The following is a 53,318-nucleotide window of genomic DNA, read 5'->3' on the forward strand; positions in this document are numbered from 1 at the left end:
GCCTGGAGTTGCTCCTGGCTGGCCGGCGCGTGGATCTGGGTGAGTGCCTCGGAGCGGGTGATCAGCCCCTGGCTGCGGCGCAGGCCTTCGGGCAAGGGATCGGGCCAGCGGCGCAGCACCGGCAGCACCGCCTCCACCACCTGACGCAAGCGGTCGGCCCCCAGGCCTTCGGTGAGCCCGTACACCGGCAGCAGGCGACCGATCGTTTCGGAGCGCACCGGAGCCTGGGGCGATTCCAGCACCTCCATCAGGGGGTCCTGGAATGCCGGTCCATAGGGGGTTTCTTTGACCAGGCCACTCAACGCCACCGTGGCGCCCACAGGAAACAGACGTTGTTGGGATTTCAGCCAGCCGGGGCTGGAGAAACGCTGACCGGCAAAGAATCGGCTGACCCGAATCCGCCCGGTGCAGTCGAGCAGATGCAATTCCAGGATCGAGAGATTGGGGTTGCGCGGGCTGGCAAAAGCGTGACTGCGGCGCACCGTGGCGACGATGGTGGCCGTGCGCCCCGGCTCCAAGCCACTGATCCGCACCAGGTTGGCGTAATCGAGGTAGTCGCGGGGGTAGTAGTGCACCAGGTCGCGCACCACCCAGAGCCCCAGCTGGGCCAGCCGTGCCGCCGTTTTGGGGCCGACACCGCGGACCTCCGAGAGGGGAGTGTCGGCCGTGAAGCCAGCCACGCCTGAGCTGGACGTGGTTCCGGTTGCACTGGGCACCAGCCGCAGCCGCGGTGGGGCCACCGCCAACACCGGGCGCTGGGCCTGGCGCAAGGCATGCAAGCGCTCGCGGCACTGCCGCACCAGCGACTGGCGCCGGGCCAGAGAGAGATCGCTGTAGGTGTCGAATCCCACCTGCAGCTCAAGGATCCGCTGCAGTGGCTCGTCCGGGAGATCAGCAGGTCGCTCCTGCAGCTGCTGAATCACAAAAGCACTGAAGCGGCTATGGCGGCCCTTGAGATCGATGAAGCCCCGATCCGCCTCCACCTGCAGCGCTTGCTGCAGGGTGCGCAGCCAGGCCTCTAGATCGGGGGCAGCGGGGGTGTCTGGGCTGGGTTGATGTCCTGCAGCCACAGCTGTTCCGCCTCAAGCGCCTGAACGCGCCGCTGGATGCGGCGATAGTGCTGGGCCATTCTGCGCACCTCCTGCCGGTGTTGCTGAATCCTGGTGCGACAGGTGCGCAGTTTGGGAAGCGTCAGCTCCAGATCGTCCGGACGCAGCAGCACCGTCATGGTCTCCAACCGCGCCGCTCCCGCATCGGGGCCAAACGGCAAGGGCAGCCGCAGCAGGTTGGCCGGAGCCTCCAAGGTGTCCAATTGTCCAGCCAACACGGCATCCAACAGGCTCACCGGCAGCAGGGTGCGGCTGAGCCCAAGCCGCAACAGCTCCACGTCGAGGGCATGGGAGAGGTTGCGCAGCCGGCGGCTGAGGGCTAGCTCAAAACCTGCGATCCAGGCCATCAGCAGGGCCGGATCGCTCGGCAAGGAACCTCCATCCCAGGGGGTTGGAGCCCGGGGCGGGGCCTGCTCGAGCCATTCACTGAAGGCTTCGGCCATGGCCTGCATGGCTGACTCCTGCTCGGCCTCCTCCCCTGGATCCGTATCGGCCGCGTCGGACTCAAGCGCAGGTGCTTGGGGCGCTGCCGAAACAGCAAAGCTGGAGGTGGGAAGAAAATCAGCGCCGATCGGCAATGCCAATCCAAGATGCACCGATCCGCGCGGCGGCTGGTCCGATTCGTCCACATCGGCCAACGATTCGCTGGGCTCGCCCTGCTCTAGGGCCTCGAGCAGACGGCTGCGCCGCCGCTGGCGCTGACGATGCTGTTCCCGCGCCATCTGGGACGCCAGATGGGCCACCTGTTCCACTGTGAGCAAGCTGGTGGCACGCCCCACCAGGCTGCGGAGACGCCGATGCAACACCTGACGCTGGGAATCATCCAGCTCGAGGTAGCGATCGGGATAGGCCTGAGTCGCCAAATGAAAGCAGGCCTGTTGAACGATGTTCAACAGGCCGTCACGCAGCACCTGGAGGTAGAGGGCCAGGTGCCGATACAGCTGCGGGTTGGAGGCCGACAGCTGGGTTTCCAGATCCGTGAGCTGCTGGCGGGCAGCCTCCAGCACCGTCACAGGGGGGCCGCTCAGGCTGCCTGAGTCATAGCCGCCACTTCCGCGGCGAAGTCAGCCTTCTCCACCTCGATGCCTTCACCCAGGGTGAAACGGGTGAAGCGGCGCACCTGAATGTTTTCGCCCACCTTGCCGGCCACCTGCTTGACCATCTCAGCCACGGTGACAGAGCTGTCCTTGATGAAGGGCTGGTCCAGCAGGGCCAGCTCCTTGAGGCGCTTGCCGATACGGCCTTCGACGATCTTGACCTTCATCTGGTCGGGCTTACCGGCCAGGTCGTCACGCCCCATCTCAATGGACTTCTCGCGCTCGGCCACCTCGGCAGGGATCTGATCCACGCTGACGTATTCGACGCCAGGGCAGGCCGCGATCTGCATGGCCACGTTGCGGAGCAACTCCTGGAAGCCCTCGCCGCGGGCGACGAAGTCGGTTTCACAATTGACCTCCACCAGCACGCCCACGCGGGCACCGGTGTGGATGTAGCTGCCGATGGCTCCTTCAGCAGCGGTGCGGCCGGCCTTTTTCTCGGCGGTGGCGATGCCCTTCTGCCGCAGCCACTCGGTGGCTTTGGTGGCGTCGCCGTCGCACTCCGACAACGCCTTCTTGCAATCCATCATCCCTGCGCCGGTCTTGTCGCGCAGTTCTTTAACCAGCTTTGCCGAAATCTCAGCCATGGAGGGTATGGGGTACGGAATTCAAAGGGGAATGGGCAGGGGCGAAATCAGCCTTCGTCGTCACGGCCCTGGTCCTGGGCACCGTGGCGGCCTTCGTTGATGGCGTCCGCCAGGCGGCCGAGCACCAGTTGCACCGAGCGCACAGCGTCGTCGTTGCAGGGGATGGGCACGTCGCAGAGGTCGGGATCGCAGTTGGTGTCGAGCATGGACACCAGGGGAATATCGAGCTTGCGGGCCTCGAGCACGGCGTTGGTTTCGCGGCGCTGGTCCACCAGCACCACCACGTCGGGCAGGCGGCGCATGTTCTTGAGGCCACCCAGATATTTCTGCAGGCGCTCCAGCTCCCGGCGCAGCACCGCAGCTTCCTTCTTCGGACGCATGGCGATGGCGCCGGAGCTCTCCATGCGCTCCAGGTCCTTGAGCCGGTCGATGCGGGCGCGCATCGTGGTCCAGTTGGTGAGCATTCCGCCCAGCCAGCGCTGGTTCACGTAGGAGGCGCCACAGCGGGTGGCTTCCTGAGCAATCACCTCGGAGGCTTGCTTCTTGGTGCCAACAAACAGGAAGCGCTTGCCGCTGCGCGCGGCACTGCGGGTCCACTTGTAGGCGTTGTTCATGCAGACGGCGGTCTGCACGAGATCAATGATGTGAACGCCGTTGCGCGCGCAATAGATGTAGCGCGACATCTTGGGATTCCAGCGGCGCGTTTGGTGCCCAAAGTGGGCACCAGCCTCCATCATTTCGGCGAGTGTGACAACAGCCATGGTTTGGTTGGGGGTTTCGGGTTTGCCTCCACCTGCCAGGGATCTCGAGCCACCCAGCCAGCCAAGAGGGGCCGATGGGGTGAGGCGCTCAGATCACCCGAAACACGCAGGTGTGCGGGATGAATGGAACGAATGCACCCTATCAAACGGGGCTGCAGGCCTGGCTTGTGGCCGCAAGGCCCCGGGCTTCGGCATACAGAGCTCGGACCCCCAGACGGTTCAGGGGCAACCGCAACAGCTCCATCGCCAGGCCAGGGTGGCCGCACCGGATCAACCAAGCCAGCAGGGGCCTCAGGCTGCGCTCATTGAGCAGGCCCCCCAGGGTGAGCAGCTCCCAGAGCAGCCGGTGCAACCAGGTGTACTGAATGATGAACCGCACCCGCCGGGTGGGGTGCTTCAAATAGAACACCAAGCCCATTTGGGCCCGCTCCCGCTCGACCCGGATCAGGTCGGGGATCTGCTCCAGCCGCAGGGCCGGGTGCCAGTGATAGCCCACCGCCTCAGGGCAGCGCACCAGCGCAACCCCCAGTCGCCGCAACCGCTCCCCTAACTCCAGATCCTCCCAGCCATACAGGCGGAAGCGCGTATCGAACAGGCCGGCCTGCTCCAGCAAGGTGCGATCGATCGCCACATTGCCGGTGGCGAAATAGGCAAACGACACGTCCTGCAACTTGTGGGGCTCGCTGGTGGGAGCGTCGAAGTTGGCGGTGTTGATCACCGCGCCATAGGTGAAACAGCGGCGATCGCCCCGCCTCGTCCAGTGCTGCTCCAGGGCCTGAGCGTGGCAGTGCAGAAAGCTGGGGGTGACGACCAGGTCGCTGTCGATGAAAACAATCACCTCACCCTGGGCGTGCTGCACCCCTCGGTTGCGCCCTTCGGCGGGACCACCATGTTCCTGCTGGATCAGTCGCACATGGGGCAATTCGGCCGCGTGCCCGCGCAGCCAGGCCACCGTTTCATCGGTGGAGCCATCGTCAACAAGCACCACCTCGTAGCCGGAGATCGGCCGAGCCAGCTCCTGGGCCTCCAGGGCCCGCAGGCACTTCTGCAGGATCGGCAGGCGGTTGTAGGTGGGGATGACGACGCTGAGGAACATCGGAACCGCCGGGAGAGATTGAACCGAGTGGTCGTGAACAGCAAAAAGGGGACCCCGCGGGATCCCCCTCGCAACGCGTCAAACCGCTGATCAGTCGGCAGCGCCGCCGTTGTTGGCCGTGCCGGTCACACCGTTGCCAGCACCTTCACCACGGCCGTCGTTGCGCAGCTTGCGCTTTTTGAACTTGCGCGCATAGGCGCGGTTGCGCTCCTGTTTTTCCTTCTTGAGATTCCTGCGCTTGGCCATGCGTACGGCAACGGGAGAGAGATGCGAATCCTCACCCTACTCAATGGGCCTGGCCCCCTGGCTGAGCTGGCCATCCTCCATCTGCACCAGCCGGTCGGCCACATCGAGAATGCGGGGATCGTGGGTCACCATCAGCACACCGCAGCCCTGTTCCCGCGACAGGCCTTTGAGCAGATCCACCACCTCGCGTCCGCTGCGGGAATCGAGGGCCGCGGTGGGTTCGTCAGCCAACAGCAACTGGGGCCGGGCCGCCAAAGCTCGGGCAATCGCCACCCGCTGCTTTTGGCCGCCGGAGAGATCGTGGGGCAATTTGTTCAGGTGATCGCCCAGCCCCACCGCGCGCAACCATTCGCGAGCGCGATCCCGACGGGCCCGATACCCCAATCCCGGCAGCAGATCGGCACCCATTTGCACGTTCTGCTCGGCGCTCAGGCAGCGCAGCAGGTTGTGGCCCTGAAAAATCATGCCGATCCGGCGACGCAGACGCTGGCGGGAGGCTCGCCCCGCGCCGTGCAGCTCTTCGCCAAACACCCGCACCGAGCCCTGCTGCACCTGGCGCAGGGCTCCCACCAGGGTGAGCAGGGTGGTTTTGCCACATCCGGAGGGGCCCGTGAGCAACACCACCTCACCGGGAGCGATGGCGAGATCCACCGACTGCAACACCTGCCGTTGCATCGAGCCGGCCCCATACCAGTGACTCAACCCGGCCACCTGCACCACGGCGCCCGATGCAGCAGGCCCACTCACCAGACGATCCAGATCCATCAGAAGATTTCCGCCGGATCGGCATCGGCGAGCCGGCGCATCGCCAGGGCCGCCGAGCCCATGCACATCACCAGGATCATGGTGAACACGGTCAGGGCCCGGGGCATGTTCATCGTCACTGGCAGCTGGGTGGCGTTGCGCACCAACCAATAGAGGCCCTGGCCGGCTGCGTAGGCCGGCAGGTAGCCGAAGGTGGCGAGCAGCAGGCCCTCACGGGCCACCACCCCAAGCAGGCTGGGCAGGCGATAGCCCATCGCCATCAACGTGGCGTATTCCGGCAGGTGATCACTCACGTCGGAATAGAGGATTTGATACACGATCACGCAGCCCACCACGAATCCCATCGCAGCGCCCAGCGTGAAGATGAAGCCAATCGAGGTGCTGGTGCGCCAGTAGTTCTGCTCGAAGGCGATGAAGCCGTCCTTGGTGAGCACGGTGACATCGGCGGGTAACTGGCGTTGCAGCCGCTCCACCGCTGCTCCTGGATCAGAACCAGGCCTCAGCCGGATCAGGCCCACCTCGATGCTGCCCGGAGGGGTGTTGGGCAGGAGTTGCAGGTAGGTCTCGTGGCTGGTGAGCAGGTTGCCGTCGGCCCCGAAGGAGGTGCCCAGGCCCACGAGCCCCGCCACCCGCACCCGCTGGCCGCCGATTTCGCTTTCCACCGTGCGGCCGCTGCGAAACCACTCCGCCACCGGACCGAACTCGGGCCGCGAGCGCTCGTCGAACAGCACGCGACCCCGGTCTTGGAGCAGCTTCGCCTTGGGCGCCAGGGAGGGATCGGTGAACAGGGGATCGCCCGGTTCAAACCCGAGGGTGAGGATCGAACGGGTGCCGCGGGTTTCCGGGTTACGCCAGAGCAGGAGGTTCCAATGCACCGGCGTGATCCCCTCCACGGCGGGGTCGGCCATGGCCTGCACGAGCCGGCGCCTGGGAAACCCGGCCATGCTCACCGAGCTGCTGGAGCGCGGGCTGATCAGCACCAGGTCGGCATTAAAGAGCCGGTGAATCGTGACGCTGGCGTCGAACAGCCCGTCGCGAAAGCCCAGCTGCATGAACATCAAAATGCCGGCAAAGGCGATGCCGGCCAGGGCCACCAGCAGGCGCACCGGCTGCCGCGTCAGCAACAGCCAGGCCAGCGGAATGCGCCGGCCCTGCCAGAGGCGCCCCAGCATCAGCGACCGAGCCTGGCGATCACCTTCAGGCCGGTGAGGTCGCGAACCCGCAGGCTGTCGGTGGGAGTGAGCGCCACCCGCACCTCCACCACGCGGGCATCGGCATCACCGGTGGGATCGGTGGAGAGCACCGAGCGCTGCCGCACCTGGGGGCTGATCCGAATCACCTCACCGCTCAAAGTGCCCTGGAAACCGCCGTTCTCACTGATCAGGGAGACGGGCTGGCCCAGGCGCACCCTGTCGATATCGCTCTCATAAACCTCCACCAGGGCCTGCATTCGGTCGCTGGCCCCGAGTTCGAGCACGCCCTGATCGGCAGGGCGCTCGCCCACCCGGGCATGGAGTTTCAACACCGTGCCGGCGATGGGAGCCCGCAGTTGGGTGAGCAGCAACTCCGCCTTCACCTTGTCGCGCTCGGCCAAGGCCTCGGTGCGGGCCCCTTGCAGCTCGAGCAGGGCGGTTTCGCGCGTGTCGAGTTCACCACTGGGAATGGCACCGGAGCGGCTCAGCTGGCGATAGCGACTGATGTCGCGGGTCTGCACCTGCAGCCGGGTGTCGAGGTTGCGAATGCGGGCCTCGAGCAAGCGCTGCTGGGCCAGGAGGCTGGGAGCCGTATCAAAACGGGCCAGGAGTTGGCCGCTCTGCACGGTGTCGCCTTCCTCCACCAGCAACTGAGTGATGCGGGGGCTGCCACCAATGCCACTGATCGGGGCGGCCAGCAACCGCACATCTCCGGCGGGTTCGAGTCGGCCCAGGGCTGCGACGGCCTCAGGCGGGCGTGGCGCCTGGGAGGCAGGTGTGGCGGGGATGGGCGTTGGACGCTGCTGGCGACTGACGGTCAGCCCCCCCAGCACCACCACCACGGCGACACCAGCCAGCCACCACAGCCGCGGTACCCGCTGAAGAGTCCGTTTCACGGAGCCGGCGGATCGTCGAACAGCAGTTCCTCGATGTAGCGGTCGGCCCAGGCGGAGTTGAAGACCTTCTCCAGCACCCGGCGGGTCTTGTCGTTTTGTTTCTGCTGCTTGCAATACCGGAGCTGCCCCTGCCAGCGCTCAACCGTAGCCGGATGATCTGGGGCCTGAGGCGCGGCGGCGGCGATGGCTTCCGCCAACACAGCCAAAACGCTGCTCACCTCATCGACAAAAGCCTTTTCCTCCTCTGGGCTGGTGGGGCGCACAAAGCGCACAAAGGGCGAAAAGATCGATCCCCATCCGGGCAGCTCCCGCTCCTGGCTGTAGGAGGTGCGAGGGCGGGCGGCCAATGCGGCAGCAATGCCCACTGGCAGCTCCCCCAGCACCGGCGAGAGATCGACGATGGCAGCCGACACCCCGGCTGGACCCACCACGATGTCGGCGCCAAACACCGGCAGATCGAAGCGGGGGTCGGGGAACATCACGCAGTGCAGGATCTGCAGCCCCGCGCCCAGGCGCGCCGTCTCTAGGTGCAGTTTGCGCAACCCTCGGCACTGGCGCAGCTCGTTGCGAATGAACAGGGCATCGCCATCGAGACTGCCGCTGATCGCCTCCAGCTCTGGATCCACCGCCAGGGGGGCCAGCTCGGGCAGGGTTTGCCACCACTGGCGCATCCGCTCGGCCAGGGCATCCACCAGTGGGTGGATGCCGGAAGCCTGGGAAGAAGCGGGGGCGGAACTCACGGCAGGGGGTGTAGCCAGCAGAATGCAGATCCTGCCACGCATCTGAGCCTTGACCCTGGCCCCGTCCGAGACCCTGTTGCCAGGTCTGGCGTCACCCAGCGATCACCAGCTAGCCAACGGCGCCAGCGTGGTCTACCTGCCCCTGGCCGACTCCCCCCTGGTCTGCCTCGACTTCTGGTGCAGGGCCGGCAGTGTGTTTGAGGGTCCCGGGGAGAGCGGCATGGCCCACTTCCTCGAGCACATGGTGTTCAAGGGCAGCGAGCGGTTGGGACCGGGGGAATTCGACTTACGCATCGAAGCGATGGGCGGCAACAGCAATGCCGCCACCGGCTTCGACGACGTTCACTACCACGTGTTGATTCCGCCAGAGGCCGCTGCCGACGCCCTGGATCTGCTGCTGGATCTGGTGCTGCACCCGCGGCTGGACCGCGACGCCTTTGTGATGGAGCGCCAGGTGGTGCTCGAAGAGCTGGCCCAAAGCGAAGACCAGCCCGATGAAATCGCCCTGCAGCAGTTGCTGCGGTTGGGCTGTCCTGGCCATGCCTACGGCGAACCGATCCTGGGCCAGCGGGAGCTGCTGCTGGCCCAAACGCCCGAGGCCATGGCCGGCTTCCACCAGCGTCTCTATGGCGCCAACCGCTGCGTGCTCGCCCTCAGCGGTGCCGTAGAACCCGCCGCCCTCGGCGATCGCCTGGAGCGCAGCGCCCTGGCCGGCCTGCCGGCGGTGCTGGAACCCGCAAGCCGCCCTCCCCTGGCTGTACAACCCGGTGAGCACCGACTGGCGGTACCCCGGCTGGAATCGGCCCGGTTGCTGATGCTCTGGGGGCTCCCACCCGCCGCCGATCTTCACGGAGTGATGGGTGCAGACCTGCTCACCACCGTGTTGGCCGAAGGCCGCCGCAGCCGCCTGGTGGAGCGACTGCGGGAGCAGCTCCGCATTGTGGAGAGTGTCGATCTGGATCTGCATGTGATGGAGAGCGGCAGCTTTGCTCTGCTGGAGGCGATCTGCGAACCCGACGAGCTGCCGGCGGTGCGCCAGGCCATCGCTGAGGTGTGGTCGCAGCTGCAGCAGGACGGGCTGCCGGATGTGGAGTGGCAGCGGGCCCAGCGGCTGGTGGCGAACGGCTATCGCTTCGGGTTGGAGGCCGCCGGCGGCGTGGCCGGGCTGATCGGCAACAACCGGCTCTGGGGGCGGCGGCACGGGCTGGCCCAGCCCCTGGAGGACATCGAGCGCTGGGATCGGCAGGAGCTGGTGCGGCGGACGCTGCCCCTGCTTGATCCAGCGGCTGCCTGCGTTCTTGAGGCGGTGCCGGCATGAGCCATTCCCCGTGGCCGACAGGCACTTGGCAGAACACAACCCTGGAGGGGGGCCTGCCCCTGGTGTGGCAACGGCGGCCAGGGCCGGCGATCGTGGCCTGCCGCCTCTGGATCCGCGGAGGCAGCAGTGGGGATCGTCCAGGCGAGCGGGGAGCAGCCCAGCTGCTGGCTGGGCTGCTGACGCGCGGCTGCGGCGACTACAACGCCGAAGCCCTGGCCGATCTGGTGGAAGGTCGGGGTGCCGCCCTGCGCTGTGAGGCCACGGAGGACAGCCTGGTGCTGAGCCTCAAATGCGCCAGCAGCGATGCCCCCGAGCTGCTGCCCCTGCTGCTGTCCATGGCGCGGCAGCCCTGGCTCAGCAGCGACCAACTCGAGCTCGAGCGCGGCCTCAACCTGCAGAGCCTGCAGCGTCAGCGGGAGGATCCCTTCCAGTTGGCCCACGACCAGCTGCGCCACCAGCTCTACGGCCAAGGGCCCTATGGGCACGACCCCCTGGGGGTGGAAGAGGAACTGGCCGCGATCGGCCGCGAGCAGATCAGCGCTCTGGTGCCGGTGCTCGGCCACGACGGTGCGCTGCTGGTGGCCTGTGGCGATCTGGGGGCTGAACTGCCAGACCTGCTCAATTCCTGGCTGGGGCGCAGCCCATGGTCCACCACTGGGCCCCTACCTGGCCCAGGCCCGCAGGCGCCCGGTTGCAGCCAGCGCTTCACCAGCCTGGAGCAGGAGACCGAGCAGTTGGTGTTGATGCTGGGGACCGCCACCGTGCCCCTAGGGGATCCCGACGGGCTGGCCCTGCGTCTGCTGCAGGCCCACCTCGGCATGGGCATGTCCAGCCGGCTGTTTGTGACGATGCGGGAGGAGCGCGGCCTGGCCTACGACGTGGGGGTGCACATGCCGGCGCGGCGCGGGGCGACCCCCTTCATTTGGCACCTGTCCAGCTCGGCGGAACGGGCCGCCGAAGCCACCACCTCCCTGCTCGATGAATGGGCTCGCATGCTGGAGCAGCCACTCAGCGACGACGAACTCGCCCTAGCCAAAGCCAAATACCGCGGCCAGGACGCCATGGGACGGCAGACCTGCGGCCAGATCGCCGATCGCCAGGCCCTGGTGCTCGGCCATGGTCTGGGCTGGACCTATGTGCAGGACACCCTGGACCGGGCCCAGCAGCTCGATGCCCCAGCCCTGTTGTCAGCAGCCCAACGGCGACTGACCCAGCCGGCCTTGAGCCTCTGTGGACCACCGCAGGCGCTGGCTGCCGCCGAACAGGCCTGGCAGCGCCATGCCCTCAGCCGCTGAGGACTCGCTGATCAGTCGGCGTTCTGGGGCTCCGGGGGTTGGAGCTGATCGGCCTCGATCAAGAAAGTGCCCCGCCGAAAACGGACCGCCAGAAGGTTGCGCGCTTTCAGCGCCAGCACCTCACCCAGTTCCTCCGGATCCACGAGATCGGGGGGGCGGAGCATCGGCATGGGATCGGCCGTTTTCAGGTACTGCTGCCGTCCCTTGAGCTGCACGGCGTCGCCCACCGCAAAGGGCTGGGACTCACGGGGCTCCGGGGTTGTGGGTTGGTCCATACCGGCAGGTGGGAGGGCAGATGGGACCGGCCCTGGTGGCGCGACCCCCCAAAATGGTCGCAGACACGATGGGATCAGTTGCGGGCCCTAGCCACCTGGAGCGGCGCCATTGCCGGCCTGTTGCTGATCCTGGTGGGGGGACTGATCCAGGCCGCAGCTCCCCTGCCGGCGGCTGATGGGGCCTGGAGCCTGGCCACCCTGCCGATCACCCTGCAGGTGCCGGCGCTGCTGCTCACCGCCTTGGTGTGCGGGCCCCGCAGCGCCATTTTGGCGGCGGTGGCTTACCTCAGCCTGGGGCTGTTCCAGCTGCCGGTGTTCCACGGCGGTGGTGGCGCCGCCTATCTGCTCGATCCCGGCTTCGGCTACCTGGCCGGCTTCCTTCCCGCCGCCTGGCTCACCGGCAAGCTGGCGCGCCAACCGGGCATGGACGATCTGCTCAGCCTGCTTGGCGCAGCAGTGGTGGGCCTGGCGGTGCTGCAACTCTGCGGGATCGCCAACTTGCTGCTCGGCGCCCTGGCGGGCCGCTGGGGGCCCAATCTCGGCATGCTGCTGATCAGCTACAGCGTCGCGCCCCTGCTGCCCCAGCTGTTGCTGTGCTGCGGCGTCGCCGTGGCGGCCCTGCTGTTGCGTCGGCTGCTGCTGGTGGAGCCATGAGACGGGCCCGCACCCTGGCCTATGCCACAGCCGGTGTGGTGGTGCTCTTGGACCAACTCAGCAAGGCCTGGGCCGTAGCCCAGCTGGCCCCGTTTGGCACAACACCACTCTGGCCGGGTCTGCTGGATCTGCATCTCACCCGCAACACCGGCGCCGCCTTCAGCCTGTTCACGGGCCACCCTGAGCTGCTCGGCCTGGTGAGTCTGCTGGTGGCCCTGGGGGTGATCGTTTGGATTCAGCGGCAGGGCGTCCTCGTTCCGGCCCGCTGGTTGGGGGTGGGGCTCGTGCTGGGCGGCGCCATCGGCAACGGGTTGGATCGCTGGCGGCTGGGCTACGTCGTCGATTTCCTGGCCCTGGTGCCGATCTCCTTCCCGGTGTTCAATCTCGCCGATGTGGCGATCAACCTGGCGGTGCTCTGCTTCGCCATCGATCTACTGGGGAGCCATGGCCAACCCCGCCCTTGAGGCCCTGCGCCGCCGCTGGCAGCGGTTTAGCCAGCCTGGCCAGGCCCAGCTGCGCATTCACCAGCCGGGCCAGGCCTCGCGCTTGCTGCCCCTGCATCCGGGCGCATACGGCATCGGCCGCGACAGCGACTGCCAGATCTGCATCGACCACCAGGCGGTCAGTCGGCGCCATGCCCTGCTCGAACGGTGCGGCCCCCACTGGCTGCTGAGTGACCAGAACTCCACCAATGGCCTGTGGTGGCAAGGCCGCCGCGTGCGGCAGCTGTTGCTGCGCGACGGCGACAGCCTCCGCTTCGGCCCCAGTCAGGAAGCGGGTCTGCCCGAACTGGACTTTCAGATCCGACCTCTACCGCAGCTGCAGCGCTTGCTGCGAGGCGTCAGCTGGGCGCTAGCGGGCATGGCTATTGGAGGGCTTGGCCTGCTGGCCCTCTCCACCGTGCAAGCCCCGATCCGCGGCAGCCTGGCCACGGTGCGCGGTCCGCTGGTGCTCTACGACCGCCAGGGCAAGCCCATCACCACGGCCGATGCCCTCGAGCACCGGGAGCGCCAGGCCCTGCGCGACTATCCGGCGGTGCTCATCGATGCGCTGCTGGCCAGTGAGGACAGCCGCTTCTGGTGGCATCCGGGCGTCGACCCGGTGGGCACGGCGCGGGCCCTGGTGACCAACGTGCTCGGGGGCCGGGTGCTGGAGGGCGGCAGCACCCTCACCCAGCAACTGGCCCGCAGCCTGTATCCCGATCAGGTGGGCCAGGGGGAAACCCTGGGCCGCAAGTGGCGGGAGCTGCTCGTAGCCCTGCAGCTGGAAGCCCGCTTCAGCAAGCGCGACCTGCTGCTGAGCTATCTCAACCGGGTGTATCTCGGCGTGGGCTGGGGCTTCGAAGATGCCTCGCGCCACTACTTCGGCAAGCCCGCCAGCCAACTGCAGCGCGAGGAAGCGGCCCTGCTGGTGGGGCTGTTGCCCTCGCCCAACGGCTACGACCCCTGCTTTGATGCCCAGGCGGCCCTGGAGGCCCGCAACGCCGTGCTCAGCAAGATGGGCGACACCGGGCGCCTCACCGCCGACCAGGCCCGCAGTGGGCGCCGCAGCCCCATCCGTCTGTCACCCCAGGCCTGCCGCAGCAGCCCAGCCCAGCGCGGCGTGCCCTTCTACTCCGACCAGGTGCGCCGCGACCTCGATCAGCTGGTGGGCCGGGATGTGGCCGCCGAGGGCAACTTTCTGATTGACACCCACCTGGATCGCTCCTTGCAGGAGCAGGTGGAGCGGCTGTTGCGCCAGAGGCTGCAGAGCAGTGCTGGCCTGGGGGTGAGCGAAGGCGCCGTGGTGGTGCTCGATGCCCGCAGCGGCGGCATCCTGGCCATTGCCGGGGGACGGGATTACCGCCAGAGCCAGTTCAACCGGGCCTCCATGGCGCTACGCCAGCCGGGGAGCACCTTCAAGTTGATCCCCTATCTGGTGGCCCTGGAGCGGGGTCTGCGCCCCGGGGATGGGATCAGCTGCGCTCCATTCCGCTGGCGCGGTCAGAGCTTCGCCAGCGGTTGCAGTGGCTCCCTGAGCTTGATCTCAGCCTTCGCGATCAGCAGCAACACCGCAGCCCTGCGGTTGGCCCAGCGGGTGGGCCTCGATGCGCTGGTGCAAAAGGCCCGTGATCTTGGCATCACCAGCCCGCTGGCCGCGGTGCCAGGGCTGGCCCTCGGCCAAAGCGAGGTAACCCTGCTGGAGCTCACCGCCGCCTACGCCGCCATCGCCAACGACGGCATCTGGCATGCCCCCACCACCATCCGGCGCCTCACCGATGCAGAAGCCTGCAGCGGTCAAACGTCCAGCCAATGCCGTCAGACCAGTGCTGGCGGTGAGGGTTCGGCGGCTGGCCAGACCCCTGCCCAGCCAGGCCGCCGCGTCACCACCCCAGCCACGGCCCAGGCGATGCAGCAGATGCTGCGGGCCGTGGTGCAGCGGGGCACTGGTCAGATGGCGAGCCTGGGGGGCCAGGAGGGCGGCAAGACCGGCACCACCAATGAGAGCCGCGATCTGCTGTTTGTGGGCTATGAGCCCCAGCGCCACTGGGTGGTGGGCATCTGGCTCGGCAACGACGACAACAGCCCCACCCGCGCCAGCAGCGCCCTCGCCGCCAGCCTGTGGGGTGAGATCCTGCGCGCCTCCCGAACCTGATGCCTGGGACTGACGGATGAAAACCCGCACCCGCCTGTGGTTGATCGCTGGCCTGGTCCTGTTGGCCCTGATCGCGGTGGGTGTGGTTCTGCAGGCGATCAACACCCTCTACCTGCAACTGAGCTGGTATCTGCCGTACTGGATCGTCCAGCCGGTGTTTTTCCTGGTCTTCGCCGGTCTGGTGCTGCTGCTGGTGCAGCTGGCCTGGCCGTGGCTGCGGGCCGCTCTGGGGGGCAAGGCAGGCACTGGCACGGCCTCGCAGCTGCCGCCTCCCGGCAACCGCCGCGAGGCCGCCGCCCAGAACCTGGCCGCCATCGATCAAACCCTCGACCGGGTGCGGGATGCGATGGAGCGGGAAGCCCTGCGCCAGGAGCGCCAGCGCATGGCCGCCGAACTGGAGCGGGGCGACCTGGTGATCGTGCTGTTCGGCATCGGCTCCTCGGGCAAAACCTCGCTGATCCGTGCCCTGCTGCAGGAGCTGGTGGGCGAGGTGGGCGCCGCCATGGGCTCCACCACCGGCAGCCAGCGCTACCGCCTGCGGCTGCGTGGGCTGCAGCGGGCCGTGTGGCTGGTGGACACACCAGGCATTCTCGAAGCCGGCGTGGCGGGGCTGGAGCGGGAACGGCTGGCCCGGGAGCAGGCCGGCAAGGCCGACCTGCTGCTGTTGGTGGTGGATGGCGATCTGCGTGCTGCCGAACTGGAGGTGTTTGAAGCCCTGGCCAGCCTGGGCAAGCGCCTGATGTTGGTGCTGAACAAGTGCGACCTGCGTGGCGAACAGGAGGAAGCACGGCTGCTGCAACTGCTGCGCCAACGCACCCGCGGCCGCATCGCCGCCGAGGATGTGTTGCCATCCAGCGCGGCTCCCCAGAGCCTGCCGACTCCGGGTGGCAGACCGCTCCAACCCCCCGCTGAGGTGGACGCGCTGTTGCGCCGCATCGCGGCGGTGCTCCATGCCGATGGCGAAGAGCTGATCGCCGACAACTTGCTGCTGCAGTGCCGCCAACTGAGCGAAGCCAGCCGCTCCCTGCTGGCCCGTCAGCGACGCAGCGACAGCGAAGCCATCGTGGATCGCTACATGTGGATCGGCGCCGGGGTGCTGGCCGTCACGCCCCTGCCCGGGCTCGACCTGCTGGGCGCGGCGGCGGTCAATGCCCAGATGGTGGTGGAGATCGGCCGGATCTACGGCATCAGCCTCAGCCGCCAAAACGCCCAAGAGTTGGCACTGTCAGTGGGGCGCACCATGGCCGGCCTGGGCCTGGTGAAAGGTGGAGTCAGCCTGCTCAGTGCGGCCCTGAGCCTGAACCTACCCGCGCTGGTGGTGAGCAGGGCCATTCAGGCGGTCAGTGCGGCCTGGCTGACCCGGGTGGCGGGCCTCAGTTTTGTCACCTACTTCGAGCGCGACCAGGACTGGGGCGATGGCGGTGTGCAGGAGGTGGTGCAGCAGCAGTACGACCTGAGCCGCCGCGATGGGGCGCTGAGCCGGTTTCTCGAGGCGGCGTTCAGGCGGGTGGTGGAACCGCTGCAGGCGAAGCAGCCGAGCTTGCCGCCCCGGCCTCCGGCCGAATAAGGGCGCTGTCGACGAGGGCTTCCGGCGGCGGCGGCTGCAGCGGTCCCCGGCTGTCGAGCACCACGATCAGGGCCAGATACAGCACGCCGATCAGAATCGAGATCGCCCCGGTGAGGATCGCGACCCAACGCCCCCGGCCAGCCTGGGATTCAGCAGAAGGGTCGGTCATGGCAGCTCGTCCAAGCTGAGCTGCACCAGCCTGGCCAGTGCGTCGAGGTGGATGCTGCGGGTGTGGGGATTGCCGAGCACGGCCTTGAGGTGGTGGCGACCGGCGTACAACGGTCGGGAGAGCATCAGATGCTCCTGCAACAGGCGTTGGCGGGTGTGTTGGCTCCAGCGCTCGGCAGCGGCGCCGTCCAAGCCCCGGGGTGTGAAGGCCAGCAGGTGGAAGGATCCCCCACGCAGCTGCAGGCGGCCACTGGCCTCCAGCAGGGCCGCGAGCTGGCGGCGCCGCTGGATGGCCCCATCGAGCACCGCCTCAATTCCCTCTAAACCCAACTGGCGCAGACCCAGCCAGAGCTTGAGAATCTCAGCGGGCCGGGTGCCCTGCAACCCCGTCTCACCACCGTGGCCGCTGCCCCAGCTCGGCTCCATGTAGGGCAGACCGGTGTGAAAGGCCTCCGCCAGGGACTGGGGCCTGGCCAGCAGCAACAGCGACGAGGTCTTGGTGATGCCCAGCAGTTTCTGGGGATTGATCGTGATGGAGTCGGCCCGCTCCAGGCCCTCCACCCGAAAACGATGACCAGCCACCAGACCGAAGACGGCACCGATCGCTCCATCGACGTGAAGCCACAGCTCGCGTTTGCGGCAGATCTCTGCCAGGGGCAGCAGCGGATCGACGGCGCCCCGCACGGTGGTTCCCGCGGTGGCGACCACGGCGATCACCGGCGTTCCGGTTTGCGCCAGCTGATCGAGCTCCAGCTCGAGGGCCGCAGGATCCAGGCGCCCCTCATGGTCCACCGGGATCGCGTGCAAGGCAGCAGCCGGCAGGCCCATCACTGCCAACGCCTTGGCCAGGGAGACGTGGGCATCGGCGCTGGCCAGCACCACCGCATCGGCCTGCGTTGCCAGACCACGGCAGCGCCGGGCCGTGACCAGGGCCATCAAGTTGGAGAGGGTGCCACCGCTCGCCGCCACGCCACCGCTGCCAGCCGGCAGGCCCAGCTGCTCCGCCAGCCAGGCCGTGAGACTGCGCTCCAGACGCGTCAGGCTGGGGGAGAGCTCTTCAGCCAACAGGTTGTTGTTGAGCCCGGCACAGATCAGGTCGGCCGCCACCGATGCCGCCAGCGGCGGCGGGTCAAGGTGGGCGAGGGCACCGGGGTGGTTGGGGTTGTAGGCGCCATCCATCACCAGCTGCAGGTCGGCCAGCAACGCAGCAGGCTCCAATCCCTCCAGGGCGGGCTCCACCCCCGGCAGCACGCTCAGACCCGGCAGCGGCGAGCGCTGGGAGGCCGACCCCAGCCAGCCACAGAGCTGGCGGGATGCCTGCTCAAGAAAGTCCTGCAGTTGCGGGTCAAGCTGCTCCGGACTGGCAAACGGCAGGGGCTGGCTCGCCCGCGGGGCAGGTGGCGCGCTTGCCAACGGGGAACGCTCGAATGGTTCCATTCTCACCTGCGGAGGTGGGCTACAAGGGTGTGGTCGCCGCGACGGCTCAGGCGTTGGAGTCCACCCAATCCCCAGTCATCCAGCCCCTGCCGCAGCACGCGCCGTTGTGGACCCATGAGCAATGGATGCAGCGCCTGCTGCGCCACAGCCAGCGGGTGGGAGCCAGCGGGGAGATTCCGGTGGCGGCGGTGGTGCTGGATGAGGCGGGGCGCTGCATTGGCTGGGGCAGCAACCGACGCGAGGCCCACGCCGATCCACTCGGCCATGCCGAGCTGGTGGCCCTGGGGCAGGCGGCACGCCTGCGGGGCGACTGGCGCTTCAACGGCTGCACCCTGCTGGTCAGCCTGGAGCCCTGCCCGATGTGCGCCGGTGCCCTGGTGCAGGCCCGCATGGGCACCGTGGTGTTTGGAGCACTGGATCCAAAGCGTGGCGCCCTTGGCAGTTGCCACAACCTTGCCACCGCCGTCAGCGCCCATCACCACATGCGGGTGATCGGCGGAGTGTTGGGGGAACCGGCTGGACTTCAGCTGGCCGCGTGGTTCAGACAGCGACGGCAGCAGGGGCTCCGGCGGGACGGAAGGCCGGCAGCTCGGTTTCGAACAGATTGAGCAGCCGATCGACATTTTCAGGCTGGCTGTTGTAGCCCATCAGACCAATGCGCCACACCTTGCCCGCCAGGGCGCCGAGACCGCCGCCCACTTCGATGCCGTGCTGGTTGAGCAGGTGGAGGGTGAAGGCCTTGCCGTCCACACCCTCCGGAATGCGCACGGTGGTGAGGGTGGGCAGGCGCAGGTGCTCGGGGGCATGGAGCTCAAGGCCGAGACGCTCCAGGCCAGCCCAGAGACGTTCGGCATTGCTGCGGTGGCGGGCCCAGGCTGCGTCCAGCCCCTCCTCGGCCAGCAGACGCAGGGCCTCGCGCATGCCGAAGTTCATGTTCACCGGAGCGGTGTGGTGATACACCCGGTCGCTGCCCCAATACTGGTTGAGCAGGGTGACATCGAGGTACCAGTTGGGCACCTTGCCCTGGCGCGCCATCATCTTGGCTTCGGCCCGGGGCCCCATGGTGAAGGGACCGAGACCGGGAGGGCAGCTCAAGCCCTTCTGGCTGCAGCTGTAGGCCAGATCCACCTTCCAGGCATCGAGGTAAAGGGGGACGGCCCCAAGCGAGGTGACCGTGTCGAGCAAAAGCAGGCAGTCGTGCTGACGGCAGAGATCGCCGATGCCCTCCATGGGCTGGCAGATGCCGGTGGAGGTTTCGGCATGGACGATCGCCAGGATCTTGGGCCGGTGAGTGGCCACAGCCTCCTCCAGCTCGGCCAGGCTGAAGGCTTCGCCCCAGGGCTTCTCCAGCGTTACGACATTGGCCCGGTAGCGGCCGGCCATGTCGGCGAGACGCAGACCGAAATACCCCTTGACCGCCACCAGCACGGTGTCGCCGGGCTCAATCGTGTTGGCCAGGGTGGCTTCCATCGCGGCACTGCCGGTGCCGCTCATGGGAATGGTGAGGCGGTTGTCGGTTTGCCAGGCGTAACGCAGCAGCTCCTGCACCTCACCCATCAGCTCCACGTAAAGCGGATCGAGGTGGCCGATCGGGGTGCGGGCCAGGGCCTGGAGCACCGTGGGGTGGGCATTGGACGGCCCCGGACCAAGCAGCAGGCGGTTTGGGGTGGCGATGGGACCCAGCGTGCGGCGGTGGGCGGAATTGACGGGGGGCAGCACGGGGAGGGAAACCAAGACCGGATGAACAGATAGCTCGAGCCTAAGCAGCAACGAACGGCCTAGCGAGCCCGCACGTTGGTGGCGCCGAGCCCACGACAGAGATGCTCGAAGGGAACCCGCACCACGTTGGTGGCGGTTACGCCTGCGTCCAGCAACATCTCGCACACCACATCCGCCATCAGGGCGATGCTGCGCACGGTGGGGCCGGTGGGGACGCCCAGGCTCTTGTAGGTGTCGTCCAGGCCGTTGAGCACCCGCTCGTTGAGAATCGAAGCGTCGTCGGCGATCAGGGCGTAGCTGGCGTAACGCAGGAAGTAGTCCATGTCGCGCAGGCAGGCCGAAAGCCGCCGCGTGGTGTAGGCATTGCCGCCCGGGAGGATCAACTCGGGATCTGCCAGCCAGAGGCGCTGGGCCGCTTCCCGCACGATCGCCGCCGCTTCCCGGTTGATCAGTTCCACGGCCGCGAGACGCACCTCCGACTCGGAGTAGTAGGCCGAGATCCGGTCAATCGCGTCCCGGTCCAAGTAGCGGCCGAGCTGGTCGTAACGGCCAATCAGACCAGTGATGGCATCGCGCATGGCGGGATCGAATCGACGCACCTGCATCGGAAGGTAGCACTCACATTCGGCCAAATCCCAGGCCAGGGGCGCGTTCTGGGGAAGTTGACAGAAACGGTTACGCAAGCGCTGCCCGCCATTTGGTTACAAGCGATACACAGCGGCACCGGGGCGATCCGTACGGTCCCGCCACGCCGCGATCAGGGCGGCACCCATTCTTTTGTTCGTCATGGCCAAAACAGCCCAAGAGGTCCTGCGTCAGATCAAAGACGAGGGCATCGAGCTGATCGACCTCAAATTTGTCGACCTGCACGGCAAATGGCAGCACCTGACGGTCTGCAACGACCTGATCGATGAAGCCGCCTTCAGCGAAGGTGTGGCCTTCGACGGCTCCTCGATCCGCGGCTGGAAAGCGATCAATGAATCGGACATGGCGATGGTGCCGGATCCGAACACCGCCTGGATCGATCCCTTTTACAGCCACAAAACCCTCAGCCTGATCTGCTCGATCCAGGAGCCCCGCAGCGGCCAGCCCTATGCCCGCTGCCCCCGCGCCCTGGCCCAGAAGGCGCTCAATTACCTCGGCTCTACCGGCATCGCCGACACCGCCTACTTCGGTCCGGAGCCTGAGTTCTTCGTCTTCGACGATGTGCGCTACACCTCCGGTAGTGGCAGCAGCTTCTACAGCGTCGATTCGATCGAAGCCCCCTGGAACACCGCCCGGCACGAGGAAGGCGGCAACCTGGCCTACAAGATCCAGCTGAAGGAGGGCTACTTCCCGGTGTCGCCCAACGACACCCTTCAGGACATGCGCTCCGAGATGTTGCTCACCATGGGCAGCCTGGGTGTGCCGATCGAGAAGCAGCACCACGAGGTGGCCACGGCCCAGCACGAACTGGGGATCAAGTTTGCCGAGCTGATCAGCGCGGCCGACAACGTGATGATCTACAAGTACGTGGTGCGCAACGTTGCCAAGAAGTACGGCAAGACGGCCACCTTCATGCCCAAGCCGGTGTTTGCCGACAACGGCAGCGGCATGCACGTGCACCAGAGCCTCTGGAAGGGTGGCAACCCGCTGTTCTTCGGCGAAGGCACCTACGCCAACCTGTCGCAAACCGCCCGCTGGTACATCGGCGGCCTGCTCAAGCACGCCCCCAGCTTCCTGGCCTTCACCAACCCCACCACCAACAGCTACAAGCGTCTGGTGCCGGGCTTCGAGGCTCCGGTCAACCTGGTGTATTCCCAGGGCAACCGCTCCGCGGCTGTGCGCATCCCCCTCACCGGCCCCAGCCCCAAGGCCAAGCGCCTGGAGTTCCGCTCTGGCGATGCCCTCTCCAACCCCTACCTGGGCTTTGCCGCCATGCTGATGGCCGGCATCGACGGCATCAAAAACCAGATCGATCCGGGCGATGGCACCGACGTCGATCTGTTTGAACTCTCGGCGGAGGAGCTGGCCAAGATCTCCACGGTGCCCGCCTCCCTCAACGGCGCCCTCGAGGCCCTCGACGCCGACAAGGACTACCTGCTGGCCGGCGGGGTCTTCACCGAAGACTTCATCAACAACTGGATCGCCCTCAAATACGAGGAGGTGCAGCAGTTGCGCCAGCGGCCCCACCCCCACGAATTCGTGATGTATTACGACGCCTGATCGAGGCTCTGTCGCATTGCGCTCAATCCCTGAGCCCTGGCCAAAGGCCGGGGCTTTTTTGATGGTCGAAACGCACCTGCCGACTCCGAAGACTGATCAGCTCAGATCGATCACCGCTCAGCTCAGTCTCCAGGCGTGGAATTCGAGGACTTCCTGGATCGCTGCGTGCCATGGGGGCTGTGTCTCGAGGCGTTGCTTGGAAACACCAGGGGGGGGTCACAGGTCTTCGCTGCTCGCGCTCGCCGGGGCAATCGGCTGGAATGGCAGCACGCGATTGCCCAGCCATGCCCGATCAGCTCACCAAGCTGGCCTACCAAACCATGCAGCAGGGCAAGGCTTTGCTGGGCTTGACCCACAAGGAGGTGAGCACCCGGCTGATGGGGTTGTTGGCCCCGGATGGCACCCCGAAAACCGTACCGGTGCCGCCGGAATTGATGGGCCGGCTCAAGCAGTCGATGGACTCCCTGCACGAGCGTGATTGGCAGGAGGCGGAGCAGGGTCTGTATCCAGCGTCGTTGCTGTTCGATGCCCCTTGGCTCGACTGGGCCAGCCGCTACCCGCTGGTGTGGCTGGACATGCCCAGCACCTGGACCCGCCGCAGCGAGCGCAACGTGCGCGATCTACCCCAGGATGTGGATCCGGACGCCTACCCCGACTACTACCTCCAGAACTTTCACCACCAGACCGACGGCTACCTGAGCGACCACTCCGCAACCCTCTACGACCTGCAGGTGGAGATCCTGTTCAACGGCACCGCCGATCCGATGCGGCGGCGGGTGTTGGCGCCACTGCTGCGGGGCATCAAAGCCTTTGCCGACCGGCCAGCGGGCCAGCTGCGGGTGCTCGACGTGGCCACCGGCACCGGCCGCACCCTGCGCCAGATCCGGGCCGCCCTGCCCCAGGCCCAGCTGGTTGGCCTGGATCTCTCCACGGCCTACCTGCGCCAGGCGAACAAATGGCTGAGCCAGTTGCCCGGCGAGCTACCCCAGCTGGTGCAGGGCAATGGCGAAAGCATGCCCTTTGCGGAGGGCACGTTCCAGGGCCTCACCTGCGTTTTCCTGTTTCACGAGCTGCCTGGAGATGCCCGTCAGGGGGTGATCGATGAGGCCTATCGCGTGCTCGAGCCCGGCGGAGTTCTGGTGCTGGCCGACTCGGTGCAGCTGGCCGATTCCCCCCAATTCAGCGCCGCGATGGAAAACTTCCGGCGCGTGTTCCACGAGCCCTACTACCGCGACTACATCAGCGATGACATCGACGGCCGCATGCGGCAGGCAGGATTTGAAGCCGTCGCCGCCGAATCCCACTTCATGACGCGGATCTGGACAGCGCGTAAACCGCGTTAACGCTTCAGCAACCAGGCCAGCAGCAATCCGGCGGTCGCCCAGCGCAGCCCACGCCAGAACAACACCTCCACCCGGTGCGGGGGGGCCAAAGACTCCGGCAGCGGATCCAGCAGGCGCTGGGTCAGGGCAAGACGCTGGCGCTGGCGCCGCTGGGTTACCCCGGAGCTGTGGCGCGTCAGCGAGGCCTGGGTGAACAAGCCGTCCAAGAGGTGCAGCAGCCGGATCGGCTGGCGTACCAGATGGTGGCCCAGGGGTCGACTCGGCATGGCCAGCTCACAGCAACGCAGCAGTGGCATCAGGATGGGGCCTGCCATGAACAAACGTCCAGTGCCCACCTCGCCGCCCAAGCCATCCCGGTGCTGGCCTGAGGGAGCCCTGGATCAGGCCGTGGCCCTCCAGCGCCAACTGGCCATTGGCGATCGCGATTGGCACGCCCTCAAGGCCCAGCGGCCCCGACGGGGAGCCGAGCAGCTGGCCGCTGCCCTGGTGCTCCTGCTGGGCGGGGATGATCCCGGCGCCCCCCAGGCCAGTGCCGCCCGCCTGCAGGCCATCGAACTGGTGGAACACGGCCTGGGCTGGTTGCGGGGGGAGCTCAGCGACCCCGGTTGCCCCAGCCACCGACCGGCGACAGCACCGCAGCCCGCTGGCGACTGACGGCCAGTTGCAGCCGGTTACCGCGGCTGCTCCAGCGCACGTCGTCAAAGCAGTTGTGGATCAAGAACAGGCCCCGTCCGCCGGTGGCGTCGAGCTGCTCCGGCAGGGACGTGGTGCGGGCATCCGGCGGCAGCCCCGGCCCTTCATCCTGCACCTGCCACACCAGCCAGCGCGGGGTTTCAATCCGCCGCACCCGCAGGCACTTGGCCGGATCGCAACCATTGCCGTGGCGTACCGCGTTGACCAGCGCCTCCTGGAGGCCGAGCTGCACCTGACTCTGAAGCTGCAGGCAGCGGATCGGCTCAATCAGCAGCTCCAGCAGCGGAGCGAGCTGCAGGGTGGAAGGCGTGATGAAATCTGACCAGCGCAGCGCCATCCGGCTGGGATCCGCAGGAGCCGATTCGACCCTACGCCGCAGCCGGCACCCTGGCTCAGGCGTTGATGCGCTGTTGCAGAGCGGGATGGCTGAGCAGGGCATCCATCAACCGCACCCCCCGCAACTGGTTCACCAGGGGCATGTGCCCCTCGGGCGCATCGATGGACCACTGGAAGGAGCCCGGGTAGCGGGTCCACAGGCCCCCCTCCTTCCAGGCCAACTTGGGCCAAAGGAGCTCCCAGCGGTCGTTGCAGCTGCGCAGCAGTCGCCCTTGCACCGAAAACCCGAAGCGCCCGCGCGAAAAGCACACCCAGAGGCGATCCAGGCTGTCGAGATCGGCCGACGGCATCGGCGGCACCTCGCTGTAATACACATAACCGCGGCGCACCGCATTCGGCCCGGCCAGCTCCCGCAGCAGGGCGCTGGTGATCCGATCGGCCTGCTCAAACTGTTGGGCCATCAGGGCCTGTTGCAGCGGCGCGTAGTCGAGTCCTCGCGCCGACACCGTGGCCAGCCAGCCCTCGGGATACCGGGCCAGGAACGCGTCCCGCAGGCCGTCGCTCTCGTCGAGCAACAACTGAATCAGGAAACCGGCGGCCCAGTCGTCGCCGGTGACATCGAGGGCCGCTAGGTGGTCGGCGATCAGCGGCCGCAAGGCCTGCCGCTGCTCCTGCAGGGCGGCCAGCAGGGCACGCCGCTGTCGGGGATTGCCGCTCTGGAAGCGCTCAAGCAGAGACGCGGGGCTGGCGCTAGTGGTGGCGGTGACCGGAGGACCGGAAAGCATGGAAGGGGTCGGGGCCTGAAGCGGAGCCAGCGTGGGCCCACTATGTCAGCAGAGATCCACAACAGCGATGCCGGGCGCCAGCCCCCCTCTCAGCGTGGCCGCTTTCCTGGCAGCAGGCGGGCCCATCGTCGATGTGCGCAGTCCCCAGGAATTTGCCCAGGGCCACATCCCTGGCGCCCACAACCTGCCCCTGTTCAGCGATGACGAAAGGGCTCAGGTGGGCACCTGCTACAAGCACGAAGGTCGCCCTGCAGCGATCCAGCTTGGGCTGGAGCTGGTGGGGCCCAAGTTGGCAGCGCTGGGGCAGGAGCTGCGTCGGCTGGGTCTGCACAACACACCCCTGCGGCTGCACTGCTGGCGGGGCGGCATGCGCTCCGGCAGCGTTGCCTGGCTGGCCAGCACCCTGGAGCTGCCGGTGCTGCTGCTTGAGGGTGGCTACAAGGCCTACCGCCGCTGGGTGCTGGACACCTTCGAACGGCCCTGGCCGCTGCTGGTACTGGGCGGACGCACCGGCACCGGCAAGACCGATCTGCTGCTGGCCCTGCGGCGTCAGGGAGCAGCCGTGGTTGATCTGGAGGGGCTTGCCAACCACCGAGGCAGCAGTTTTGGCGGCTTGGGGCTGCCGGCCCAACCCAGCAGTGAGCACTACGAAAATCGTCTTGCGGCCAGCCTGCAGGGTCTCGAGGGCCAGGCGCCGATCTGGGTCGAGGCAGAAAGCGCCCAGGTAGGCCGCTGCCGGATCCCCACCGGCCTATGGCGCCAGATGGGGGAGGCGCCCGCGATTGAAATCAAGCGCCCACTGAAGGAGCGGGTTGACCAGCTCGTGGCGGTGTATGGAAACCAGGGGCAGGAGGCCCTGCGCCAGGCCACCGAACGGATCGCCCGACGGCTGGGCCCCCAGCGCACCGCCACGGCCCTGGAAGCGATCGACCGCTGCGACTGGGCCGGCGCCTGCGTGCAGATGCTGGATTACTACGACCGCTGCTACGACCACGAGCTGAGCCGCCGGGACAGCCCAGTGCTGACCAGCGTCGACCTGGCGGGAATCGCTGCCGATGCCGCCGCCAGCCGGCTGCTGCAGGAGGCAGCGAACCGCAGTGTTGCAACTGCGGTCCACTCTGAGGCTGGCTCCTAGGATTGATTTTTGTCCCCGCTTGCCATGGGCGCCGCCATTCAGTTCTTCCGCGGGGTGGATGAGCCGGTCGTGCCCGATATCCGCTTGACCCGCTCCCGCGATGGCCGCACCGGCCAGGCCCTGTTCGTGTTCGAAGAACCCGACGCCCTCGCCCCCGAGAGCATGGGCGACATCACCGGCATGTTCCTGGTGGATGAGGAGGGCGAGCTGGTGACCCGTGAGGTGAAGGCCCGGTTTGTCAATGGCAAGGCCAGCGCCCTCGAGTGCACCTACACCTGGAAGAGCACCGAAGACTTCGACCGCTTCATGCGCTTTGCCCAGCGTTACGCCGACAGTCACGATCTCGGCTTCTCCAACAACCAGGGCGAAGATCAGGCGGAGCAGGACGAGGCCTGATCCTTTGAAATTCGGCCAATGGCTGGGGCTGTTGGCGCTGGTGGCAGCCCTGGTGCTGCTCTGGAACCTGCGCCAGAGCCTGATGCATCTGTTTGCCGCCGTGGTCTTGGCCATGGCGCTCTGCACCCTCGTGGGTGCCATCCAGACCCGCCTGCGCTGCTCCCGTCCAGTTGCCCTGTTGCTCAGCCTGGGCACGGTGACCCTGGTGCTGGCGGTGGTGGCCACGGCGGTAATTCCCCCGTTCGTCGACCAGTTCAGCCAGCTGTTGAGCAAGTTGCCGGCGGCCGCCGAAACCCTCCTGGAGCTGCTGCGTGATGGCCTGGCTCGGGCGAGCAAGATGCTCTACGGCACCCGAGAAGGCGGATTGTCCTGGCTGCGGAATGGCTTAATCGGCGGAGGCGGCGCATCCAGCGGCTTGTCGTCTGGCCTGGGCGGCAGCCTGGGGTCCGGCGCCCTGCGACTGGTGGGGCTGGCTGGTGGTCTTGGCACCGGCTTGCTGCAAACCCTGTTTGTGTTTGCCGTGGCCCTGATGGTGGCAGTGCAACCCGTTGCCTATCGCGAGGTGGCCGTGTTGCTGGTGCCCTCGTTTTACCGGCGCCGTTTCCGCCAGGTGCTGGTGCAATGCGGCGAGGCCCTGAGTGCCTGGATGGTTGGAGTGCTGATCAGCTCCCTGTGTGTGGGCACCCTGGCGGCCATCGGCCTGAGCCTGCTGGGTGTGAAGTTGGTGGCCGCCAATGCGCTACTGGCGGGGCTGCTCAACATCATTCCCAACGTGGGGCCAACCCTCAGCACCATCTTTCCGATGTCGGTGGCCCTGCTGGATGCCCCGTGGAAAGCTGCAGCGGTGCTGGTGCTCTATGTCGCCGTGCAAAATCTCGAGAGCTACCTCATCACCCCATCGGTGATGCACCTCCAACTGCGGCTGCTGCCTGGTCTCACCCTCACGGCCCAGCTGCTGTTCACGGTGGTGTTCGGCCCCCTGGGCCTGCTGCTCGCCTTGCCCCTGGCGGTGTGCCTGCAGGTGATCGTGCGCGAGCTGCTGATCCACGACATCCTGGATCCATGGAAACGCCACCGGCTGGCACCTTGACCCCATGAACGGCCGCACGGTGCTGGGGGCTCTGGCCCTGATCGTGTTGGGGTTGCTCAGCTGGGAACTGCGCTGGGTGCTGCTCGTGCTGTTTGGCGCGGTGGTGCTGGCCGTGGCCCTCGATGTGCCCATCACACTTCTGCGGCGCCTGCTGCCGCTGAACCGGCCCACCGCCCTGGTGATGGTGCTGGTGGCCCTGGTGCTGGTGGGTGGGCTGCTTGGCCAACTGCTGCTGCCGGAACTGCTGCAGCAGATCAGCCAACTCTCGGAGCTCTTGCCGGCCCTGGCCAAACGGTTGGCCGATCTGGCCCGCCAGGTGCGGTGGCTGCCCGGTCTGGAGCGTCAGCTGATGGGCCTGGGCACCTGGGATCGCCTGCAACCCCTTGGAAGCCAGCTGCTGGGATTTGCCGGTGGTGCTGCCAACACAACGATCCAACTGGTGTTGATGGCGCTGCTGGCCATCCTGCTGGCGCTGGATCCGCGCAGCCACCAGAAGGTGGTGGTGGCGCTGACGCCGAGCTTCTGGCGAGCCCAGATGGGCCACCTGCTGGGCGAATCCCGCCAGGCCCTGGGGGGCTGGCTGGCTGGCATGACCCTCTCCGCCATGAGCGTGTTTCTGCTCACCTGGGCGGGCCTGGCGCTGCTGGGGGTGCCCCTGGCTCTGCTGAGCGCCCTGATCTGCGGCCTGCTCACCTTCGTTCCCACCATCGGCCCCACCGCCGCCACCCTGCTGCCCCTGGCCCTGGCCCTGCTGGTTTCTCCGGCAAAGATGGTTCAGGTGCTGGTGCTGCGGCTGGTGCTTCAAAACGCCGAGGCCTTTCTGCTGACACCGGTGCTGCTGCGTCGCACGGTGAATCTGCTGCCCACCGTGGCCCTCACCGCCCAGCTGTGCCTAGGGGCCCTGCTCGGATTACCCGGGGTGTTGCTGGCCCTGCCCCTGGTGGTGGTGCTGCAGGTGCTTTGCGAGGAAGTGGTGGTGAAGGAGGTGATGGATCGCTGGACCCAGTTTTCTATTTAGGCCGACCGCGGTAGCGCTGCAGGAGCGAGGGCAGGAGCAGCAACACCGCCACCGCCAGCGGATGGCTGCGGATCGCCGCCCCCAACCCTGCCAAGGTGAAGTGTTCCAGGAGCAACTGCAACTCAACCCGCAGATCCAACAGGGCCAGCAGGCCCAGCGATACGGGGACCATCGCCCAGCCAACCCTCCGCAGGGAACGGTCAGCGACGGAACAGTACCGGCAGCAGGGTGGGTGCCACCCCGATGCTGGACCAGGCGCCTACGAGGATGCCGAAACTCAGGGCAATCGCGAACCAGTACAGGGTGCTGCCGCCAAAGAAGATCAAGGCGATCAGGGGCAGCAGGGTGGTAAGGGAGGTGTAGACGGAGCGGGTGAGTGTGCTGATCACGGCTTCATCGGCCTGATCCGCCAAGGGGAGGTCCTTGAGCTGGTTCCGCTTCTCACGGATCCGATCAAAGATCACCACCGTGTCATTCACGGAATAGCCGGCAATGGTTAGCAGGGCCACGGCGAACAGACTGTTCACCTCCACCCCGGCCAGCAGACCGAGCCAGGCAAACAGACCGCAGGTGATCAGCACGTCGTGGGCCAGGCACAACAACGCCAGGGCCGCATAGATGCGGTCGTAACGAAAGCTGATGTAGAGAGAAATGCCAACAAAACTCACCAGCAGCGACACCAAACTGGCCTTGAGCAACTGGGAGCCCAGCGTGGGGCCGATCGTGTCGATGGACAAACCACCTGGCACCGTTTCGCCCACCTGATCCTGGAGCGCCTGCAACACCACCTGGGCCTGATCTGGACTGAGGCTGGGGGTGCGCGCCACCAGGGAGCGGCCGCCATCCAGCAGCTGCACCGAAGCCCCTGCCAATGCAGGGGCTGGATTGGCGCCATCGGCGGGCAGCTTCAGGGCAGCGAGCGAGCGCTGCAGGGCGGAAACCGTCAGTGGGGGGCAAGTGGACTCACAGATCCGCTCGAGTTGGATCTGGGTGCCTCCGGTGAAATCCAGACCCGGACGCAGTGGGGCCCGGATCGACGGAGAGCTCCAGCTGAGGGCCATCCCAAGGATGCTCAACACCACAGCCCCAAGCGACAGCAGCCAGAGACGGCGGCGATGACGGTTAACGCGGAAGGCGAACATCGGCCGGCTGGTGGAGGAAGGGGCAGGGATGGGGGGCATGGTCAACTCAAGCCACTCGCTCAGAGCGCTGGGCCAGCGGAATGAAGTAATCGATCCGGCGCAGGGCTGGATAACTCATCAGCACCCGTAACAACGTGCGGGTGCAGGTGAGAGCACTGAACAGGCTCAGCAGCACACCGATGCCAAGGGTGACCGCAAAGCCTTTGACAAAACCGGTGCCCAGAGCGAAGAGGGCGATACAGCTGATCAGGGTGGTGACCTGTCCATCAAGGATGGATGAAAAGGCGAGGGAAAAGCCCGTGTCGATCGAGCGAATGAGGGTGTTGCCAGCGCGCAACTCCTCCTTGACCCGCTCGAAAATCAACACATTGGCGTCAACCGCCATGCCCAGCGACAGGATGAAACCGGCAATGCCTGGCAGGGTCAGGGTGACGGGGATCAGGGCATAGGCGGCCAGATTGAACAGGCCATACAGAGAAAGGGAGATCACCGCCACGATGCCGGCGAGGCGGTACACCACCACCATGAACACGGCCACCAGCAGCAGGCCGGTGAGGGCAGCCAGCAGGCTGGTGCGGATGTTTTCGGCGCCGAGCGAGGGGCCGATCGTGCGCACCTCCAGAATTTTCACCGGCAGGGGCAAAGAGCCGCCGCGCAGCTGCACCTCCAGATCACGGGCTTCTTCAGCGCTGAAATTGCCGGTGATGCTGGCGGAGCCACCGGTGATGCCGGCCGCCTTGAACTCAGGGCCCACGCTGGCTTCGCTGATCGAGCGCCCGTCGAGCACGATCCCCAGCAGGCGCCCTGTGCCGGCAATCGACTGGGTGAGCTGGGCAAACTTGTCGCCCCCCTCCTTGTTGAAACTGAGGGTCACATCCCAGCCGGGTCCACTCTGTTGCTGTTGCCGGCCAGCAGTCACGAGATCCTTGCCACTGAGGCTGGCCGGCTCAAAGAGCGCCACGATGTCAGCGTTGATGCGCTGGAGATCGGCCTGCACCTGCTCGCGGTCGGTTTGCTTGGGGTCTGCCTGCTGGGGATCGCTGGTTGACGGAGCACTGTCCTGGCTGGGCTGGCCCAGGCGCGCCAGCAGGGCCGTGGCCTGACGCTTGAGGGTGAGCAGCTCCTGCATGCGCTGCTCCGTTCCCGGTTTCTGGGCCCGAAACTCCAGCAGGGCCGTGGTGCCGAGCACGGTGGCCGCCCGGGTGGGGTCCTGTTCGCCGGGCAGCTGCAACACCAACTGGTCGTCGCCGACGGTTTGGAGCGTCGACTCAGCCACGCCCAACCCATTGATGCGGCGATCGAGCACGTCTTTAACGGCGTCGAGCTGCTCTTTGTGGACGGTGGTGATGGCTCCGGCAGGCTGCACCTGCAGGGTCAGCTGGCTGCCACCGCGGAGATCCAGGCCGAGCCGCTGCCCCAGCGGGGTGGAGGGGCTGTTCCAGCTGAACAGCAGGGCTCCGGCCGCGATGGCCAGGGCAAGGATCAGGGCAAACCACCCCTGTTGGCGGGCCATCTCAGATCTGGCCCGCGAGCAGTTGCTGGGCCGCGGCGACGATTTGGTGGGGCTGGATGATCGTCAGGTTTTCCAGGGCGCCGTTGTAGGGCGTGGGGATGTCCTGGGAAGAGAGACGAATCGGCCGGGCATCGAGCTCGTCAAAGCAATGCTCGGTGATCAGGGCAATGAGCTCAGCGCCGATGCCGCCGGTCTTCATGCACTCCTCCACCACGATCACTTTGTGGGTTTTGCGGATCGAGCGGGTGATGGTGTCCATGTCGAAGGGTTTGAGGCTGATCAGATCAATCAGCTCCACGCTCACCCCATCCTTCTCCAGCTGCTCCACAGCCTTAAGGCAGTGGTGACGCATGCGGGAATAGGTGAGGATCGTGACATCACTGCCCTCGCGCACGACTTCCGCCTGATCCAGGGCGCAGATGTAGTCGCCCTCGGGAATGTCTTCCGAAAGGTTGTAAAGCAGCACATGCTCAAAAAAGAGCACGGGGTTGTTGTCGCGGATCGCCGCCTTCATCAACCCCTTGGCATTGGTGGGGGTGCTCACCGCCACGATCTTGATGCCGGGCACCGCGTGGAAATAGGCCTCAAGGCGCTGGCTGTGCTCCGCCCCCAGCTGCCGGCCAACACCACCGGGGCCACGCACCACGGTGGGAATCGTGTAGTTGCCGCCGCTGGTGTAACGCAGCATCCCCATGTTGTTGGAGATCTGGTTGAAGGCCAACAGCAGGAAGCCCATATTCATGCCCTCCACGATCGGGCGCAGACCCGTCATGGCAGCACCCACGGCCATGCCGGTGAAGGCGTTCTCGGCGATCGGGGTGTCCAGCACCCGCAGTTCGCCGTACTTCTCGTAGAGGTCCTTGGTCACCTTGTAAGAACCGCCGTACTGGCCGACGTCCTCGCCCATCACGCAGACGTGGGGATCGCGGGCCATCTCTTCATCGATGGCCTCGCGGAGGGCGTTGAAGAGAAGCGTCTCTGCCACGGCGGGAAGGCGATTCCGGCACTGGACCGGTGGTGCCGCCAACTTATCTCAGCCGCTAGCGGCGCCAGTGGCCTCAGCCCCCGGCAGCGAACGTGGAGAGCAGCAGCACCGACAGCAGCATGCCGGGCAGCAAAAGCGTCACCAACAGACCAAGGTCGTGGGGGGTCATAGGACGGCGCCAATGGTTGGAGGTTAGGGAGTTTTACCCGACTCCACAGGGGCTGATCCGGAACCGGACACCAGGCTGCGCACGAACACCAGGGCCAACCCCACGGCAATGAAGGCAAAGCTGAAGGTGGCCAGGAAGGCCATGCCCACAATCAGGGTCTTGAGGGCGGTGGCAATGCTCTGGGCAATGGCAGAGCTGTAACTGGGCGGGTGCAGGGCGTAGTAGGTCACCATCCGGCGGCTCAGGCCGAGGGCTAACCAGGCCAGCAGCCCGGCGGTGAGAGAACCGGACAGGAAGCTCAGGGGGCCCTTGCGGGGAGCCGCATCAGGCTCGGTCGGGGGATTGGGGTCGCTCACGCCTCCAGGCTGACACCTCGATTGCTGAAGCCACAACACCAGGCCTCAAAGCCCGCCTGCTCGAGCTGGGTCGCCAGGCCGGCGTGGGCCGCCTGCGCCTCGGCGAGGCCGGCGAAAAGAGCAAACAGGCTCGGGCCTGATCCGCTCATGGCCACCGCCAGCGGGCCTTCGGCCTGGCGCAGCAGAGCCAGGCCCTGCCGCACACTCTCCACCTCGGGTTCCACCACGGCCTGCAGGTCATTGCGCAGCGCAGGCAGGGCAGCGCCCTGGTGCAGGGCCTGCAGCAGCGGCCCCTGGCGCAACACCTGACGACGTTGCTCAAAGTCGTGCTCGCTCTGGAGGTAAAAATCGCCCCGCATCGCCTTGCAGCGGCCGTAGGCCCAGGGGGTGCTGACACTGACCTCAGGGTGCTTGATCAACAGCACCGCCAAACCCAGGGGCTCCGCCTGCTCCACCGGCTCCAGCCGCTCGCCACGGCCGAAGCACAGCTGGGTGCCGCCATCGAGGCAGAACGGCATGTCGGATCCGAGCTCGGCGGCCATCGTCTGCAGGGTCTCGGCATCAAAGCCCAACCCCCACAGGGCATTGAGGCCCACCAGGGCCGCCGCCCCGTTGCTGGAGCCACCGGCCAACCCGGCGCCGATGGGAATGCGTTTCTCGAGCACAATCTCGGCCCCCAGCTCGGAAAAGCCCGAACGGGCCCGCAACAGCTCGCCGGCCCGCACGATCAGGTTGCTGCCATCGGTGGGCAGGTCTGCTCGGTCGCAGCGCAGGCCGATCCGGGCATCGGCGGTGGGCCGCAGCCGCAGGGTGTCCGCCAGCTCAATCGACTGCATCACCATCGCCAGCTCGTGGAAGCCGTCGGGTCGCAGGCCCAGCACCTCCAGGTGCAGGTTGATTTTGGCGGGGGCCCGCACGCACAGGTCAGCCATGGGCGGGAGGGGGCGCAGTGACGGTGGTGGCCTGATTCAAGCCGCCCGCCAACGCCACCCAGGCCGACGGGGCGATCTCCTGGGGCCGCTGCTGCAGGTCGATGCCCGCCGCTGCCACCAGTTCAGCCAGCTGGGCTTCCGGCAGCAGGCCGGCCAGGGTGTTGCGCAGCATCTTGCGCCGGGCGGCAAAGCAACGCTTTAGCAGCATCTCCACGGTGCGGGCCAGCCGCGGCTCCAGCTGCTGGGCAGCGGGCAACGGCTCCAGCAGGATCACCTCGGAGTGCACCTGCGGCGGCGGCTGAAAACAGCGCGGGGGCACGGCACAGACGCTGCGGCAGTGGGCCATCAGCTGCATCCGCACACTCAACGCCGAGTAGGCGCTGGACCCAGGCTGGCAGCGGATGCGCTCCCCCACCTCCCGCTGCACCAACAGCACCAGGCGCTCGTAGGGGCGGGCAACGGGGCGATCGAGGCGGCCCACCAGGCGCTCCAAAAGGGGCCCGGTGATGTTGTACGGGATGTTGGCCACGACCTTGTTGGCTGCCGGCAGCTCAACCGCCAGTACATCGCCTGGGGTGAGGCTGAACCGCGGCTCGCCGCCAAAGCGCTCCTGCAGGCCGTGCACCAGATCGCGATCGAGCTCCACCGCTGCCACCACCCCCGCCGGCGAGGCCAGCAGCCGCTCGGTGAGTGCTCCCCGACCCGGACCCACCTCCAGCACCCGATCGGCGGGCTCGAGCTCTGCGGCCGCCACGATGCGGCCGAGCACCCCCTGATCCACCAACCAGTGCTGGCCGAAACGCTTGCGGGCGCGGTGGGCAGCAAAACTCATGGATAACGCTGCAGTTGCTCCACATTGCCTGTCTCCCCTCTCCGCCTCGCCCAGCGGCCCACGCCCGCGCTGGCCCGTCTGCTCCTGACCGGATCGCTGCTCGCCGGATCGCTGCTGGCCGGCACTGCAGGGCTGTCCCCCGCCGCCCACGCCGGCAGCGCCACCGCCTCCTCGATCTGGAACAAAACCAATGCCCTCGCACGGGCGCGGCAGCAGCTGCCTCCGGGGGCTGTCGTCACCGGCGAACACTGCCAGGAGGTGGAGGTGGGGATCGGCAACATCCGCTATCTCTGCACAGTGGAGTTCAGCCCCGCTCCACCCGTCAGCACACCCAGCTCCACTCCGACACCCACACCGACACCCTGACCTGATTCGCCGTGGCCGCTTAGCCGTCTGGGCGAATCCAGCGCACCGGGCCGGCCGCCGGGGCGAGGGGCACCAGGGCATACACCATCTCCACGGGGCACTCGGCCCAGGTTGGCTGGCTCTCGAGCCAGCAATGCCAGGCCCGCTCCAACCGCTGGCGCTTGCCGCGCCGCAGGGAGCCGACCCCCCAACCATCGGGGCCAGGCCGGCGCCGGCCCTTCACCTCCACCAGCAGCAGTCGCCCCCGCTTCTCCAGCACCAGGTCGAGCTCGCCCCAGCGGCAGACCCACTGCCGGGCCAGCAGCCGCCAGCCCCGCTGCTGCAACAGCCGCAGGGCGCGCTGCTCGGCCCAGTCGCCCTGGCGGCGTGCGGCGGTGCGTGGCATGGCCCTCCCCGATCTGGCCTCAGGGTTCCCACAAGGGGGGCGAGCAACCCGGCGGAATGGCCCTCCTTAGGCTGGGATGAGCTGAAGGGTTGCCATGCATCCGCCGATTTCCCCCAAGCGTGGCCCACACCGCCTGGCTGGCTGGGTGCTGGCGCTGCTGCTGACCCTCGGCACCGCCTGGCTGGCCCCCGCCCCCGCCATGGCCGCCATGGATGTGGCCAAGCAGGTGCTGATCGGCGCTGATTTCCACGACCAGGATCTGCGCGGCGCCACGTTCAACCTCACCAACCTGCGGGACGCCACCTTCGCCGGCTCCGATCTGCAGGGAGCCAGCCTGTTCGGCGCCAAGCTCCAGGACGCCGATCTGAGCAACACCAACCTGCGCGAAGCCACCTTGGATTCGGCGATCTTCGATGGCACCAACCTCACCAATGCAGTGCTGGAAGATGCCTTTGCCTTCAACACCAAATTCACCAACGTGGTCATTGAGGGGGCCGACTTCACCAACGTGCCGCTGCGGGGCGATGCCCTCAAAACCCTCTGCGGCGTGGCCAGCGGCACCAACCCCGTCACCGGCCGCGACACCCGTTCCTCCCTGGGCTGCAGCTGACCCCCAAACCATGAGTTTCGACGCCCGCAGCCGCGAACGCCTCGAGGCCCTCGGCCGCAGCCTGCCCAAACCTCTGCCCACGCCGACGCCGCCCCAGCAGGGCACGCCCAAGGCCACAGACAAACGCCATCGCGTCGAAGTCGAGGAGAACCCGGAGGCCCTGTTTCGCGAACTGATGCAGGTCAGCCCGGATGGCACGGTGCCGCCCCACCTGATGGAGCGGTTGCGGGAGCTGGAAGCCCGCCGGCAGGACCCTCCACCGGCCGCGGGGCGCTCCAACCCCACCACCACCCCCGCCGCCGCTCCCGCCACGGGTCGCAACAGGCCCACCGGAGCCAACACCGTGGGCCGGGCAGATCCCCGCACGGCCGCTAACCACGGCGACCTTTACACCGCATTCCAGCAACTGCTGCTGGAGGACGACGAGGACGCCTGAGCTGGCTGCTGCAGACCCGGGCCGGTGCCTGCTGGCCATGGATTTACCACTGGCGTAGCCGCTTTCACGCCGTTTTTCCCACCGCTGGGGTAGGGGTAGAGGATGAGCATCACTCTTTCGAGCGACCCCAGCCTGGCCGCCTTCGGCTCCAGCCTCACCGCCATCACCCTGGCCGAGCTGGGCGACAAAACGTTTTTTATGGCGCTGATCCTGGCGGTGCGCCATCGGGGCCGCTGGGTGTTTCTCGGGGCCTTTGCCGCCCTCACGGCAGTCACCCTGATCTCCCTGGCCCTGGGCTACGGCCTGCGGGAATTGCTGCCACCCACCGTGGTGCCCTGGCTGGCCGCCGCCCTGTTTCTCGGCTTTGGCCTCAAGCTGCTGATCGATGCCCAGGGCATGGCGGCGGATGCGGCCTCGGAGGAAGCTGTGGAAGCCGAGGAGGCGATCAATGCGGCCGAAACCAGCCGGGCAGTCAACACGGCCTGGGCGGTGATCTGGGAAGCCTTCGTGCTGGTGTTTGTCGCCGAGCTGGGTGACCGCACCCAATTCACCACGATCTTCATGGCCACGGCACCAGCCCAGGTGTTCAGCTTCACCGGCCTACTCGCCGGCACGCTGCTGGGTCACGCTCTGGTCACCTGGCTGGCGGTGGGGGCGGGCAAATGGATCGGCCAGCGCGTCAACGAGCGGCTCCTGTACCGGCTCAGTGGTGGCCTCTTCCTGGTGTTCGGTCTGGCGGCTCTCCAGCAGGCCCTGGGCTGACAGCAAGGAGCCTGATCAGTGCCCCTAAGGTGGCTTCGAGCCTTTCTATTCAGGGTTTCAGGAGCGCCGCGATGACCATCCGCATCGGCATTAACGGGTTTGGCCGCATCGGCCGTCTGGCCCTCCGCCGAGCCGTGAGCATGCCGGACGTGGAGGTGGTGGGCATCAACGACCTGATCGATGTGGAGTATCTGGCCTACATGCTTCGCTACGACTCCACCCATGGCCGCTTCCAGGGCGAGGTGCGCGTGGAGAACGGTCAGCTGGTGGTGAACGGCAAGGCCATCCGCATCACCGCCGAACGCGACCCGAACAATCTCAACTGGGGCGCCGTGGGTGCCGACTACGTGCTGGAGAGCACCGGCTTCTTTCTCACCGACGAAGCGGCCCGCGCCCACATCAATGCCGGCGCCAAGCATGTGGTGATGAGCGCTCCCTCCCAGGACGCCACACCCATGTTTGTGATGGGCGTGAACCACACCAGCTACGCCGGCCAGGACGTCGTGTCCAACGCCAGCTGCACCACCAACTGCCTGGCTCCAGTGGCGAAGGTGCTGCACGACAACTTCGGCATCGTCAACGGGTTGATGACCACCGTGCATGCCGCCACCGCCACCCAGAAAACGGTGGACGGCCCCTCGGTGAAGGACTGGCGCGGCGGCCGCGGTGCCGGCCAGAACATCATCCCCAGCTCCACCGGTGCCGCCAAGGCTGTGGGCCGCGTGATCCCCGAGCTCAACGGCAAGCTCACCGGCATGGCCTTCCGCGTGCCCACCCCCGATGTGTCGGTGGTGGACCTCACCGTGAACCTGGCCACGCCGGCCAGCTACGACGCGATCAAGGCGGCGATGAAGGCCGCCTCGGAAGGCCCCATGGCCGGCATCCTCGGCTACACCGAGGACGAGGTGGTGAGCACCGATTTCCTGGGTGAGAGCTGCACCTCGGTGTTTGATGCCAAGGCCGGCATCGCCCTGAGCGACACCTTCGTGAAGGTGGTGGCCTGGTACGACAACGAGTGGGGCTACAGCTGCAAGTGCATCGACCTGATGCGCCACATGGCCACCATTGGCTGACCCACCATTGGCTGACCCAGCAGTGGCTAACCCAGCAGCAGTGTTGAGCGACACGCTCCATCGCGACGATTGGCAGCGCATCCGCGATGCCCTTCGCTACCAGGCCCGGGAGCTGCATCACCGCTCCTTCGCCGTGCACAGCAGTCGGCGCGATCTGCTCTGGGAAGAGATGGATCGCTGCCTCGCCCTGGCCGACCGGGTGGAGCAGCACTGGCTGCGGTCTGACAGCTGAGGGTGAGACAGGCCGGGCACTGGTGAAGGGACCTTCCCTTCCCTGCCCATGGCCTGCGGCGCCGTGATCTCCCTGCTCGAGTCCCACCGGTCCCGCCAGGGCCACTGGTGGCTTCCCGATGCCGGCTTCCCCCAGCACCTCGCCAGCCTGCTCGGCGCGCCGCTGCGGGCCAGCGGGCTGCCGCCCCGCAACTGGCGGGAGCTTGCTGCCGTGTTTGAGCCGCTGCGGCCCCTGCCCAGCGCGGAGGCTCCGTCCACCGCCGCCACTGCCACCTACCGCTACCTGATCTGTCTCGACCACCGCGGCAATCGGCTGTCCTGCTGGCGCCGCTACCCGGAAGGACTGGGCTGGCAGCGCCGCTGCGGGCCGATGCCCCTGGCGCAGTTCGTCCGCCGCTTCAGCCAGCGCCTAACCTCGCCGGCATGACCGGCAATCTGCAGGCGATCGGCTTTTTGCTCAGCTGGGTGCTGGGCTGGGGCATTGGCGGTTCCCTGATCGATGCCGGGCTGATCCAGGCCGGCGTCTATTCCCTCGAGACGGGCCAGCTCGGCACGCTCACCACTTTCGTGCTGTGGACCCTGCTGTGGGGCGGTGGCGGCCTGTGGCTCTATCGGCGCTTCACCGGCTCCAAGGATGCCGGCCCGCAGGATTAGACCGACGCCGCGCCAGTACACCTGAACTAACGTGATTGGGTTTGCGGCGCGCCGTTGGCACCCCCCGCTCCCCCCACCAGCCTCACTTCCACCAGCCTCACTCCCACAAGCGTCACCGCCATCAGCCTTGAAGACGAGCTGATCCGCTGCCGTGCCAGCACGGTGTTGCTGCGGGTGAGTGGCGAGTCGATGCAGGGTGCCGGCATCGCCCACGGCGACCTGCTGATCGTGGATCGGGGACTGGAGCCCCGACCTGGCCAGATCGTGGTGGCCTGGCTCGCTGGTGGTTTCACCCTCAAACGGCTGGTCTGCCACCGGGGCCGGCTGCGGCTGGAGGCGGCCCATCCGGCCTATCCCCCGCTGGAGCTGGATCCCGGCGCTGAGCCCCACCTCTGGGGGGTGGCCGTGCACGTCATCCGCACCCTGGAGCCCGGCACGGGCCATCGCTGAAGCACCATGACCTGCCGCTCTCAGGCCACCGGCCGGCCGGCGATCGTGCTGATCGACGGCAACAACTTCTACGCCTCCTGCGAAGCGGTGATGGATCCCGCGCTGCTGGGCCGACCGCTGGTGGTGCTGTCCAACAACGACGGCTGCATCGTGTCGCGCAGTGCCGAAGCGCGGGCCCTCGGCATCCGCATGGGCCAGCCCTACTTCCAGGTGCGGCGTGAACTGGAACGCCAGGGTGTGGTGGTGCGCAGCTCCAACTACGCCCTCTACGCCGACATGAGCCAGCGGCTGATGACCACCGTGGAGCCGTGGGTCGAGCAGCTGGAGATCTATTCGATCGATGAGGCCTTCGGCCAGCTGCACCGGCCCGCCGGCCACGGCGACCTGCACGACTGGGGCCGGCGACTGCGCCACCACGTGCTCTGCGAGCTGGGCCTGCCGGTGGCGGTGGGGATCGCCCCCAGCAAGGTGCTGGCCAAGCTCGCCAACCGCCTCGCCAAAACGGCACCCGGAAGCGACGGTGTGTGGGATTTCGGCGGCATCGGTGATCCCGATCCCCACCTCGAAGCGGTCGCGATCGAAGACGTGTGGGGCATCGGCCGCCAGCTCTCCCGCTGGTGTCGCCTGCGCGGCATCAACCATGCCCGGGCCCTGCGGGACATGCCCAGCGGCGAACTGCGGCGCCGCTGCGGTGTGGTGGGCGTGCGCCTGCAGCAGGAGCTGCGCGGCCATGCCTGCCTGCCGCTGGATACCCTGCCGGCCGCCAAGCGGGAAACCTGCGTCAGCCGCAGCTTCAGCCAGCCCATCACCACCCAGGCCGAGCTGCAGGAGGCGATCGCCACCTACCTGAGCCGGGCGGCGGAGAAGCTACGGCGCCAACGGCAACGGGCCGCGGCCATCACGGTGTTTGTGCGCAGCAGCCCCTTCAATGGCACCAGCTTCTACAGCAACAGCGCCACGGTGACCCTGCCCCTGGCCAGCAGCGACACGGCCGTGCTGCTGCAGGCGGCCCTGCCCCTGGTTGAGCAGCTGTTCAAACCCCACAAACCCCTGCAGAAGGCTGGCGTTGTGCTGCAGAACCTGCAGAGCGCGGAGATCCTGCAGCACCACCTGCTGGTGCCGCTGCCCCTGGAGCAGCAGCACCGCCGCTCAGCCCTGATGGCCACCATCGATCGCCTCAACCACCACTACGGCAGCGGCACCGTGCAATGGGCCGCCGCCGGCCTGCAGACGCCCTGGCGGATGCGGCGCTCGCAGCTCTCCGGTGCCGCCACCACCCGGCTGGCCGCCATCCCGGTGGTGCAGGCCCGTTGATGGGTCTGGCAGGGCCGCGCTCAGGCGAGCGGCACAAGGGCTGCTTCGATCATGGCGGCGCTCACCGGGATCGTCTCGAGTTCGTCGGCGTTGTCGAGGTAGGCCTCGAAGGAGGCATAACGCCGGATGCAGGGCTGCACCTCCGCTTCCGCGCAGGCCTCAGCCCAGCTGCCCTCCTCAGGCTGCACAGCGAGATAGGCGGTGAGGGCTTCCTCGAGATCGCCACCATCCCCGATGGCCTCGCCCTGCCAGAACACCTCGAAAAACCCCATGGCCGCAGGTATTGGCAGTGCACAGAGAAATCCAGCGTATCCGGGCACTACAGCGCCATCGGGTGGCGCTGGATCACCGCTCACCACCAGTCACCCCAGAAGGGGCCACCAAAGCCATCCTCGAAGCCGGGTTCAACGGTCCAGGTGGGTGCCGGTCCCCCGGCCTTGGGCGGCTTGGGTGGGCCTGACAGGGTTTCGGCATTGATGCCGGGAATCGGCACCGCCCCACAGGGGCACTGACACAGGCCATCAGGCCCGATCAGCCCCACGCTGGGCTGCTCACAGCTGCAGGGGCAAGCCTGGCTCTGGGCCTGGATCGGGGCCGGGGCCTGCGCCTGGACTGGTTGGGAGCAAGGCAACAGAGCAGCAGCCAGGCCAAGCAGGCCGATCCCTCCGACAACGGCGACGCGGGACGGCATCAGAGACGGGGACATCAGAACAAAGCCGAGAAGATCGGGATGGGTTTGGGGAATTCAGAGGTGTTGCACAAACCGTTGAACGGGCTGTGAAACGGGCTATGAAACGCCCTGGTGAGCACAGCCGCACAGAGGATCAGGCCGCGGGTTGGGCCATCACCTCCCCGTAGCCGGCGCGGCGCTGGGAATCGAGGTGCTCCAGGTGTTTGCGCTCGTTGTAATAGAGCTCCTGGAAGCGAAGGGCATCGCCATTGAGCTCGGTGAACAGGGCTTCAATCCGCGCCTCCATGTCGCTCACCGGAGCCAGACCAGAGGCGGCGGCTCGCGCCTCCTGCCGCTCCTCATCCAGCAGCCGGGCGATGCAGCGCTCCAGGGTTTCGAGGCGCTGGGTGCTCCAGGCATCCAGGAGGTGCCGGCAGCGCTTGACGCTCTTCTGGCGCTCCAGAGCAGCCGTGGCGCCGCGCAGCTGCAGCATCGGCTGGCTGAGGGCCATGCGCTGCAACTCATTGGGCTCCAGTAGGGGCGTCAAGCGGCTGAGCAGGGTGCTCTGCTCCACCACCAGCTGATCACCCAGCAACCGGGGCAGGTCGAGATCGCCAAGGTCGTGGCCGGGATCGCTGCCGCGGTTGATCGCCTCCAGCCGCCCGACCCCCAGGTTGTCTTCCTCAAGGGCGCTGATCGCCGCCCACAGCAGGCGGTGGTGTTGCAGGGCGAAATCGTCGAGCTCCCGCTGGCGCAGCTCCACCCGGATGGCAGCGCGGTGGCTGGGGCAGTGCAGATAGAGCCGCAATAGCTCCGCCTCGGCCCGTTCCCGCAGGCCCGCCTCGCCGGGCTGTTCCCACTTCTGGGAGCGGCCGTGCCAGCGCTGGCCCTTCACTTGCTGACGCAGGTCGTCCTCCAGCTGGATCGCCAGACGCGCCTGGCCGCCGCTGAGCCGCTCGGCCACCCGCTGCAGGTAGTGGCTGCGCACGGCGCTCTGGGGCAGCTTGCCCAGCAACGCCACCAGGGCCGTGACCGCAAGCTGGAACTGGTCGGGGCGGGCTAGGTCCCGCCCCTCCAGCACCTGCTCGATCTGCCAGTCGAGCCACAGGGGAGCCTGATCCAGCAGCGAGCGGTACTCGCCAGCCCCCTGGCCCTTGAGGAATTCATCGGGATCCTTGCCGGCGGGCAGGTGCAGCACCCGCAGCTCCAGCTGCCCCTGCAGCGCCAGCTGCTCCACCTCGCCGATGGCCCGCTGGGCGGCGCGCACACCCGCACCGTCGCTGTCGAAATTGAGGATCAGCCGGCGGCTTTCGCAGCAGCGGCACAGCTGGGTGATCTGCTGGCTGCTCAGGGCCGTGCCCAGGGCCGCCACGGCATTGGTGATGCCGGCGGCATGCAGGGCGATCACATCGAAATAGCCCTCCACCACCACCGCCCGGTCGTCCTTGCGGATGGCGTTGCTGGCCTTGTCGAGGCCAAACAGATGCTTGCCCTTCTCGAACACCTCCGTTTCCGGGGAGTTGAGGTATTTCGGCTCGCCACCATCGAGGCTGCGGCCACCAAAGCCGATCACCCGCCCCTGGCGGTCCTTGATCGGCACCATCACCCGGTGGCGGAAGCGGTCGTAAAAACCACGGCTGTCCTGTGAAAGAGCCCCCTTGCGGGGCACCACCAGGCCAGCCGCCTCCAGCAGCTCCGGACCCAAGCCCTCCACCTGCTGCAGGTGGCTGAGCAGGCCGTCCCAGCGGTCGGGGGCGTAGCCGAGCTCAAAGGCCTCCAGGGTGGCTTCACTCAGGCCGCGGCTGTCGCGCAGGTAGGCCAGAGCCGCTGCGCCCTCGGGGGCGCGCAGCTGGCTGCGAAACCAACCCGCCGCCAGGGTGAGCACCCGGTGCAGCTGCTCGCGACGGGAGAGCTGCTTGCGCAGGCGCTCCTGCTGGGGGCCGTCGAGGGTTTCGATCGGCAGCTGATATTTGCGCGCCAGCTCCAGCACCACATCGCTGAAGCTCTGGCGCTGATGCTCCATCAGAAACTTGATGGCATTGCCGCCGGCCCCGCAGGAGAAGCAGTAGTAGAACTGCTTGGCCGGGGACACCGTCATCGACGGCGATGTGTCGTCGTGGAAGGGACAGATGCCGACGTATTCCCGCCCCTTCTTTTTGAGCACCACGTGCTCGCCCACCACATCGACGATGTCGGCCCGCTCCTTGACGGCCTCGATCGTGCGGGGGTGGAGACGCGGCAGGCTCAAAGCGATCGAGGGCGGCGGTGGGCGCTGAAGCGATGACCGATTCTGACCGGGGCCGGCGGGCCATGCTCGGAATGGTGGCCAGCGCCCTGAGTTTTTCGCTGATGGGCGTGTGCGTGAAGCAAGTGGGCGGGCGCATTCCCGCCGCCGAGGTGGTGCTGGCCCGGACCATTGTGAGTGTGGCCCTGAGCTGGTTGATGCTGCGCCGGGCTGGCATCCCCCCCTGGGGCAAGCGCAGGTGGTTGCTGATCTGGCGCGGAGCGATCGGCACCGCCGCCCTGCTCTGCGTCTATGCCGCCCTGGCCGCTTTGCCGCTGGCCTCAGCCACGGTGCTGCAGTACCTCTATCCACCGTTCACGGCACTGCTGGCCTGGCTGATGCTGGGCGAGCGCATCGGCAAGCGGGTGGTGGCCGCCATGGCCCTGGGCTGGCTTGGGGTGCTGCTGGTGGCCCAGCCCGGCGGCAGCATGGCCCTGGCCTGGCAACCGGTGCTGATCGCCGTGGCCGGGGCCCTGTTCACGGCCCTGGCCTACGTGAGTGTGCGCTCCCTGGGCCAGAGCGAGCACCCGCTGGTGATCGTCTTCTACTTCCCCCTGGTAGCCCTGCCCCTGAGCCTGCCGCTGGTGGCGCTCCATCCGGTGCTGCCCAGCCCGATGGAAGTGCTCTGGCTCCTCGGCGTGGGGCTGTTCACCCAGCTGGGCCAGGTGTACCTGACTCGCAGCCTGATGGCCCTGCCGGCGGCACGGGCCACAGCCATCAGCTACGTGCAGGTGGTATTTGCGGGGGGCTGGGGCTGGCTGCTGTTCGGCGAAGCGATCGACGCCTGGACCATCGCTGGCGCGGCCCTGGTGCTGGCCGCCACCCTGGTGAGCCTCAGTCACCGCCAGCGGGTGCGCTGATCCGCTCGGCGTGGGCCACCACCCGGCGGCAAAACTCCAGGAGCTCCTCAGGCGTCATGTCGTGGCGCGCATCGTTGGTGCGCCAGGCGCAGATCACAAACGCAGGCTCCGGGCTGCCTGTGGGTTGGCTGGGAGTTGGCAGTAGAGCGAATCGGCGCTTGTGCTCAGCCCCAGCGGCATCGGCTTGCTTCGGGTCGTAGCTCCCGATCAGGTGCCAGTCGAGCGGCTCGCCGGTCCAGTGGTCCAGGCCGGCCGAGGCCACCACGGCGTTGTGAATGGCCAGGCGGTAGTCCTGCACATTGCCGCTCCCGCCGCGCTTCTGATCCCGCTTGCACAGGGTGACGGCCTTGCGCTGCACCCAGCCGGGATAGGTGCGGGCAACAGACTCAGGCAGCCAGGGCGGGGCGGGGGTCTCCATGCGGTTCGCGTAGGGGTTCGGGATGCGGTGCGGGTCGTGAAGCTCTGCGGATGACGAATGAAAGGGGTCCTGAAGCCTGATCAGCCCTTCAGCGGCAGGGGGTCGGTGATCCAGGCCTGCACGTTGGCATCGTCCCCTGCAGCGCCATCGGCAGCGAGGCCGCTGGGCCTGGCCAGACGCCAGCTCTCGCCCCGTTCCCCACGCTGCAGATAGAGCTCAAAGGGGCTGTCGACCCGAATCGGATCGCCGGCCAGGCGCCAGTCGAACTGACCCAGCACCCGCAGGCCCTTGGCGTCGCCGATCCGCACCGACTCCTGTTCAGACACCCGCACCCGGCTCACCTCAGGGGTGCCGCCGGCCTCGAGGGCGAGGGCCTCAGCGATGGCCCCCTGGGTGAGCTGGATCTGCAACTCCAGGGCCTGCAACAACACCGAGCGCGGTGGCTGAGCGACACCACTGCAACCGGTCAGCGCGGTGCAGACCACCAGCACCATCGGCAACAACCAACCGAGCAGCCGGCGGGACTGCCACCGGGATCGAATCGCGGGCGAGGCCTGGGCACGGCTGGGCAGGGCGGGCACGATGGGGGACCTTTCACTGCTCCCATGATCGGCTGGCTGCAAGGGCAACTCACCCATCCCTGGCAGCAGGACAAACGCTTCGGCCTGATGCTGGTGTGTCAGGGGGTGGGCTACGACGTTCAGGTGAGCCAACGGCAATGGCAGCAGCTGCCGGCGGAGGGCAGCGCCGTGAGCCTGCACATCCACCACGCCATCCGCGACGACGCCTGGATCCTCTACGGCTTCGGCGAACGCCACGAGCGGGATCTGTTCCGGGAACTGGTTGCCGTGAGTGGTGTGGGTCCCCAGATGGGCCTGGGGCTACTCGGCGTGATGGATCCCAGCGAGCTGGTGCAGGCGATCGTGCAGGCCGATCTGCGCCGGCTCTGCCAGGCCCCAGGAGTGGGCAAGCGCACCGCAGAACGGCTGGCGGTGGAACTGCGCACCCGGCTGCAGCAGCGGTTCCTGGGGCAGCTGGAGGGGCAGGACGACAGTGATCCCCTGGCGGAGGGCCCCCTGCTGCCCGCCGCCGGTCGGGATGAGGTGCAGCTCACCCTGGCGGCCCTGGGCTACGAGGCCCTGGAGATTCACCGAGCCCTGCGGGCCGTGGCCGCAGGCGGGCTCGGAGAAGAGGCTGGGCCGGAAGATTGGATCCGCGAATGCCTGCGCTGGCTGTCCCGCCAGGTGGCCTGACCGACAGCTACCCAGACCCCTGGGCGGTATGGTGGTCGCTTGCACCGTAGGTCCCCAACCCGGGCCCAGCCTGCGCTTCACTCCCCAGCCCATGCCGCTCACCACCACCAAAAAGCAGGAACTGATCAACGGTCACCAGACCCATGGCACTGACACCGGTTCGGTGGAAGTGCAGGTGGCCATGCTCAGTGAGCGGATCAGCCAGCTGACCGGCCATCTCCAGAAGAACAAGCACGACTTCTCCTCGCGCCAGGGTCTGCTCAAGATGATCGGCCGCCGCAAGCGGCTGCTCGGTTACCTCAACGGCATCAGCAAGGAGCGCTACAGCGCCCTGATCGCCAAGCTCGGCATCCGCGGCTGAACGGAGCGCGTCCATGGCCGGCAAAGGAATTCAACGCCGAGTTCCAGCCGGCAAAGGCTCACGTCAACCCGCTGGCCAGCAGGTGATTCCCGATGCGGTGGCCAACCGCATGGCCCGGCGCATCGCCATCGGCACCGGCATCCCCACCCTGATGGGAATGGGCGTGTTTGTCGGCAGCTACTTGCTGGTGAGCCGAGAGATCGCCGACATTCCCCCTGGTGCCACCTTGGCGGCATCGGGGGCTTGTTTTTTTCTGGGCTTGCTCGGCCTGAGCTTTGGGGTGCTGTCAGCCAGCTGGGAAGACCAGCCGGGCAGCCTGTTGGGGACCGAGCAGATCGGAGTGAACATCAGCCGCCTGCGCAGCTCAATTCGGAGCATGCGCACAGGAGCCAATGCTCAACCGCCGCCCAGCTCAGGCCGCAAGGATGGGTGAGCTGACCCGGGCGCTGAAGTCGGCGGCGGTCAGCGTGTCGAGGGCGGCTCCCACGTCGCCCACACAAAACTGGGGCCCGAGTCGCACGAAGCGGGTCTGATCCGCCTGGTGCACCAAGGCCACCACCGGCACCCGCAGTCCGGCCTCCTCCTGGGGGGGCTTATGGCGGTGCAGGCATTCCCGTAGTCGGTGCTGGATGGCGATGTCGGCAGCCTGTTCGGCCGGCAGATCGACCATCAGCAGCTGAAGATCGTCGATGGAGCGGCAGTCGTCGACAATCAGCTGCACGCGATCATCGCGGCGGTCAACCGACGCCCACACCAGCAGACGGGCGTCCACCATCAAGTGATCCGCCAGGCGGGCGTAGCTCTTGGGAAACACGACGGCCTCGCAGCTGCCGGTCAGATCCTCAAGGAGCAGCACGGCCATGCGATCGCCCTTGCGGGTGGTCACCTGGCGCAACTCAGACACCATCACCACAGCACTCACCTTGGCCTTATCGGCCAACTCCTCCAGGCTGCCGAGGGCCACCGGTGAGAGCAGTTTCACCTGGTGGGCCAACTGCTTGAGGGGGTGATCCGAAAGGTAGAAGCCCACCAGCTCCTTCTCCAGACGCAGTTTCTCGGTGGGGGGATAGTCCGGCACTGGAGCAGCCTTGGGCGCCGTACTCAAATCGGCCACGCCAGCCGCAGTGGAATCGGCCCCCGCGGCGGCTCCGAACAGGTCAAACAGATTGCCCTGACCGCTGGCCCGATCCTTGGCGCGGGAGCTGGCCCAATCGATCACCAGTTCAAGATCCGCCATCAACTGGGCCCGGTTGGCCTTGGGTTCGAGGGCATCGAGGGCACCGGAGTGAATCAAGGCCTCCATGGCTCGGCGGTTGAGCTGCTGGCCGGGAATGCGATCGCAGAGCTCGGCGAGAGATTCATAGGGGCCATCGCTGCGTCGACCTTCGATCAACTGACGGATCGCCCCATCGCCCAGATTGCGCACGGCCGAGAGGCCGAACAGGATGCGATCGCCCACTGGTGTGAAGTCGATTCCGGAGGCATTCACATCCGGCGGCATCACCTCGATGCCCATGGCATTGCAGTTGGCGATGTAGCGCTGCACCTTGGCGCTGTCGCCGGCATTCACAGTAAGCAGCGCCGCCATGTAGGCCACTGGATAGTGGGCCTTGAGATAGGCCGTCTGATAGGTAACGGCCCCATAGGCGGTGGAATGGCTCTTGTTGAAGCAGTATTCCGCGAACAACACCATCTGTTCAAACAGGGCTTCCGCAACCCTCGGATCAACACCCCGCTCGGTGGCACCACTCACGAAGATGCTCTGGTGTTTCTCCATTTCGCTTTTCTTCTTCTTACCCATCGCCCGCCGCAGCAGGTCGGCCTCCCCCAGGGAATAGCCGGCCAGGTCCTGGGCGATCTTCATGATCTGCTCCTGGTAGACCATGATCCCGTAGGTCTCCTTCAGGATGGGCTCTAGCTTTTCATGGGCCACATCGATCGCTTCGCGACCGTGTTTGCGGTTGATGAACTTGGGGATCAGTCCTGCATCGAGCGGACCCGGTCGATAGAGGGCTAGAATCGAGGAAATGTCCTCCAGGGATGAGGGCTTGAGATCGCGCACGATCTGGCGCATGCCACTCGATTCAAGCTGGAAGATGCCTTCGAGATCGCCCCGGGCCAGCAGGGCGTAGGTCCCTTCGTCGTTGAGAGGCAGGTCGTCGGGATCCACCTTCACGCCACTGCTCTGCTCAACCAGATCAATAGTCTTGTCAATCATCGTGAGGTTTTTGAGCCCGAGGAAGTCCATCTTCAACAGGCCCATCGACTCCACGTCTTCCATGAAGTACTGGGTAATCACCTGGCCGTCGTTGTTGCGCTGCAGCGGCACCAGCTCATCGAGCGGATCTGCGGCAATCACCACGCCAGCCGCATGCACCCCGAAGGTCTTGTTGGTGCCCTCGATCCGCATGGCCATGTCGACCCAACGATTCACCTGAGGATCCTTCTCGTATTTCTCCCGGAATTCCGGTGCCGGCGATTCAGCGCCGATCATCTCATTGAGCTTGGCGGGCTTGCCCCGCACCACAGGAATCAACTTGGCCAGCCGATCGGCATCGCCGTAGGGAATATCGAGCACCCGCGCCACATCTTTAAGCACGGCCTTGGAGGTCATGCGGTTGAAGGTGATGATCTGGGCCACCTTTGCTTCGCCATAGCGCTGGGTGACGTAATCGATCACCTCACCACGGCGCTCGATGCAGAAGTCGGTGTCAATATCCGGCATCGACTTGCGCTCCGGGTTGAGGAAGCGCTCGAACAGCAGGCCATTGGTGACCGGATCGATGTTGGTGATGCCCAGGGCATAGGCCACCAGGGATCCGGCCGCCGAGCCCCGACCTGGCCCCACCGGGATGCCGTTGTCACGGGCGAAGCGGATGTAATCCCACACCACCAGGAAGTAGGTGGGAAAGCCCATCTGCTCCATCACCTGCAGCTCGAACGCCAACCGCTCGCCGTACTCCGGCTCAAACGCCGCATCGCTCTCCAGATGCAGACGATCCCGCAGGCCCTGCTCGGCCACCGCGGTGAGATAACTCACCGGTGTATGACCCTCAGGAATGGGGAACCGCGGCATCTGGTAGCGGCCCAGGATGTCGTAGGCCTCCACCTTCTCGGCCACCTTGGCGGTGTTGGCGACAGCCTGCTCCACCACCGCTGGCGGCAGGTGATCGCCGAAGAGGGCGAGCATCTCGGCCTCGCCTTTGATGTATTCGGTGCCCGTGTAGCGCAGGCGCTTTTCGTCGCTGATCAGCTTTCCGGTGAGCACGCACAGCAGCGCGTCGTGGGCTTCCACGTCGTTGGCGCTGAGGTAGTGGGCGTCGTTGGTGGCAATCAGCTCAATGCCCAGCTCCGCGCCGATGCGAGCGATCTCGGTGTTGACGATGCGGTCTTCGATGCCGCCATGGTCCTGGATCTCCAGGTAGAAGTCGTCGCCGAAGGTCTGCTGATACCAGCGGGCCACGTCGCGGGCCACCTCGGGGCGGCCCCGCAGGATCGCCTGGGGAATCTCGCCGCCCAGGCAGGCGGTGGCCACAATCAACCCTTCGCTGTGCTGGGCCAGCAACTGCTTGTCGATGCAGGCACGGGAAAAGATGCCCCGGCCGCGCATGCCGCGCAGGTGGCTGATGCTGGTGAGCTTCACCAGGTTGCGGTAGCCCACCGCGTTCTTGGCCAATACCACCAGGTGGTAGCGCTTCTCCTTTTTCTGCTGGGGGTCATCAATGGAGCCATTGATGACATACATCTCGTTGCCGATGATCGGCTTGATCCCCGCCTTGGTGCAGAGCTTCAGCAGCTCGATGGCGCCATACATGACGCCGTGGTCGGTGAGGGCCAGGGCGGGCATGCCGAGCTCGACCGCCCGCTCCACCATCGCCGGCAACTGACTCGCCCCGTCAAGGAGGCTGTAGTCGCTGTGGTTGTGGAGCGGAACGAAAGCCAAGGGCAGAAGCGGCCGGCGGGCACCAGGTGCAAACCCAAGTTAGGCGACTACGCAAGATCCAGCGTGGTATTTGGAGCGCCCTGGGCTACCGGCACCAGATCTGGAGTGCCGCTAGGGCACCAGATCAGCCACGGGGCGGCTCTGCATCACCCGTGCGGCTTGCTCGTAGTGGTGGGCCACCTGCAACAGCCGCGGCTCTTCGAGCACACCGGTGATCAGTTGCAAGCCGATTGGCAAGCCCTGGAGATCGAAGCCGCAGGGGACATTGATCGCCGGCAGGCCGGCCATGTTGGCGGGGATGGTGAGCAGGTCGGCCAGGTACATGGCCAGGGGGTCGTCGCTGTGGGCGCCAAAGCCGAAGGCCGTGGTGGGGGAGGTGGGGGTGAGCAACACATCCACCGCCTCGAAGGCCCGGTCAAAGTCGCGACGGATCAAGGTGCGCACCTGCTGGGCCTTTTTGTAGTAGGCATCCACGTAGCCGGCCGAGAGGGCGTAGGTGCCGATCAGGATGCGGCGCTGCACCTCATCGCCGAACCCCTCGGCCCGGCTGCGCGCCGTCATCTCCGCCAGGCTGGCCGCATCGGCCGCGCGGTAGCCGTACTTCACGCCGTCGTAGCGAGCCAGGTTGGCCGAAGCCTCCGATGGCGCAATCACGTAATAGGTGGCGATGCCGTCGTTGAAGCGGGGGCAGCTCACATCGACCAACTCACAGCCCAGGGCCTCCAGCTGGGCGGCAGCGGCGAGCACAGACGCCTTCACCTGGGGATCGAGGCCCTCCGCTTCAAAGCACTCGCGCACCAGGCCCACCCTCAGCCCGGCCACCGGCTGCTGCAGGGTCTCGACGTAATTGGGCACGGGGGCGTTGAGGCAGGTGGAATCGCGGGGGTCGGCACCGGCGATCACCTGCAGCAGCTCGGCAGCATCAGCCACCGAGGTGGTGAAGGGGCCGATCTGGTCGAGGGAGCTGGCGAAGGCCACCAGGCCGTAGCGGCTGACGCGGCCATAGGTGGGCTTGAGCCCGACCACCCCGCAGAAGGCAGCCGGCTGGCGGATCGAACCGCCGGTGTCGGAGCCGAGGGAGGCCATGCACTCACCGGCGGCAACCGCCGCCGCACTGCCGCCGGAGCTGCCGCCGGGCACCTTCTCCGGATTCCAGGGGTTGCGGCTGGGGCCAAAGGCTGAGGTCTCCGTCGAGCTGCCCATGGCGAACTCGTCGAGGTTGGTTTTGCCCAGCAGCACGCCACCGGCCTGCCAGAGGCGCTCGGTGACGGTGCTCTCATAGGGGGGCACAAAGTGCTCCAGCATGCGGCTGGAGCAGGTGGTGGCGACCCCTTTGGTGCAGAGGTTGTCCTTGATCGCCAACGGAATCCCCGCTAGCGGGGGTAGCTCTTCACCGGCGGCCCGGAGGGTATCGATGCGATCGGCATCGGCCCGGGCCCGCTCCGCGGTGACGTCCAAATAGGCGTGCACGGTGGAATCGACCGCCGCGATCCGAGCCAGATGGTGATCGGTGAGTTCCCGGGCCGAGATGTCGCCCTTGCGCAGTTGCTCACGCCAGGCGGCGATCCCCTGCTCCCGCGATCCGGCGATCCCCATTCACCTACTTGCTAGCTGGTCTGGACGCTATCAGCTGACCCCGATCAACCCACTTCGGTGAGGGGCTCACCCCGGCGGGTGCGCAGCAGCTGATGCTCCAGGGATCCGGGCGATTCAGCCTGCAGATCGGCGAGGAAGGCTGGCAAGTGGGCCTCAAGGGTGCCACGACGCACAAACGGCCCAAACCAGTAGACCGCGTCCGGTGAACGGGTTTCCACCCGCGCCCACCAAGCTAGGCCCAGACCATTGGCGCAGCTGCGCACGGGCCACAGCAGGGGATTCATGGAGCAGGGGCATGACTGCGTCCATTCTGCCCGCCATTGGGACCGGAAGGGATTGGGCGCATCACAGCTGAATGTCCCCGTTGAAACCCGCGGGCCCTGCCGGGGTCAGACCGAGGTCCAGGGTGGTCTCATTGACGCCGGGATCCGCCACGGGAGCCTCATCCTCAGGAGGCATCCAAGCCGCAACAGGCAGCTCTTCAGCAGCAGCCAGCTCGGCGATGGGGGGAGCCTCCTCCAGTGCCAGGGGAGAGACCTCAGGCTCAGCAACCAGCTCAGTGACCAGCTCAGCGGGCTCCGCCGCTGGAGCGGGGAGCTGGGGGCGAACCAGGCGCGGTGCGGGCTGGGAGCCACGCAACCCCTTCATCCAGCCGCGACGGGCCACTTCATAAAGCAGCAGGGCGGTGGCCACGGAGGCATTGAGGCTGGGGGTGGCACCGCGCAGTGGGATACGCACCAGCTGATCGCAATTGCGGCGGGTGAGCATGGAGAGGCCATCGCCCTCCGATCCGGTGACGATGACCAGGGGTCCCTCCAGATCGGCCTCCTCCAAGCTGACGGTGCCCTCAGCGGCCAGGCCCACCACCCGATAACCCTCCTGTTTGAGGGTGTCGAGGGCGCGGTTGAGATTGACGACCCGGGCCACGGGCAGGTGCTCCAGTGCACCGGCTGCCACCTTGGCCACCGAACCGGTGAGGCCGGCGCTGCGGCGCTGGGGCAAGACCAGGCCATGGGCCCCGAGCGCCTCGGCGCTGCGGACGATCGCCCCCAGGTTCTGGGGATCGGTGAGGCCATCCACCGCCATCAGCAGCGGCGGTTCGCCGATGCCGGCGCATCCCTCAAGCAGGGTCGGCAGGTCAAGGGTTTCCGCAGCGGCGGTCTGC

63 protein-coding genes (2 of these 63 cut by a window edge) are annotated in these 53,318 nt (G+C 67.0%); 28 read left to right on the forward strand and 35 right to left on the reverse strand.

What is annotated here, in order from left to right:
- From recG to KBY57_RS01570, 10 genes are all read right to left on the reverse strand, one after another.
- On the reverse strand, positions 1 to 1,070 hold the beginning of the coding sequence (recG, locus tag KBY57_RS01525) for an ATP-dependent DNA helicase RecG (protein ID WP_254994115.1). The gene continues 1,441 nt to the left of window position 1, outside the view; the window shows 1,070 of its 2,511 coding nt (coding positions 1–1,070); it begins with the start codon at positions 1,068 to 1,070; its stop codon lies beyond the left edge, outside the window.
- Positions 1,019 to 2,122, reverse strand: a complete 1,104-nt coding sequence (locus KBY57_RS01530; protein ID WP_254994116.1) for a hypothetical protein — start codon at positions 2,120 to 2,122, stop codon at positions 1,019 to 1,021. The genes recG and KBY57_RS01530 overlap by 52 nt, the downstream gene beginning before the upstream one ends.
- A gap of 11 nt (positions 2,123 to 2,133) precedes the next feature.
- The gene (gene tsf, locus KBY57_RS01535; RefSeq protein ID WP_254994117.1) at positions 2,134 to 2,793 is read right to left on the reverse strand and encodes a translation elongation factor Ts; all 660 of its coding nucleotides are present in this window, start codon (positions 2,791 to 2,793) and stop codon (positions 2,134 to 2,136) included.
- Positions 2,794 to 2,840: 47 nt separating this feature from the next.
- On the reverse strand, positions 2,841 to 3,554 hold the full coding sequence (gene rpsB / locus KBY57_RS01540; RefSeq protein ID WP_190389567.1) for a 30S ribosomal protein S2: 714 nt from the start codon (positions 3,552 to 3,554) through the stop codon (positions 2,841 to 2,843).
- Positions 3,555 to 3,696: 142 nt separating this feature from the next.
- Positions 3,697 to 4,650 carry a glycosyltransferase family 2 protein gene (locus tag KBY57_RS01545; protein WP_254994118.1) on the reverse strand — a complete coding sequence of 318 codons (954 nt, stop codon included), beginning with the start codon at positions 4,648 to 4,650 and terminating at the stop codon, positions 3,697 to 3,699.
- Positions 4,651 to 4,740: 90 nt separating this feature from the next.
- Entirely contained in the window at positions 4,741 to 4,896 is a 156-nt protein-coding gene (locus KBY57_RS01550) for a hypothetical protein (RefSeq protein ID WP_006171625.1), read from the reverse strand.
- Positions 4,897 to 4,932: 36 nt separating this feature from the next.
- Positions 4,933 to 5,661: a DevA family ABC transporter ATP-binding protein gene (locus KBY57_RS01555; RefSeq protein WP_254994119.1), complete on the reverse strand. Its 729-nt coding sequence runs from the start codon at positions 5,659 to 5,661 to the stop codon at positions 4,933 to 4,935.
- The gene (gene devC, locus KBY57_RS01560) at positions 5,661 to 6,833 is read right to left on the reverse strand and encodes an ABC transporter permease DevC (RefSeq protein WP_254994120.1); all 1,173 of its coding nucleotides are present in this window, start codon (positions 6,831 to 6,833) and stop codon (positions 5,661 to 5,663) included. The genes KBY57_RS01555 and devC overlap by 1 nt, the downstream gene beginning before the upstream one ends.
- Complete coding sequence (locus tag KBY57_RS01565; RefSeq protein WP_254994121.1) at positions 6,833 to 7,750, reverse strand: HlyD family efflux transporter periplasmic adaptor subunit; 918 nt, start codon at positions 7,748 to 7,750, stop codon at positions 6,833 to 6,835. The genes devC and KBY57_RS01565 overlap by 1 nt, the downstream gene beginning before the upstream one ends.
- Positions 7,747 to 8,532, reverse strand: coding sequence for a phycocyanobilin:ferredoxin oxidoreductase (locus KBY57_RS01570; RefSeq protein ID WP_409996381.1), 786 nt, complete (start codon positions 8,530 to 8,532; stop codon positions 7,747 to 7,749). Before KBY57_RS01570 ends, KBY57_RS01565 begins: the two co-directional genes overlap by 4 nt.
- Positions 8,533 to 8,539: 7 nt before the next feature.
- On the opposite strand from KBY57_RS01570, the gene KBY57_RS01575 reads away from it, so the two are divergent.
- Positions 8,540 to 9,808, forward strand: coding sequence for a M16 family metallopeptidase (locus tag KBY57_RS01575; protein WP_254994123.1), 1,269 nt, complete (start codon positions 8,540 to 8,542; stop codon positions 9,806 to 9,808).
- On the forward strand, positions 9,805 to 11,103 hold the full coding sequence (locus KBY57_RS01580) for a M16 family metallopeptidase (RefSeq protein WP_254994124.1): 1,299 nt from the start codon (positions 9,805 to 9,807) through the stop codon (positions 11,101 to 11,103). The genes KBY57_RS01575 and KBY57_RS01580 overlap by 4 nt, the downstream gene beginning before the upstream one ends.
- Before the next feature lie 11 nt (positions 11,104 to 11,114).
- Here KBY57_RS01580 and KBY57_RS01585 read toward each other — a convergent pair whose 3' ends face one another.
- Positions 11,115 to 11,378 carry an NAD(P)H dehydrogenase assembly family protein gene (locus KBY57_RS01585; protein ID WP_254994125.1) on the reverse strand — a complete coding sequence of 88 codons (264 nt, stop codon included), beginning with the start codon at positions 11,376 to 11,378 and terminating at the stop codon, positions 11,115 to 11,117.
- A 78-nt stretch (positions 11,379 to 11,456) separates the two neighbouring features.
- Between KBY57_RS01585 and KBY57_RS01590 the strand changes: the two genes are divergently transcribed.
- From KBY57_RS01590 to KBY57_RS01605, 4 genes are read left to right on the forward strand one after another with little or no spacing between them, the layout of a single operon-like run.
- Positions 11,457 to 12,032 (forward strand): biotin transporter BioY, encoded by a 576-nt coding sequence (locus tag KBY57_RS01590; protein WP_254994126.1) that lies wholly within the window; start codon positions 11,457 to 11,459, stop codon positions 12,030 to 12,032.
- Positions 12,029 to 12,496, forward strand: a complete 468-nt coding sequence (lspA, locus tag KBY57_RS01595) for a signal peptidase II (RefSeq protein WP_254994127.1) — start codon at positions 12,029 to 12,031, stop codon at positions 12,494 to 12,496. The genes KBY57_RS01590 and lspA overlap by 4 nt, the downstream gene beginning before the upstream one ends.
- Positions 12,477 to 14,666, forward strand: a complete 2,190-nt coding sequence (locus KBY57_RS01600) for a transglycosylase domain-containing protein (protein ID WP_254994128.1) — start codon at positions 12,477 to 12,479, stop codon at positions 14,664 to 14,666. Before lspA ends, KBY57_RS01600 begins: the two co-directional genes overlap by 20 nt.
- A 16-nt stretch (positions 14,667 to 14,682) precedes the next feature.
- Positions 14,683 to 16,233, forward strand: a complete 1,551-nt coding sequence (locus KBY57_RS01605) for a YcjF family protein (RefSeq protein ID WP_254994129.1) — start codon at positions 14,683 to 14,685, stop codon at positions 16,231 to 16,233.
- On the opposite strand, the gene KBY57_RS01610 is transcribed toward KBY57_RS01605, so the two are convergent.
- Together KBY57_RS01610 and KBY57_RS01615 are read right to left on the reverse strand one after the other, a co-directional pair.
- Positions 16,166 to 16,402, reverse strand: coding sequence for a hypothetical protein (locus tag KBY57_RS01610; protein WP_254994130.1), 237 nt, complete (start codon positions 16,400 to 16,402; stop codon positions 16,166 to 16,168). The genes KBY57_RS01605 and KBY57_RS01610 overlap by 68 nt on opposite strands.
- Entirely contained in the window at positions 16,399 to 17,814 is a 1,416-nt protein-coding gene (locus KBY57_RS01615) for a pyridoxal phosphate-dependent decarboxylase family protein (protein WP_409996382.1), read from the reverse strand. Before KBY57_RS01615 ends, KBY57_RS01610 begins: the two co-directional genes overlap by 4 nt.
- A 149-nt stretch (positions 17,815 to 17,963) precedes the next feature.
- Here KBY57_RS01615 and KBY57_RS01620 point away from each other — a divergent pair, with 149 nt between their 5' ends.
- Complete coding sequence (locus KBY57_RS01620) at positions 17,964 to 18,446, forward strand: nucleoside deaminase (protein WP_254994260.1); 483 nt, start codon at positions 17,964 to 17,966, stop codon at positions 18,444 to 18,446.
- Here the strand turns inward: KBY57_RS01620 and KBY57_RS01625 are convergent.
- Both KBY57_RS01625 and KBY57_RS01630 read right to left on the reverse strand, forming a co-directional pair.
- Positions 18,379 to 19,572 carry a pyridoxal-phosphate-dependent aminotransferase family protein gene (locus KBY57_RS01625; RefSeq protein WP_254994132.1) on the reverse strand — a complete coding sequence of 398 codons (1,194 nt, stop codon included), beginning with the start codon at positions 19,570 to 19,572 and terminating at the stop codon, positions 18,379 to 18,381. The genes KBY57_RS01620 and KBY57_RS01625 overlap by 68 nt on opposite strands.
- 44 nt (positions 19,573 to 19,616) lie before the next feature.
- On the reverse strand, positions 19,617 to 20,135 hold the full coding sequence (locus tag KBY57_RS01630) for an allophycocyanin subunit beta (RefSeq protein ID WP_254994261.1): 519 nt from the start codon (positions 20,133 to 20,135) through the stop codon (positions 19,617 to 19,619).
- 208 nt (positions 20,136 to 20,343) lie between these two features.
- On the opposite strand from KBY57_RS01630, the gene glnA reads away from it, so the two are divergent.
- Both glnA and KBY57_RS01640 read left to right on the forward strand, forming a co-directional pair.
- Positions 20,344 to 21,762: a type I glutamate--ammonia ligase gene (gene glnA, locus KBY57_RS01635; RefSeq protein WP_254994133.1), complete on the forward strand. Its 1,419-nt coding sequence runs from the start codon at positions 20,344 to 20,346 to the stop codon at positions 21,760 to 21,762.
- A gap of 284 nt (positions 21,763 to 22,046) precedes the next feature.
- The gene (locus KBY57_RS01640) at positions 22,047 to 23,105 is read left to right on the forward strand and encodes a class I SAM-dependent methyltransferase (RefSeq protein ID WP_254994134.1); all 1,059 of its coding nucleotides are present in this window, start codon (positions 22,047 to 22,049) and stop codon (positions 23,103 to 23,105) included.
- Here KBY57_RS01640 and KBY57_RS01645 read toward each other — a convergent pair.
- A complete protein-coding gene (locus KBY57_RS01645; protein ID WP_254994135.1) occupies positions 23,102 to 23,419 on the reverse strand; it encodes a hypothetical protein in 318 nt (105 codons plus the stop codon). The two genes, KBY57_RS01640 and KBY57_RS01645, sit on opposite strands and share 4 nt — an antisense overlap.
- Here KBY57_RS01645 and KBY57_RS01650 point away from each other — a divergent pair.
- Positions 23,418 to 23,759: a DUF6439 family protein gene (locus tag KBY57_RS01650; protein WP_254994136.1), complete on the forward strand. Its 342-nt coding sequence runs from the start codon at positions 23,418 to 23,420 to the stop codon at positions 23,757 to 23,759. The two genes, KBY57_RS01645 and KBY57_RS01650, sit on opposite strands and share 2 nt — an antisense overlap.
- On the opposite strand, the gene KBY57_RS01655 is transcribed toward KBY57_RS01650, so the two are convergent.
- Together KBY57_RS01655 and KBY57_RS01660 are read right to left on the reverse strand one after the other, a co-directional pair.
- Complete coding sequence (locus KBY57_RS01655; RefSeq protein WP_094559570.1) at positions 23,698 to 24,135, reverse strand: ATP-binding protein; 438 nt, start codon at positions 24,133 to 24,135, stop codon at positions 23,698 to 23,700. The genes KBY57_RS01650 and KBY57_RS01655 overlap by 62 nt on opposite strands.
- 55 nt (positions 24,136 to 24,190) lie before the next feature.
- Positions 24,191 to 24,919, reverse strand: coding sequence for a GUN4 domain-containing protein (locus KBY57_RS01660; RefSeq protein ID WP_254994137.1), 729 nt, complete (start codon positions 24,917 to 24,919; stop codon positions 24,191 to 24,193).
- A 67-nt stretch (positions 24,920 to 24,986) separates the two neighbouring features.
- On the opposite strand from KBY57_RS01660, the gene mnmH reads away from it, so the two are divergent.
- The 4 genes from mnmH to KBY57_RS01680 are packed head-to-tail and all read left to right on the forward strand — an operon-like array spanning position 24,987 to position 28,558.
- Positions 24,987 to 26,054: a tRNA 2-selenouridine(34) synthase MnmH gene (gene mnmH / locus KBY57_RS01665; RefSeq protein ID WP_254994138.1), complete on the forward strand. Its 1,068-nt coding sequence runs from the start codon at positions 24,987 to 24,989 to the stop codon at positions 26,052 to 26,054.
- 24 nt (positions 26,055 to 26,078) lie between these two features.
- A complete protein-coding gene (gene psb28 / locus KBY57_RS01670) occupies positions 26,079 to 26,450 on the forward strand; it encodes a photosystem II reaction center protein Psb28 (protein WP_254994139.1) in 372 nt (123 codons plus the stop codon).
- 4 nt (positions 26,451 to 26,454) lie between these two features.
- On the forward strand, positions 26,455 to 27,540 hold the full coding sequence (locus tag KBY57_RS01675) for an AI-2E family transporter (RefSeq protein WP_254994140.1): 1,086 nt from the start codon (positions 26,455 to 26,457) through the stop codon (positions 27,538 to 27,540).
- Positions 27,541 to 27,544: 4 nt separating this feature from the next.
- Positions 27,545 to 28,558: an AI-2E family transporter gene (locus KBY57_RS01680; protein WP_254994141.1), complete on the forward strand. Its 1,014-nt coding sequence runs from the start codon at positions 27,545 to 27,547 to the stop codon at positions 28,556 to 28,558.
- On the opposite strand, the gene KBY57_RS01685 is transcribed toward KBY57_RS01680, so the two are convergent.
- The 7 genes from KBY57_RS01685 to rsmA form a co-directional block, all read right to left on the reverse strand.
- On the reverse strand, positions 28,551 to 28,730 hold the full coding sequence (locus KBY57_RS01685; RefSeq protein ID WP_254994142.1) for a hypothetical protein: 180 nt from the start codon (positions 28,728 to 28,730) through the stop codon (positions 28,551 to 28,553). The two genes, KBY57_RS01680 and KBY57_RS01685, sit on opposite strands and share 8 nt — an antisense overlap.
- A 28-nt stretch (positions 28,731 to 28,758) precedes the next feature.
- Positions 28,759 to 29,739, reverse strand: a complete 981-nt coding sequence (secF, locus tag KBY57_RS01690) for a protein translocase subunit SecF (protein WP_254994262.1) — start codon at positions 29,737 to 29,739, stop codon at positions 28,759 to 28,761.
- Positions 29,740 to 29,746: 7 nt separating this feature from the next.
- The gene (gene secD, locus KBY57_RS01695; RefSeq protein ID WP_254994143.1) at positions 29,747 to 31,213 is read right to left on the reverse strand and encodes a protein translocase subunit SecD; all 1,467 of its coding nucleotides are present in this window, start codon (positions 31,211 to 31,213) and stop codon (positions 29,747 to 29,749) included.
- Between the two features lies 1 nt (position 31,214).
- Entirely contained in the window at positions 31,215 to 32,198 is a 984-nt protein-coding gene (locus KBY57_RS01700; RefSeq protein WP_254994144.1) for a pyruvate dehydrogenase complex E1 component subunit beta, read from the reverse strand.
- A gap of 192 nt (positions 32,199 to 32,390) precedes the next feature.
- Positions 32,391 to 32,723: a DUF3082 domain-containing protein gene (locus KBY57_RS01705; RefSeq protein WP_254994145.1), complete on the reverse strand. Its 333-nt coding sequence runs from the start codon at positions 32,721 to 32,723 to the stop codon at positions 32,391 to 32,393.
- Positions 32,720 to 33,655: a 4-(cytidine 5'-diphospho)-2-C-methyl-D-erythritol kinase gene (gene ispE / locus KBY57_RS01710; protein WP_254994146.1), complete on the reverse strand. Its 936-nt coding sequence runs from the start codon at positions 33,653 to 33,655 to the stop codon at positions 32,720 to 32,722. Before ispE ends, KBY57_RS01705 begins: the two co-directional genes overlap by 4 nt.
- Positions 33,648 to 34,487, reverse strand: a complete 840-nt coding sequence (gene rsmA, locus KBY57_RS01715) for a 16S rRNA (adenine(1518)-N(6)/adenine(1519)-N(6))-dimethyltransferase RsmA (protein ID WP_254994147.1) — start codon at positions 34,485 to 34,487, stop codon at positions 33,648 to 33,650. The genes ispE and rsmA overlap by 8 nt, the downstream gene beginning before the upstream one ends.
- Positions 34,488 to 34,511: 24 nt before the next feature.
- Here rsmA and KBY57_RS01720 point away from each other — a divergent pair, with 24 nt between their 5' ends.
- On the forward strand, positions 34,512 to 34,853 hold the full coding sequence (locus KBY57_RS01720; protein WP_254994148.1) for a hypothetical protein: 342 nt from the start codon (positions 34,512 to 34,514) through the stop codon (positions 34,851 to 34,853).
- 19 nt (positions 34,854 to 34,872) lie between these two features.
- On the opposite strand, the gene KBY57_RS01725 is transcribed toward KBY57_RS01720, so the two are convergent.
- Positions 34,873 to 35,238, reverse strand: coding sequence for a YraN family protein (locus tag KBY57_RS01725; RefSeq protein WP_254994149.1), 366 nt, complete (start codon positions 35,236 to 35,238; stop codon positions 34,873 to 34,875).
- A 94-nt stretch (positions 35,239 to 35,332) separates the two neighbouring features.
- Between KBY57_RS01725 and KBY57_RS01730 the strand changes: the two genes are divergently transcribed.
- The 9 genes from KBY57_RS01730 to KBY57_RS01770 all read left to right on the forward strand — a co-directional run bounded on the left by KBY57_RS01730 (position 35,333) and on the right by KBY57_RS01770 (position 40,768).
- The gene (locus tag KBY57_RS01730) at positions 35,333 to 35,848 is read left to right on the forward strand and encodes a pentapeptide repeat-containing protein (RefSeq protein ID WP_254994150.1); all 516 of its coding nucleotides are present in this window, start codon (positions 35,333 to 35,335) and stop codon (positions 35,846 to 35,848) included.
- A gap of 10 nt (positions 35,849 to 35,858) precedes the next feature.
- Positions 35,859 to 36,284 (forward strand): hypothetical protein, encoded by a 426-nt coding sequence (locus tag KBY57_RS01735; RefSeq protein ID WP_254994151.1) that lies wholly within the window; start codon positions 35,859 to 35,861, stop codon positions 36,282 to 36,284.
- Positions 36,285 to 36,386: 102 nt separating this feature from the next.
- On the forward strand, positions 36,387 to 37,046 hold the full coding sequence (locus tag KBY57_RS01740; RefSeq protein WP_254994152.1) for a TMEM165/GDT1 family protein: 660 nt from the start codon (positions 36,387 to 36,389) through the stop codon (positions 37,044 to 37,046).
- A 71-nt stretch (positions 37,047 to 37,117) separates the two neighbouring features.
- Positions 37,118 to 38,119 (forward strand): type I glyceraldehyde-3-phosphate dehydrogenase, encoded by a 1,002-nt coding sequence (gap, locus tag KBY57_RS01745; protein WP_254994153.1) that lies wholly within the window; start codon positions 37,118 to 37,120, stop codon positions 38,117 to 38,119.
- Positions 38,120 to 38,162: 43 nt separating this feature from the next.
- Complete coding sequence (locus tag KBY57_RS01750) at positions 38,163 to 38,351, forward strand: hypothetical protein (RefSeq protein WP_254994154.1); 189 nt, start codon at positions 38,163 to 38,165, stop codon at positions 38,349 to 38,351.
- A gap of 48 nt (positions 38,352 to 38,399) precedes the next feature.
- Positions 38,400 to 38,777: a hypothetical protein gene (locus KBY57_RS01755; RefSeq protein WP_254994155.1), complete on the forward strand. Its 378-nt coding sequence runs from the start codon at positions 38,400 to 38,402 to the stop codon at positions 38,775 to 38,777.
- A complete protein-coding gene (locus KBY57_RS01760; RefSeq protein WP_094559550.1) occupies positions 38,774 to 39,004 on the forward strand; it encodes a hypothetical protein in 231 nt (76 codons plus the stop codon). Before KBY57_RS01755 ends, KBY57_RS01760 begins: the two co-directional genes overlap by 4 nt.
- A 120-nt stretch (positions 39,005 to 39,124) precedes the next feature.
- Positions 39,125 to 39,454, forward strand: a complete 330-nt coding sequence (locus KBY57_RS01765) for a LexA family protein (RefSeq protein WP_254994263.1) — start codon at positions 39,125 to 39,127, stop codon at positions 39,452 to 39,454.
- Positions 39,455 to 39,460: 6 nt separating this feature from the next.
- Positions 39,461 to 40,768, forward strand: a complete 1,308-nt coding sequence (locus KBY57_RS01770; protein WP_254994156.1) for a Y-family DNA polymerase — start codon at positions 39,461 to 39,463, stop codon at positions 40,766 to 40,768.
- Positions 40,769 to 40,788: 20 nt separating this feature from the next.
- Here the strand turns inward: KBY57_RS01770 and KBY57_RS01775 are convergent, their stop codons facing one another.
- The 3 genes from KBY57_RS01775 to dnaG form a co-directional block, all read right to left on the reverse strand.
- Positions 40,789 to 41,040, reverse strand: a complete 252-nt coding sequence (locus KBY57_RS01775; protein WP_254994157.1) for a hypothetical protein — start codon at positions 41,038 to 41,040, stop codon at positions 40,789 to 40,791.
- Positions 41,041 to 41,120: 80 nt separating this feature from the next.
- Positions 41,121 to 41,459, reverse strand: coding sequence for a hypothetical protein (locus KBY57_RS01780; RefSeq protein WP_254994158.1), 339 nt, complete (start codon positions 41,457 to 41,459; stop codon positions 41,121 to 41,123).
- Between the two features lie 133 nt (positions 41,460 to 41,592).
- Positions 41,593 to 43,686 (reverse strand): DNA primase, encoded by a 2,094-nt coding sequence (gene dnaG, locus KBY57_RS01785; protein ID WP_254994159.1) that lies wholly within the window; start codon positions 43,684 to 43,686, stop codon positions 41,593 to 41,595.
- Positions 43,687 to 43,718: 32 nt separating this feature from the next.
- On the opposite strand from dnaG, the gene KBY57_RS01790 reads away from it, so the two are divergent.
- The gene (locus KBY57_RS01790; protein ID WP_254994160.1) at positions 43,719 to 44,582 is read left to right on the forward strand and encodes a DMT family transporter; all 864 of its coding nucleotides are present in this window, start codon (positions 43,719 to 43,721) and stop codon (positions 44,580 to 44,582) included.
- On the opposite strand, the gene KBY57_RS01795 is transcribed toward KBY57_RS01790, so the two are convergent.
- The gene (locus KBY57_RS01795) at positions 44,557 to 45,000 is read right to left on the reverse strand and encodes a hypothetical protein (RefSeq protein WP_254994161.1); all 444 of its coding nucleotides are present in this window, start codon (positions 44,998 to 45,000) and stop codon (positions 44,557 to 44,559) included. The two genes, KBY57_RS01790 and KBY57_RS01795, sit on opposite strands and share 26 nt — an antisense overlap.
- An 80-nt stretch (positions 45,001 to 45,080) precedes the next feature.
- Positions 45,081 to 45,584: a hypothetical protein gene (locus KBY57_RS01800; protein ID WP_254994264.1), complete on the reverse strand. Its 504-nt coding sequence runs from the start codon at positions 45,582 to 45,584 to the stop codon at positions 45,081 to 45,083.
- 21 nt (positions 45,585 to 45,605) lie between these two features.
- Here KBY57_RS01800 and ruvA point away from each other — a divergent pair, with 21 nt between their 5' ends.
- From ruvA to KBY57_RS01815, 3 genes are all read left to right on the forward strand, one after another.
- A complete protein-coding gene (gene ruvA, locus KBY57_RS01805; protein ID WP_254994162.1) occupies positions 45,606 to 46,253 on the forward strand; it encodes a Holliday junction branch migration protein RuvA in 648 nt (215 codons plus the stop codon).
- Positions 46,254 to 46,344: 91 nt separating this feature from the next.
- A complete protein-coding gene (rpsO, locus tag KBY57_RS01810) occupies positions 46,345 to 46,614 on the forward strand; it encodes a 30S ribosomal protein S15 (RefSeq protein ID WP_094559543.1) in 270 nt (89 codons plus the stop codon).
- Positions 46,615 to 46,627: 13 nt separating this feature from the next.
- On the forward strand, positions 46,628 to 47,047 hold the full coding sequence (locus KBY57_RS01815) for a PAM68 family protein (protein WP_254994163.1): 420 nt from the start codon (positions 46,628 to 46,630) through the stop codon (positions 47,045 to 47,047).
- On the opposite strand, the gene KBY57_RS01820 is transcribed toward KBY57_RS01815, so the two are convergent.
- The 4 genes from KBY57_RS01820 to rlmB form a co-directional block, all read right to left on the reverse strand.
- Entirely contained in the window at positions 47,027 to 50,557 is a 3,531-nt protein-coding gene (locus KBY57_RS01820) for a DNA polymerase III subunit alpha (protein WP_254994164.1), read from the reverse strand. The genes KBY57_RS01815 and KBY57_RS01820 overlap by 21 nt on opposite strands.
- Positions 50,558 to 50,668: 111 nt before the next feature.
- Positions 50,669 to 52,153 carry an Asp-tRNA(Asn)/Glu-tRNA(Gln) amidotransferase subunit GatA gene (gene gatA, locus KBY57_RS01825; RefSeq protein ID WP_254994165.1) on the reverse strand — a complete coding sequence of 495 codons (1,485 nt, stop codon included), beginning with the start codon at positions 52,151 to 52,153 and terminating at the stop codon, positions 50,669 to 50,671.
- Between the two features lie 44 nt (positions 52,154 to 52,197).
- Positions 52,198 to 52,437: a DUF1816 domain-containing protein gene (locus KBY57_RS01830; protein ID WP_094559540.1), complete on the reverse strand. Its 240-nt coding sequence runs from the start codon at positions 52,435 to 52,437 to the stop codon at positions 52,198 to 52,200.
- 61 nt (positions 52,438 to 52,498) lie between these two features.
- Positions 52,499 to 53,318 carry the 3' portion of a 23S rRNA (guanosine(2251)-2'-O)-methyltransferase RlmB gene (rlmB, locus tag KBY57_RS01835; protein WP_254994166.1) on the reverse strand. It continues 836 nt past the right edge of the window, so the window shows 820 of its 1,656 coding nt (coding positions 837–1,656); its start codon lies off the right edge, out of view; it ends in the stop codon at positions 52,499 to 52,501.

Source organism: Cyanobium sp. Aljojuca 7D2, from assembly GCF_024346415.1.
Lineage (GTDB): Bacteria > Cyanobacteriota > Cyanobacteriia > PCC-6307 > Cyanobiaceae > Cyanobium_A.

Excerpts from the sequence above, each read along its gene's own strand:
- KBY57_RS01630 (WP_254994261.1), bottom strand. The coding sequence starts at position 20,135 with ATGCGCGATGCCATCACTGGTCTGATTGGCCGTTACGACCAGCTCGGC.
- KBY57_RS01655 (WP_094559570.1), bottom strand. The coding sequence starts at position 24,135 with ATGGCGCTGCGCTGGTCAGATTTCATCACGCCTTCCACCCTGCAGCTC.
- KBY57_RS01580 (WP_254994124.1), top strand. The coding sequence starts at position 9,805 with ATGAGCCATTCCCCGTGGCCGACAGGCACTTGGCAGAACACAACCCTG.
- KBY57_RS01550 (WP_006171625.1), bottom strand. The coding sequence starts at position 4,896 with ATGGCCAAGCGCAGGAATCTCAAGAAGGAAAAACAGGAGCGCAACCGC.
- KBY57_RS01645 (WP_254994135.1), bottom strand. The coding sequence starts at position 23,419 with ATGGCAGGCCCCATCCTGATGCCACTGCTGCGTTGCTGTGAGCTGGCC.
- psb28 (WP_254994139.1), top strand. The coding sequence starts at position 26,079 with ATGGGCGCCGCCATTCAGTTCTTCCGCGGGGTGGATGAGCCGGTCGTG.
- KBY57_RS01780 (WP_254994158.1), bottom strand. The coding sequence starts at position 41,459 with ATGCCGTCCCGCGTCGCCGTTGTCGGAGGGATCGGCCTGCTTGGCCTG.
- KBY57_RS01555 (WP_254994119.1), bottom strand. The coding sequence starts at position 5,661 with ATGGATCTGGATCGTCTGGTGAGTGGGCCTGCTGCATCGGGCGCCGTG.
- KBY57_RS01545 (WP_254994118.1), bottom strand. The coding sequence starts at position 4,650 with ATGTTCCTCAGCGTCGTCATCCCCACCTACAACCGCCTGCCGATCCTG.
- ispE (WP_254994146.1), bottom strand. The coding sequence starts at position 33,655 with ATGGCTGACCTGTGCGTGCGGGCCCCCGCCAAAATCAACCTGCACCTG.
- KBY57_RS01790 (WP_254994160.1), top strand. The coding sequence starts at position 43,719 with ATGACCGATTCTGACCGGGGCCGGCGGGCCATGCTCGGAATGGTGGCC.
- glnA (WP_254994133.1), top strand. The coding sequence starts at position 20,344 with ATGGCCAAAACAGCCCAAGAGGTCCTGCGTCAGATCAAAGACGAGGGC.
- rpsB (WP_190389567.1), bottom strand. The coding sequence starts at position 3,554 with ATGGCTGTTGTCACACTCGCCGAAATGATGGAGGCTGGTGCCCACTTT.
- KBY57_RS01620 (WP_254994260.1), top strand. The coding sequence starts at position 17,964 with ATGCAGCGCCTGCTGCGCCACAGCCAGCGGGTGGGAGCCAGCGGGGAG.
- KBY57_RS01660 (WP_254994137.1), bottom strand. The coding sequence starts at position 24,919 with ATGCTTTCCGGTCCTCCGGTCACCGCCACCACTAGCGCCAGCCCCGCG.
- KBY57_RS01755 (WP_254994155.1), top strand. The coding sequence starts at position 38,400 with ATGGCCTGCGGCGCCGTGATCTCCCTGCTCGAGTCCCACCGGTCCCGC.
- mnmH (WP_254994138.1), top strand. The coding sequence starts at position 24,987 with ATGCCGGGCGCCAGCCCCCCTCTCAGCGTGGCCGCTTTCCTGGCAGCA.
- secF (WP_254994262.1), bottom strand. The coding sequence starts at position 29,739 with ATGCCCCCCATCCCTGCCCCTTCCTCCACCAGCCGGCCGATGTTCGCC.
- rpsO (WP_094559543.1), top strand. The coding sequence starts at position 46,345 with ATGCCGCTCACCACCACCAAAAAGCAGGAACTGATCAACGGTCACCAG.
- KBY57_RS01830 (WP_094559540.1), bottom strand. The coding sequence starts at position 52,437 with ATGAATCCCCTGCTGTGGCCCGTGCGCAGCTGCGCCAATGGTCTGGGC.
- KBY57_RS01610 (WP_254994130.1), bottom strand. The coding sequence starts at position 16,402 with ATGACCGACCCTTCTGCTGAATCCCAGGCTGGCCGGGGGCGTTGGGTC.
- KBY57_RS01650 (WP_254994136.1), top strand. The coding sequence starts at position 23,418 with ATGAACAAACGTCCAGTGCCCACCTCGCCGCCCAAGCCATCCCGGTGC.
- KBY57_RS01730 (WP_254994150.1), top strand. The coding sequence starts at position 35,333 with ATGCATCCGCCGATTTCCCCCAAGCGTGGCCCACACCGCCTGGCTGGC.
- rsmA (WP_254994147.1), bottom strand. The coding sequence starts at position 34,487 with ATGAGTTTTGCTGCCCACCGCGCCCGCAAGCGTTTCGGCCAGCACTGG.
- KBY57_RS01570 (WP_409996381.1), bottom strand. The coding sequence starts at position 8,532 with ATGCGTGGCAGGATCTGCATTCTGCTGGCTACACCCCCTGCCGTGAGT.
- KBY57_RS01760 (WP_094559550.1), top strand. The coding sequence starts at position 38,774 with ATGACCGGCAATCTGCAGGCGATCGGCTTTTTGCTCAGCTGGGTGCTG.
- KBY57_RS01600 (WP_254994128.1), top strand. The coding sequence starts at position 12,477 with ATGGCCAACCCCGCCCTTGAGGCCCTGCGCCGCCGCTGGCAGCGGTTT.
- KBY57_RS01815 (WP_254994163.1), top strand. The coding sequence starts at position 46,628 with ATGGCCGGCAAAGGAATTCAACGCCGAGTTCCAGCCGGCAAAGGCTCA.
- KBY57_RS01605 (WP_254994129.1), top strand. The coding sequence starts at position 14,683 with ATGAAAACCCGCACCCGCCTGTGGTTGATCGCTGGCCTGGTCCTGTTG.
- KBY57_RS01775 (WP_254994157.1), bottom strand. The coding sequence starts at position 41,040 with ATGGGGTTTTTCGAGGTGTTCTGGCAGGGCGAGGCCATCGGGGATGGT.
- KBY57_RS01735 (WP_254994151.1), top strand. The coding sequence starts at position 35,859 with ATGAGTTTCGACGCCCGCAGCCGCGAACGCCTCGAGGCCCTCGGCCGC.
- KBY57_RS01740 (WP_254994152.1), top strand. The coding sequence starts at position 36,387 with ATGAGCATCACTCTTTCGAGCGACCCCAGCCTGGCCGCCTTCGGCTCC.
- KBY57_RS01685 (WP_254994142.1), bottom strand. The coding sequence starts at position 28,730 with ATGGTCCCCGTATCGCTGGGCCTGCTGGCCCTGTTGGATCTGCGGGTT.
- tsf (WP_254994117.1), bottom strand. The coding sequence starts at position 2,793 with ATGGCTGAGATTTCGGCAAAGCTGGTTAAAGAACTGCGCGACAAGACC.
- KBY57_RS01770 (WP_254994156.1), top strand. The coding sequence starts at position 39,461 with ATGACCTGCCGCTCTCAGGCCACCGGCCGGCCGGCGATCGTGCTGATC.
- gatA (WP_254994165.1), bottom strand. The coding sequence starts at position 52,153 with ATGGGGATCGCCGGATCGCGGGAGCAGGGGATCGCCGCCTGGCGTGAG.
- KBY57_RS01640 (WP_254994134.1), top strand. The coding sequence starts at position 22,047 with ATGCCCGATCAGCTCACCAAGCTGGCCTACCAAACCATGCAGCAGGGC.
- ruvA (WP_254994162.1), top strand. The coding sequence starts at position 45,606 with ATGATCGGCTGGCTGCAAGGGCAACTCACCCATCCCTGGCAGCAGGAC.
- KBY57_RS01585 (WP_254994125.1), bottom strand. The coding sequence starts at position 11,378 with ATGGACCAACCCACAACCCCGGAGCCCCGTGAGTCCCAGCCCTTTGCG.
- gap (WP_254994153.1), top strand. The coding sequence starts at position 37,118 with ATGACCATCCGCATCGGCATTAACGGGTTTGGCCGCATCGGCCGTCTG.
- KBY57_RS01680 (WP_254994141.1), top strand. The coding sequence starts at position 27,545 with ATGAACGGCCGCACGGTGCTGGGGGCTCTGGCCCTGATCGTGTTGGGG.
- devC (WP_254994120.1), bottom strand. The coding sequence starts at position 6,833 with ATGCTGGGGCGCCTCTGGCAGGGCCGGCGCATTCCGCTGGCCTGGCTG.
- secD (WP_254994143.1), bottom strand. The coding sequence starts at position 31,213 with ATGGCCCGCCAACAGGGGTGGTTTGCCCTGATCCTTGCCCTGGCCATC.
- KBY57_RS01795 (WP_254994161.1), bottom strand. The coding sequence starts at position 45,000 with ATGGAGACCCCCGCCCCGCCCTGGCTGCCTGAGTCTGTTGCCCGCACC.
- KBY57_RS01725 (WP_254994149.1), bottom strand. The coding sequence starts at position 35,238 with ATGCCACGCACCGCCGCACGCCGCCAGGGCGACTGGGCCGAGCAGCGC.
- lspA (WP_254994127.1), top strand. The coding sequence starts at position 12,029 with ATGAGACGGGCCCGCACCCTGGCCTATGCCACAGCCGGTGTGGTGGTG.